Consider the following 57,671-nt stretch of genomic DNA (forward strand, 5'->3'; position numbering starts at 1 on the left):
GATGATGCGACGCAGTAGATGCGCCATATATTTTCAAAAGAGAGGAGGTAATAAACATTGTTAATAGCCGAATATGACTATGACACGGATATTGCAATACAGAGAGAAGAAGCAGGTAAAATAGCCTTTGCCAGAGGAATATCTCAAGGTTCTCTGCAAAAAGCACTCGAAACAGCACGGCTGATGCGTCAACGAGCTTATCCGGTAGCAGAAATTTGCCTAATGACAGGTCTTTCCCAAGCGGAAGTCGAAGCGCTAAACTGATGGGTAGTGGCTAATGTTAATGGGCAATTAAGGCAAGTACCCGTTGACTCCACATTACCAATTGGTAAAAAGGAGTTGTAGTATGAAACGAAGATTCGCTTTGATAAGGATTTTTGTAGTAAAACATTCGGTATCAGTTACGCTTTGCTGCAAACCGACTGGAGGAACTGCTTCGATAATGCAGGTTATGCACGCTACTGGAGGAACTTTAGAATAGCCGGAACCGATTTTTGTTGTTCACAATGGGGGCGGCAGAATTTTCCGCGCTATGAAGAAAAGTTAGCGGCATGGCTGGAGAGCCTTGCGGATAAGTAACTGCTCCTCTCCTTATCCGGCGCAACCGGCTCTCTACTTCTTGTGTATATCTTCCGCCTGTAATTCCTCCATAAGATAGTCATTGTTCATACAACACATATCGGAAATGCCGTCTTTCATCACTGTATATGTTACCGAATGATGGAATTTTTGTAAGGCTGCATCTAAACTGATATGCGTCCCTTATTCCAGCGGTACCAGCACGGCGTGTGTCTTTTTATCGCGGCGGCTGATCTGTATGGCTGCTTCCGGTACCATAAGCAGCGTGCCGGACACTGCTGCATTGAGTACGGAATCCTTGTGTGCTGGGGTGGTAAGCAGGAGAAAGCCTTTTTCCGAACACGCATATCTGCCGAGGGTTTGCGGTGCCGGTATGATAATATCTGAACAAATGCGCACCGGTATGCCGCTTTGCTGCTGTGTGCTTTGCTGCTGTGTGCTTTGCTGCTGTGCAGTCCTCCTTTCTGCTGCCCCGAAAGCCGGCAGCGGGTATTGCGCATCGGATGCAGGCTGCGTGTTTGCCGAGCCTGAGAGCGCCGCCGGATTCCGCCCGGCATCCTTATCCGCTGAACAAAAGATAAAGCTCAAACTTGCCCGCGCTTTTCCCAGATGAGCAGCTTCGGAAAGTTTGAGCAGGTTCTGAGGGGAATCGTCTGTTTCAAAGGTAAAATGACACCATTTATGCGCTGCAATCGGTACGCCGGCAGCACGCTCCCGTGTATCTCTATTGGGAAAACAGCAGAGCTGACCGTGAGGACAGGGTTGCACAGCTGCAAAGCCTTCCTGCAAGAGTTCTGCCCGTACAAGACTTAAAAACTCTCCGGCGAGCGGTATACCCGGTTCAATGAGTAGGACAGCACCCTGCGGCTGCAAATAACGCATAAGAAGCTCCCGTGTTTTATCTGCCTGCTCATCAAGCGAGAGGGGGCTATTCCAAAACACTTCATTAAACATATTCGCTTCAGTTACTAAGGAGAGCTTTTCGTTTAGCGGTGCACCGAATGCGCCGCATACCTTTTTAATCCGCCACGGGGTCTCCGCAGTACCGGTTCTTTTCCCGGTTTTCCCCGTATACGCACAAAGAGCTAAGAAGAGTTCTTCCCCAAAGCTCAGCGCTTTATGCGAAATGTCCACGCAATACCATGTCAGCTCTTTAGTCCGCAGCTCCGGTTTTGCAATCCAAAGCGCACAGATGAATGTAAGCGGGCCGGAACCGAAATCCGCAGCATAGTCACCATTTTTGAGCGGCAGTTCAATATTGTTGAGCAGCTTAACCAACCGTACCAAGTTCCACCATACATAGTAATGTGTGTATGCGGAAAGTTTAACCGGGTTATTCAGATAATGCGTTTTTCTACTACTGCGCTCGTCGGTTAATTCGTGGAAGAGCGCTTGAATATGCTGCGGCAGCTGTTGTTTTTTCTGCGAATCAAGCGGTAATACCTGCGCTAAGATGTCGGGAAAATGGTCTAAAATATTTTTAGCTTCGGCAGCGAGCGGAGAAAACACCGGTGTGCCGAACCGGTATGCAATATTCCGCTTACCTGTATGCCGGACAGGCGGCGGCACTGCTGCCGATGCGGTATGGTTGCGTGTTTTTTCTTTGCGGGATTGGCTCTCATCCCTGCCTGCGGCGCGCGGCTTTGCAGGCTGTTTAACAAATTTTTCGTAAAAAGGTGTGTGATTACTCATTATCCGGCTATTATACGGAAAAAGCTTCCTTTTGCAAATCGCCTGCATTCCGTGCGAGGATTTAATACCCCGCCGCTTGCGTCAGGGTTGCTTATTCCGTGCGAAGTGTTACACAAAATGCCGCATCGGTTGTTTGCCCCCGCGTTAGGGATAGAAGCGGTATCCTTTTTCTTGCTGATACGAATCGGCTGCAGCCTTCGACGTGAGGAGAAGCGCTGCGTGTGTTGACAGTAGCAATAAAAAGATACAAGCGGATAGCCCGGCCTGTCTTGGACAGTATCTGCCCGGCTGGAGCAGATGCTGGCTGAGACGGGAAACGCCCATTATCATCAGCAAATGAAATGCAGAACACCGGAAGATAAACCTCTTTGCGGGTTAATCGTGCGGGTTGATTTTAACCTTGTAAGCACAGCAAAACTATAGTAAAATATCTCTAACGCTAGGATATATAACATTATAGGGGTTTTGACATGATAACAAATAAGGCTGATAAGCAGCTGCAAGAACGGGGCGAGGGAGGAAAACGCCGATCTAGTATCGGAATGCGGCTGCGAATTATTCTGATTGGCATTTTTGTGTTTTCTTTTGGGCTTATTCTTGCGGTGGTGCATATACGGGTGAATAAAACCGTTGCAGCAGAAGAAATAGAAAATATCAAAACGATTGCGCGCGGGAAAGCGGACGAGATTGGTGAGTGGCTTGCGGGAACGAATAATATGCTAAAGGCGTATGCGGAAACGGATGAGATGAAGTCTGATGACTGGAATATTATTCAGCCGCTGCTGATTAAGGCGTATAACAGAATGGCTGACACCCGGTATCTTTTTTTAGCGTATGTAAAAGCGGGCGGAGAAGGCTGGACATCGAAGGGAAAGTATTTGGATGCCCGTCCGCTGCCGTATTTTAAGCCGATTATCTATGAAAATCAGGATCACTACATTACGAATCCTTTTGTGGGGGCGACTACCAATGCAGCGCTGATTATTATTGGGCATGGTATACACGATGCGGCAGGAAAAAATCAAGGGATTATGATTGCCGGGGTTGACGGTACGTCGATTTCCGGCATTGCGGAAAAAATAAATATCGGCGGCAGCGGATATGGGGTCATTGTGGATAATGCCGGGGTTTTTGTTGCGCATCCTGATGTTGAACAAGTGATGAAGCTGAATATTAAGGAGCTGGACAAGCAGGGCTTTACCGGTATGACTGCGATTGGCAATGATATGATTAATGGGGTTGAAAACATACGCACCTTTACCAAGCAGGGGGAAAAGTATTTTATGGTATATAGCCCTATTCCGCACTCGCCGCAATGGACGCTTGGCATTATTATTCCTGCCACGTATGCAAATAGGCTCACCGGTATGGTGATAAAAAATCTGATGCCCTATCTTATTGCATTGATGCTGTTTATTATTGTAGTGAGTTTACTTATTCCGGCGAAGATGTCCCGAACGCTTAAGCAAACATCCGGTATGCTGCGGGAGATTGCTCAAGGAGATGGTGATTTAACGGTGTCGCTGCCGGTACAGGGAAATGATGAGCTGACCGATATTGCCGATTACTTTAATCAGACGATTCAAAAAATTGCGCATGCAGTACAGTCGGTTGGAAATAGTACGGCGGTAATGAAGGCGGTAGGACAGGATATGACGCAAAATGTGGATAAATCCGTTACGGCGGTAACGCATATTGCAGCAGCAATCGAAGAGGTACGGACACAAAGCGCTCAACAGTATACCCGTGTGAACGAGACAGCTGCCGCTATTGAAGAGATAAGCTCAGCAATCAATACGCTTGATGCCGATATTAAAAAGCAGTCGGCGGAGATTTCTGATGCGGCGGCTTCGATAGACCAAATGGCTGAACATAGTAAATCGGTAACGGAAACGGTTGCGAAGAACAAAAACTTTATTGAACAACTGGCGGCAAAATCTACACAGACGCGGAGTTCCGCTGCGGGTATTGCCAAGGTTACGCAGGCAATGAGTACGGAGTCCGAAAGCTTATTGGAAGCAAGCGATGTTATTCAGCATATTGCGGCGCAGACGAATTTATTGGCAATGAATGCGGCAATAGAAGCGGCTCATGCCGGGGAAGCGGGAAAGGGGTTTGCCGTTGTTGCTGATGAAATTAGGAAACTTTCGGAAGACTCTGCGATGCAAGGAAAAAATATTACCGCAGCGCTGAAAAACTTAAAGCAGAAAATTGATACAATCGCTGTAGATTCTGTTGCGGTAGAACATATTTTTGAAGAAGCCTTTTCATTAACCGATACGGTGCTGCAAAAACAAGATGGAATTATGCAGGCAATGACGGCGCAGAATACAAATAGCGCACGGATGCTGCAAAATATTGCAACAATCAAGGCAATTACTGCTGAAGTTTCAGAAGGTTCAAGCGGTATGATGCATTTGAGCAGTAAAGCAGCGGAAGTTTTAGCCTCTTTGAGTGAGATTACCAATACTATTGATACTGCAATGAATCGGATGAATGCGAATGCCGGAGAGATTTCCACTGCTATGCAGGAAGTAAACAGCATCAGCCTCCGTAACCAAGACACGATTGAACTGCTGGTTCGGGAGGTAGGTAAGTTTAAGGTGTAAGAGGAGGAATTTACGGCTGCCTACTTATTTTATCCCGTCAGATAAGAGCATCGAATTACCCGGCGATTAAAACATATCATCCTTACGGTTTATTTTTTAATACTGTTGCATAATGCGAGTATCTAGGTAAACTATATTTAGGAGAATATATGATAATAATTGAACAACTGGAAAAAATAAAATTGATACCGGTTGCGGTACTGGATAATGCGGCGGATGCTGAGCCGGTTGCAAAGGCGCTGATAGACGGAGGGCTTCCCTGTGCGGAAGTAACCTTCAGAACAGATGCTGCCGCAGAAGCTATCCGCAAGATGCGCACAGCATTCCCTGATATGTTGGTGGGAGCCGGTACAGTGCTGACGGTTGAACAAGCTGAACGCGCCGCAGCAGCCGGTGCCCAATTTATTGTCAGTCCGGGGTTTAATCCCAAAGTGGTGGAGTTTTGTCTTGAGCGGAAACTGCCGATAGTTCCCGGTGTATCTTCTCCGACAGAGATAGAGGCGGCGCTTGCGTACAGCTTAACCGTGCTTAAATTCTTCCCAGCTGAAGCGCTTGGCGGCTTACCGATGATCAAAGCGCTGTCAGCACCTTACCGGTCAGTACGCTTTATTCCCACCGGCGGCATTAACGGACAAAATCTGCTCCAGTATCTCAAGCATCCGGCAATTCTTGCCTGCGGCGGAAGCTGGATGCTTCCCAAAGAGCTTATCACCGCACATGATTTTACACAGATAACCGCATTGACCGCCGCTGCTGCGAAAAAAATCCGCGCATTGCAGCATACAGACAGCTGCGCTCAGACAACGCCGCAAAACCCCGCAACGGGAGAGGAGCCTGAGGCGGCTGCCCACCGTACACAAGCAGCAAAAAAAACCGCCGCTCCGGTTTCTTACCCTGAACATCCCCGCGTTGTAACCTTTGGAGAAATTATGCTCAGGCTTGCACCGCCGGGATATACCCGCTTTGTGCAGACGGAAACATTTGGAGCTACCTACGGCGGTGCCGAAGCGAATGTTGCTGTTTCGCTTGCAAACTACGGGATTGATGCATCCTTTGTAACCAAGCTCCCTGCACATGAAATCGGACAAGCGGCAGTAAATGCGCTGCGCCGTTTCGGTGTGCATACCGGACATATTGCCCGCGGGGGCAGCCGGATTGGTATTTATTATCTGGAAAAAGGAGCGTCCCAGCGTCCGTCAAAAGTGATTTATGACCGGCTGCCCTCATCAATTTCCGAAGCAGAGCCGGCGGATTTCTGCTGGGACGAAATATTCAAAGGGGCTTCATGGTTCCACTTTACCGGCATTACCCCAGCGCTGAGCGCTAAAACGGCGCAGCTGTGCCGGGAAGCGTGTGCGGCTGCCAAAGCACGCGGGCTGACAGTCTCGTGCGATCTTAACTACCGCAAAAAGCTGTGGTCAAAAGAAAAAGCCCGGGAAGTAATGCAGGAACTCTGCGGATATGTCGATGTATGTATTGCAAATGAAGAAGATGCAGCCGATGTATTCGGTATTGTATCTCACAATACGGATATACATTCCGGCAAACTCAACCGGGAAGGCTACGAAGAAGTCGCCGCAGCTCTAACCCAGCGTTTTGGCTTTAGAACGGTAGCCATCACCTTACGGGAGTCTCTTTCTGCAAGCGATAACAACTGGTCTGCGCTGCTGTACGAAAACGGTACTGCTTATTATAGTAACAAATATGCTGTCCGGATTGTTGACCGGGTAGGCGGCGGCGACAGCTTTGGAGCGGGGCTTATTTATGCCGCGCTCAAGGGCTATGCACCGCAGGATCGGATAGAGTTTGCAACGGCAGCATCTTGTTTAAAGCATTCAATCGAAGGAGACTTTAACGCGGTTTCGGTCGATGAGGTAAAGCTGCTTGCCAATGGTAATGCTTCAGGACGGGTTCAGCGCTAATGAAAGCATAGAAGCACGTCTCAACCGGTCTGCAATCAGAATAAGTAGGATGCTCATGGAGTATAAAACGTTATTTCTATTCCTCTAACCGGTATTTTTCAGAAATCAACACCCCCGACGCCAAGTGTCAGAGGTGTTGTGCGCATAAGGTGGTTGCAGCCGCCCTCACACAGCATCAAGAAAATGAAAATTCAGACGGAACTTTAGAAAAAGATATGAACTGATAAAAGCCGGATATTCAGAAGTTTAAAAAGAAAACAGGCGCCGATCAGAATCGAACTGATGAATGAAGGTTTTGCAGACCTCTCCCTTACCACTTGGGCACGGCGCCGATAAACAATAAAAATACTATAGCAAAAAAAAATATTTTATGCAAGAGGGTATTTTTTGTTACAACAAGAGCACAAAACCCGCTTGCAAAAAACAATGGCGGCTTCTTTACTGGAAGAGAATAGACCTATTCGATAACTGCGTTTTCGAATAGGTCGACGAGTTCTCAATCGCGCAAATAGCACGATTTAGAACATCGCATTTCAAGGTAGCCTGTTCAGAAACGGAAGTTTCCGAACAGGGTTAATATCTTTCGTGCTCTTGCCGTTCATTGGCTTGACACATCTGATAATTTTATGCTATTATATTATCCATCAGCATTCCCCGGTTGTGTAATGGTAGCACCGCAGATTCTGGTTCTGCTTGTGGGGGTTCGAATCCTCCCTGGGGAATAGTTCAGAAAGCGCTAAAAAGAGGTATTTTTAGCGCTTTCCTGTTAGTAGATCAACCTACATCGCTTTTGGTCCCTTCGTCTATCGGTTAGGACATGAGATTCTCAATCTTAAAAGACGGGTTCGATTCCCGTAGGGACCGCTTTTTCTGCTTTCTTTTTTTAATATATCCTTAATATCTGTATGTGTCCTCTATCATATATGCAAAATCTCTTATTTTATCTATAATGCTTTTATGAAGCGATTTACTGGTTTATCCGCTTGCAAAGGTACAGCTGCGGGCATTATTGCATGTATTCCTGATACGGCGGCACAAGCAATACCGGTCTATGCGATCGACTCTGCTGATATTCAAGCGGAGAAAGACCGGCTCAAAAAAGCCCTGACGGCAGCGCAGACGCAGCTGTCTTTAGCTCTGACCGAACAGCTGACAACGGATATCCGTGCAGAATCTCCTGAACAGACTATTTTAGAAACACACCGGGTGATGCTGGTCGATGCGGTCTTTATAGAAAGTGTCTATACAGAAATTACAGAATCAATGATGAATGCGGAGTATGTATTAAAACGCAAACTTGATGAGCTGATCATCGCTATGACAGCTTCCGGCGATACCTACCTTTCTGAACGGGCTATTGATATTCGTGATGCCTATGAACCGGTTTTTGCATATTTAACTTCGCAACAGCAACAAACACAATCCCGATTTGGCGGCATCATGCCCGGCGCTATACTTGCAGCACAAATATTGAAACCATCAGAAGCCCTCGAAATCAAACGACTTGCACCGCGGGGAATTGTTATAGAAGAAGGCGGGGTTACCAGCCATATTGCCATTATGGCACGGGCATGGAATATCCCGATGCTGGTTGCTGTTTCGGGATTGATGCAAGCTGTGCAGGATGGTATGTATGCAGTTCTGGATGCAACACAGCAGCTGCTCATATTGGAACCCGATGAGCAAACACAAATCCGTATACAAAATAGAGAGGATGCCCCGGTTTCCTGCCCGGCGCAAAGTTATGAGAGCGTATACACAGCAGACGGAGTTCCGGTGCGGATTAGTGCAAATATCGCCTTTCCCGAAGATATTGAAGACTCCCTAGTGCAACAGAGCGCCGGTATCGGACTCTTTCGTTCGGAATTTCTGTTTTTAGGTAAAGCCCTTCTGCCGAGTGAAGAAGAGCAGTACACAGCCTATTGTACGGTATTAAAGGAGATGGGAACAAAGCCCGTACTCATCCGTACCTTTGATGCCGGCGCCGATAAAATGCTGGAAGAACAGAGAACTCTTTCGGAACGGAATGCATTACTGGGGTGGCGAGCCATCCGCTATTGTTTAGACCGTCCCACGATTTTTAAAACACAGCTGCGGGCACTGCTGCGGGCTGGGTGTACCGGAAATCTGCATATTCTCCTCCCCATGATTTCCTGCAAGAAAGAAATAAGCGCAGTGCAGGCGCTTATCAAAGAGCTTGAGCTGGAATGCGAACAACAGCATATCCCGTACAAGAAAGATATTCCGCTTGGTATTATGGTTGAAGTTCCTTCCGCTGCGATTGCTGCGGAGCTGTATGCACCGGCTGTTGACTTTTTTTCTATTGGAACGAATGACCTTATTCAATACACGGTGGCAGTAGATAGGGAAAATCAAACCGTTGCACATTTAGCAGACTGCTTTCACCCGGCAGTACTGCGGCTCATACGGCACGTAATAGAAGCAACGCCGCTATTACGCCATACCGGCAATTCGCACGGCAGCTTTGTGTCTATGTGCGGTGAAATGGCATCCGATGCGGATGCTGTTCCGCTTTTGCTGGGTATGGGCTTACGCAGTTTCAGTATGAGTCCGCAAAAGATACCGGAGATTGCCCAGCGGATTGCCGCAATCAGACTCTCTGATGCCGAAGCCTTATACCATGCAGCGTGCAGCTTAGACTGCCCGGAAGAAATCCGGCAACTGGTACGGACGCGATTTCCGCTGTAAATTACACTAGAAGGTAATCAAGGCATCTCTAAAAACAGAAGTTTTTAGAGGTACAATTAGCATATAAGCATAATTATACACAAAGGAAGAAAAACAATGATAACCAATGCGCTTTTTTTAGACCTCTACGAACTAACGATGGCTCAAGGGTATTTTAAACGGCAAAATAATAGACCCTGTGTGTTTGACATGTTTTTTAGACGGAATCCGTTTAAGGGCGGCTATGCAGTGCTTGCCGGAGTGGAACCGCTCTTAGAAGCTGTCCAAGCATTCCATTTTGAAGAGTCCGATATTGCCTATCTTGCAAGTCTGAATCTTTTTGATGATGATTTTTTGAACTATCTCAAGGGATTTCGGTTTTCAGGATCAATATGGGCAATGGATGAAGGCAGTTTGATTTTCTCATCAGAGCCGATTCTCCGTATTGAAGCCCCGATTATCGAAGCATTATTGCTGGAAGGGCTCATTCTTAATACCATCAATTTTCAGAGTTTGATAGCAACGAAAACAGCCCGTATATGGTTAGCTTCCGGCAAATCTTCCATTATGGAATTCGGACTCAGGCGAGCGCAGGGACCGGACGGTGCAATGAGCGCAACCCGGGCATCTATTATCGGAGGAGCTGCCGGTACAAGCAATGCACTGGCGGGAAAACTCTATAATATACCGGTTATGGGCACGATGGCTCACGCATGGGTTATGTCCTTTCCAAGCGAAGAAGAAGCATTTGAACAGTATGCTGCTATCTATCCGGATAAATCAGTATTTTTAATTGACACCTATGATACGCTCGGCTCCGGCATTGAGGCAGCGATAAAGGTTGGAAAAAAGCTGCAAGCCAAGGGAAAGAACTTTGGGGTAAGGCTGGATTCCGGAGATATGCAGTACTTGAGCACTGAAGTCCGAAAGCGGCTGGATGCGGCAGGCTTACCGGAGGCAAAAATTTCTATTTCCAATGAATTAACCGAAGAGATCATCGAATCGCTGATTTTAAACAAGGCGCCGATTGATTCATGGGGTGTTGGAACACACATGGTAACCGGCGGACAGGAAGCCTCTTTCACCGGTGTGTATAAGCTGGCAGCACACAAGACTGATGACGGAACATGGCAACCGGTAATGAAAATTTCGGACAATCCTGCAAAAATCACCAATCCGGGAATCAAGCAGGTATGGCGGCTGTGTGATGAAGACGGCTTTTTTAAGGCGGATATTATCGGGCTTCATGATGAAAAAATAACAACAGGCTCTACAATTACCTATTACCATCCCTTAAATGATTATCAAAGTTTTTCGTTTAAGGCGGCAAAAGCTGAGGAGCTGCTGCATCTAAAAATCAACAAGGGGGTATACGCCGGCACAAAAGAGACCTTGCAGGATATGCATCAACGGACGGCGCAGCAGTTGGAATGCCTGCATCCTACATCCCGCCGCCTGCTCAATCCTCACATCTACAAGGTATCGCTTACCCATACCTTATCCAACATGAAGCAGAAGCTGCTGCATACATTGCGGAATGCTTAAAGCCGCCGGAACGAATAAGCAGCAGTTATGAGTATTATATTGAGACGGGGACTGCCCTATTTTCTGTTATTTGCGATTTATGCGATCGTCAATAGCTACTTGCCGCTTACACTGCGGGCGCTGAGCTTTTCCGCTTCGGATATTGGGATATTGCTGGGAGTAATGGAAGTTGTGGGGAGTCTTGTTCCTTTTCTTATTACCCCGTATCTTGATAAAACCGGGCGGTACGGCATAGTGATGGCGCTATTGGGGATTGATGTTGCGCTGCTTTTATTACCGGTGTACCGGTTTCATTCTTTTCTAATTACTGCGGTTTGCCTCGCGCTGTTTTCTGTGGGGTATAAGGGCTTTGTACCGGTGTTGGACGGTTTTACCGCGAAGGAGCTCGGATCAAATAATACCCAATATGGGAAAATACGGGCGATCGGGTCTGTAGGTTTTGTTTGTCTCAACCTCTTTCTGCAATTTACTCCGTTTATTTCAGGCAAACACCCGCTTTCGGTTATCCTTACTATTAGTTGTACAGCCCTGCTCCTTGTTGTTATGCTCCCGCTTACCCCTGGTTTACGCCGGACGGTACGTACTGCGCCGCCGGAGCGGGATTCAGAAGCAGAACATACAGCCGGAGCAGCAGAATATGTTGAAAAAGAATTGAAAGCAGTTTCCTTCCCTCGTCCATTTTGGGAATGTCTGCTGCTGATGTTTCTCGGCTTTATCGGACTTGTGCCCAGCCAGCGCTTCTTTTCGCTCTATGTTGAAGAATACCTCAATATTGATGCATCTGCGGGGCTATGGGCGCTATCGGCAATGACGGAAATTCCTATTATGATTATCTCCGGCACATTGATGCAGCGGTTTAGGAAGAAACAGTTGATCATTGTCTGTTTAGTCAGCATGGTAATCCGGAATATCTGCTACATTATTATACCCGGCATAAGCGGAGCTATTATCGGGCAGCTTTTACAGTCAATCAGTTTCGGATTGTTTTACCCGCTGGGTGTTTTGCTCTGCGCTGCACATAGCCGGGGGAGAACCGCTACCGCGATGACGTTTTTTACCGCAGCAAACGGTATCGCGAACGTCATCGGCAGTATGACCGGCGGCTACATTATCGATTATGCCGGTTATCCCGTCCTCTTTCTGGTCTTTAGTATATTCCCGCTCATTGGAATCGGCTTGAGTGTTCTATGGGAATAAACGGTCAAAATATGCTTGCTCCGCATGGTATGCAGAACTTTCCACGGTAAGACTGATCACCGTAATAGTGCCGTTTTTATTTTTGATGCAGCGCTTTATATCCTTGCTGACTTTTTTGGATTCAACATCATATACCGACTGCGTAAGCGTAAACGTATCAGCTGTGCCGGTGATAACGGTATACGGCAGCAATACCTTTGCATATTGACTTGAACCTGTCAGTATGCGGATCAACTGTTCCGTTTGGGTTAAGGAGCTGCTGTTTTCCGGCGGGGGCAGCGCTATTGAGCTGACCGTTAAAAAAGCGGTATTTCCGCATAAAAACGAATTATCTGCTATTTTTTTCCACTGGCTATCCAACAAAAGGGGAATACCGGAGACAGAAACCGTTTCTTTTTGTGCTTTTTTATCAGCTTTGAAAGCAGCGGCAGCTGTTTTTGGTTCTGCTGGAGAATATCCGTAGAAGGAGGCTTCTGAGCTGCCTTGGATGGTTCCAATCTCCGTTAATTCTAAAATGAGTTCTTTTTTAGCGCCTGTCATTGATGTAAGATGGAATAGCGGCACAAAAGATTGAAACCGTAAATCAACAGCCCCGCCGAATTCTTCTATATGCGCCTGTACCGCCGCAGCGCCGTAGACTTCATCCTTAGGACGCGGAAACGTCCCTACTTCATATAATTTAGGAAGAAGCGTCATCAAATAATTAACGGCAAAAGTGTCATCCGGTGTAATCGGTGAAATAATTTGCTGCCCGGTTAGGCTAAGCTTTGTCCCCTCCGCTGTACCGCTGAAAAGAATTGAGACAGTACTGTTCTTATCCGGTGTATGGATAAATGTCCCATACGTTTCATCATCATAGTATAAAAACCCAATCCATGTTGGACTTTTCCATGAATAATCGCGATAGATAACATAATCCCCGGAAAACGTTCCCTGAGCAGCTTGCGTTAACGGCTTTTGCGCAGCAAAGAGAAACGGAGCTGCAATAACAGCAACGCCATACCACAAAATCGGCATAATGCCCCTTTTGGTGAGTATATGGTAAAAATTCATCAGTGTCTCCAAATGATTAATCATCTAAAAGATTAATCGATATATCTTTAATGATACGGTTTTAGTTTTTAGAGATGTATTGAGCTATTTCAACTCTTTTCCGCATTAGCTTCTGCGTATTTTTTAAAGTCCTCTTCGCTCATTTTGTCTGCGTAAAGGGGGTAGAGCGCTTCTACCAAATCTTCCAATGTGGGAAATTTTGCACCGTCTAATTTGTAAGCCATTATTGTACCTCTTTTACTAAGTTTAAAATATGGATTAACTCTTCTTTTCTACCCGTAATCAGGGGGACATTTTGAAGAGGGGTGTCTATACCATGTAAATATTCAGGGATGATAGGCGGTTCACCGCATATTCTGCTTAAGATATCACTTTCAAAAGCAGGATGATCTTTAGATACCAATACCAGCGACTCAACACCCTGCCGTTTAAACATATTCCGGTTTTGAACCGCTGCATACGCATGGGCTGTTGCCGTATCGAACATAATACCGTAGCGTTTATAGGATAGCCGAATAAGATTTTCCGCTTCTTGATCGGACACTGCTGCCGGAAAAATAATAGACTTCATCACGGCAGGGCTAACGGAAAATATCTGTTCCAGCCGTTCAATACTAGACGGAACCGCAGCATCTGCATGACCTCGTTCCGCCAAAGGAACGGAGGAAGCCATACAACAACACTGCCCTGCATCATCACAGGTTAATGCCGGTGTTGCATCGGTGATAAACCCGTTGACCGGCAGACAGAACTTCCAAGCATATAAGCCTGCTGCAAGGTTGCCATAATTGCCGGAAGGAACGGCATAAAAAATCTCTCCAGCCGTTCTGGTTTTAATGCGGGTAAATGCAAACATGTAGAAAAATACTTGCGGCAGAATACGCCCGATGTTGACAGTATTGGCAAGGGTTAGGTTATATTTTTCAATGATATTCCGTTCTTGATAAATCAATCTGATAAGATTTTCTACGTCTGCATTGTCCCCATCAACTTCTACCGGATACACGGATCCGCCGTTTTGGACAAGATGTTCCGGTTTAAGCCCTCGTGCACAACCTTTTGGGTAGAGAATGATCAGTTTGAGATGTTTTTTGTTCCCAAAAGCAGCCGCCATACTTCTACCGCCTGCACCGGTACTGGAAGCAATCACGATTGCCTGCTTTTCATCCATGGTCAACAGATGTTCCAAAGCAGAGGCAAGCCATAAAAAACCGAAATCCCGATGGTTACCGGTGGGCCCATGGAACAATTCCAGTAAAAACAGGCGGTCATCCAGCTGACGCAGACGCGGACTAAAGTCTTTAAAGGCAGCAGCGGCAATCCTTTCGGAAATAACAGGACTAATCTCTTCTTTGAGCAATGCAGCAGTCAACGAACCGGCTATTGCAGAAAAGGCAGTCTGTTCATTCATGTGCAATATCCATGAACGCAGATCATGTTCGGAATACGGCACATAGAGACCGCCGTCGGCAGGCATACAATCAAAGATTGCCTGTTTAAAGGATACAACCTGATGATTGTTTCGGGTACTGACTAATTTCATACAGTCAAAGCTCCTTTGTCCAGCCGATATTTTTTTACAAATCCCTCCGGCTTATAACTCATCTTTGCGTGACGCAGCCCCTCATCCCCCAAGTCTTGTTCACGGTTAATGTACACTACGTGTTCGGGTAGTGATTGGGCAAAGGCATAATTGATATATTGATAGCTTCCGCGGAAATCCGTGCGGGCTTTTTCAAAATGCACAACAGCGATGGTATTTTGAGCTATAAGCTCTGCCAAACACCATGCGACCGGTATCTCTTGGACATATACCACTAACCCGGTAAAGTCATCCAATGAGGGAGCCTCAAGAGCAAGTTGCGCTGCCTGAAAATCAGTCTCCTGCACCTTTTCCTGTTCTGCTGCCCATCTATCTAAAATTTTGTAGGCATCGCCTCGCGTTTGATTATCTAATGGTTTTATAGAGAAATCAGGATAATTATTGAGAAAACCGTTTACATGGTTCTTTTTTTTATGCAGCTGCTTACCGGATAGGGTACTTAAAGAAAGACGGGTATATAAATAATCAAAATTATCCCGATCTTCCTCAGGCTCTGTCCCAAGTGTTTGAAAAATATCCGTATGTACCTTCAAAAACGGCTCAGAAATAGCCTTCCAGTATGAGCAGCCGGCATAAAGCTCCGTTATAAGAGACACTGGCGGCGCCTGCCCTATTGTGAAAAAGAACTGCTGACCGCGTTCTTCTCCTTTAATAATATACGATCCTGCATTATATCTGCTTATTTTATATTGATAAAAATCTTTAAAAAAATACAAACTCCCGACTGTTAATTCCGACATACCGTCGCTCAGCAGCTGCAAATCGGGTTTAATCGCAGCAGCGGCTTCAAAAGAGAGCAGAGTAAACTCAGGATACCGCGCAATGACGTCCATTTCCGTATGTTACTCTTTTATTAAAAAAATCTCAAGTTCTTCAAGAAAGATAAACAGAAATTCCTCCAAAAGATAAAAACGATGCGCGCCATCACAGCAAACAGGAAGAAGATCGAACTCATAGAAGATGCTTGAGTCTACTGCGTATTATAACACAGACTTGAAAAAACCCGGTAAAGCGCCTATAATTCCTTTCTCTATGCAAAAAAACGAATTACAACAGAGCGCACACTTGAACCGGCTTATCGTCAAGGGCGCTCGTGAACATAATCTGAAAAATATTGATGTAGTCCTTCCCCGCGACAAATTGATCGTAATTTCAGGACTTTCCGGCTCAGGAAAGAGTTCTCTTGCCTTTGACACCATCTTTGCTGAGGGGCAGCGGCGGTATGTTGAATCCCTTTCCGCTTATGCCCGTCAGTTTTTAGACCGGATGGATAAGCCCGATGTCGATTATATCGAAGGCTTATCGCCTGCTATTTCTATAGAACAAAAAACGACACACCGCAATCCCCGCTCTACAGTGGGTACGGTAACGGAGATTTATGACTATTACCGGCTGCTTTTTGCGCGGACGGGACATCCGCATTGTCCTCAGTGCGGAAAAGAAATTCAAGAGCAGAGCGAGGATCAGATTATCGACACCATTATGGCATGGGAGGATCATACCCGTGTGCAGATTCTTGCGCCGATCATCAAGGGAAAAAAGGGCGAGCATCAAAAAATAATCGAAGATGCTCAAAAAGCAGGCTTTCTCCGTGCAAGGATCGACGGGCTGATGGTGACCTTGGAAGACGGGGTAAAACTGGATAAGCAGAAAAAACACACGATAGAAATTGTGGTAGACCGTATTCAGCTTTCTGCAGATGTACGCAAACGTCTTTCCGAGTCGGTGGAAACAGCGCTTGAAAGTTCCGGCGGCACTTTGATGGTACTCAAGCAAAAAACAGCGGACGATCCCGTAACAGAGGTGTTCTTTTCTCAAAAAAATGCTTGTCCCGATTGCGGAATTTCGATGCCGGAACTACAGCCGCGTCTGTTTTCGTTCAATAATCCCTACGGCGCCTGTCCCGAATGCACAGGATTAGGACACAAGCAGCATTTTGATTTTAAGCTGATGGTGCCGGACACATCGCTTTCGTTTAACGAAGGCGCTTTTCTGCCCTATAACCCTGATTCTGCATGGAACCGCGCCCGCTTTGAAGCGCTTGCCGAACACTTCGGCTTTTCACTTGATACACCGGTAAAGGAACTCTCCAAAAAAGCCTTGCAGGTTATTATGGAAGGTTCCGGGGTTGAGCCGATAGACTTTGTGTATGAACGGCAAGACGGTTCAGGAAAATCGAAATACCGCCGTCCGTGGCTTGGAATCTATTCTGATATGCAGCGCCGTTATAACGAAGCTTTTTCCGCATCTCAGCGGGAAAATTTTGAAAAATACATGGCTGTTACCACCTGCGGACACTGCGGCGGGCGGCGTTTAAAGCCGGAAGCATTGGCAGTAACCATCGGCGGTAAAAATATTTACGAACTCAGCAGCCTTTCTGTGGGAGACTCGCTTACCTTTTTTGAAAAGCTGAAGCTCACCGACACGGAAAAAACCATCGCGCATCAAATCTTAAAGGAGATAACCTCCCGTTTGCAGTTTATGAAGAACGTCGGGCTTGACTATATCACCTTGGAGCGGAAGGCAGCGACACTTTCTGGCGGGGAGTCTCAGCGGATACGGCTGGCAACGCAGATAGGTTCCAGCTTAATCGGCGTGCTGTACATCCTTGACGAGCCTTCCATCGGGCTGCACCAGCGGGATAATCAGCGGCTTATAGATACCCTGCTTTACCTGCGCAACTTGGGTAACACGCTCATCGTGGTTGAGCATGATGAACAAACCCTCCGCGTTGCCGATTATGTCGTGGATTTAGGTCCCGGTGCAGGGGTGCATGGCGGGGCTGTCGTAGCGGCAGGGACACCCGAAGAGGTAATGCAGGTAGAGGAAAGCCTTACCGGACAATACCTTGCGGGAACGCTCTGCATGGAAATCCCCAAAGAACGCAGGAAGGGAAACGGTGCATTTTTACGTTTGCAGGGGGTAACGGAACATAATTTAAAAAATGTGTCGGTCTCCATCCCCCTCGGAGCCTTTACCTGCATCACCGGAGTTTCCGGTTCGGGGAAGTCTACCCTTCTTTCTGATGTATTGTACCCTGCCGTGTGCAACGCACTCCTGCACAGCGGGCTGCCGGAGGGTTCCTATAAAAAGCTGACCGGGCTGGAGCATATTGATAAGGTTATCAATATCGACCAAAGTCCGATCGGGAGAACGCCCCGCTCAAATCCGGTAACGTATGTGGAAGTATTTACTGCAATCCGCGATCTTTTTGCAAACTTGCCGGATGCAAAGGCACGGGGATATAAACCGGGGCGTTTTTCGTTTAATGTGCGGGGCGGACGCTGTGAGCACTGCCAAGGCGATGGTGCCATTGCCATCGAAATGAACTTTTTGCCCGATGTGTATATCACCTGTGATGTATGCCGCGGTAGACGATTTAACAAGGAGACGCTTGATATCCGGTACAAGGGAAAGAACATAGCGGATGTCCTCGACATGACCATCGAAGAAGCCGCCGAATTCTTTGCCCCCATCCCGCAGATTGCCCGCAAAATGCAGACCCTGCTTTCGGTAGGGCTGGGTTATATCAAGTTGGGACAATCAGCACTGACCTTATCAGGCGGAGAAGCACAGCGGGTTAAACTCGCGCATGAACTTTCCAAGCGTTCAACGGGAAAAACGTTGTACATTCTTGACGAGCCGACTACGGGACTGCATTTTGCAGATGTGAAGCAGCTGATGGAAGTGATTCAGCGGCTGGTTGAACAGGGGAACACCGCCCTGATGATAGAGCACAACCTCGATGTCATTCTACAGGCGGATCATATTATCGATTTAGGTCCCGAAGGAGGTTCCCGCGGCGGTACTATTGTAGCGGAAGGTACCCCCGAAGAAGTGGCAGCTGTGGAAAAGTCTTACACCGGCTTTTATATCAAAGAGATGCTCGAACGGCAGCAGCATACAAGTTCGTAAGTAGGATTCGTACTGTGATACGTGCCTCGTGAATGCAAAAGCAATGAAAAAAAACTTCGTTTCCGTTTTTTGCCTCTGTTTCCTCATTCTTTCTGTACTCTCTCCGGAAGAGAGCAATGGTTCCAGAGTTATTACTATCAATTCCGTCCGGGTAATGGAGCTCTTTAAAAAAGAAAACAAGGCGCAATACGGCAAAAAATCGGAGCAAGAACAGAAAACAAAAGCTGCCGAAACCGGAAAAAAGAGCACCTCGGACAGTCCGGCAGACCCAAAAATACCCGCAGGTAAAACAGCCGTGAGTAAAACACCTGCAGATACAACACCTGCTGGCAAAACGCCGGCAGACACAGCTGCCGATGGCTCAAGCGCTCGTGCCGGCGAGCAAAAAACGCCTGCCAATGCAGCGGATACCGCATCAAAACAACCTACTGCCGATCCTTCAACCACTGAAAACACGCCTAACAATACGTCTGACGGTACAACACCCGTAGGCAAAACAGCCGAGGCAGAGGCTGCCGGTACCCAGACGGAGGTAACAACAGAAGAAGCGCAGAAGGCTGTTGACGAAAAAAAAGATGAGATCATCGTGTTTACCGGAGGAGTTTCGCTTTCCGTTAAAGACGGTTCCATGATTTCAACAGTAGCAGCAGATAAGGTCATATATAACCGCTCTGAAAATACAATCGAAGCCTCGGGAAACGTTCATTACAGCAGAAAAAGCGGGAGTGCGGAAAGCGGGGAAGAGTTTACCGGAGAATTACTCCTCTTCAATATTGATGAAATGGAAGGGATATTCCTTGACGGCACGATTAAACAAGCTCCGCGTAAAAAAGGAGATAGTCCTTTTACCATTCAATCCGCTACGGTCGGACGCGATTCAAGCAGCACAACGGGCTTTAAAAATGCTGTGCTGAGTACCAATGCCGATCCCGAAGATGACCCGCTCTGGTCTATCCGTGCAACCCGGATATGGATGCTGCCGGGAAATGAGCTTGCTTTTTTTAACGGCTATTTTTCTATTGGCATTGTGCCAATCTTTTATCTGCCCTTTTTTTATCATCCTGCTGACGAAATGATTTTCCATCCTGTATTCGGCTACCGGAACCGGGAAGGTGCCTTTGTACAAACAACAACCTATCTCTTGGGACGGAAGCCTCTCAGTACGGATACAAAAAAATCAGGTTCCTTTTCTAATTTTATGAAAACAGAACAACTCAAAAAACAAGAGAGGATCGGCTTATTTTTTAAAAATCTGGAAGAAGATGACACCGATAGCAGCCCTGCCTACATCAAACTACTTGCAGACTCTTATGCCCAACTCGGTGGTCTCGTTGGGATAGAAGGTAAAACCATTCCGCAGAATACACCGATCAAACAACTTGATTTTTCGCTTTTGTTCGGAATGTCGCGGACATTGTTCCCCCCTAAAAAAAATTTGAAAAATTTAGATGCCGACCTCTCCTACAGTGCTTACGACGCAGAGGGGAAACGTCATTATAATAAAAGCTTCCTATATGGGGTTTCTGTTCCCTTCCGTTATAGAGCTCATCTTAATTTTGGTCTTTCATACGCACCGTTTGATTTCACCCTTACAATGCCGTTTATATCCGATCCTTATTTTAAAAAAGATTTTTTTGACCGGTCGGAAGATATGAACTGGTTTAACTATCTCTTAAATAGAGAAAAATTGGCAAAGGGTAGTGATATCGGAACCGAAAGTTCCCATTCTTGGAAGATAAACGGTTCAATTAAGCCCGCGCTCAAGCCTCTCAATCCATGGATCAATTCTTTTAATCTGGATAGCGCTTCTTTTAGCGTAGATTTTGACAGAAAATCCAACAGCAAATTGCGCGGAGCTGAGCAACAATATGCCCCGCATCGGGAGTTTTTCTATCCAAAGCTCTTAAAACCGGAAGGAAAAATATCTATTGCAGGAACCCTGCTTTCCGACACAATGTTTGCAGAAAGGAAGAGCGAAAAAAGCCTTGAAGTTGAAGGTATCGAGAACCCTTTTATAGAAGAAAAAAAAGCACAGGCTAAACAACAGGCAGCGGAAGATACAACAGCTGATAGTATCGGCGCACAGGAAGAGACAGCACATACCGGCACAACGGCTGCAGAAGCTAATCCTCAACAAGAAACTGATAAACCAGAAAAGCCGGCATATATCGACAGTCTTTTGCCCGGTTTTAAGCCGGTTTACGGTCAAACGTTTGATCATAGCATCCATTATTCATTAAGTTATACAGGAGATTTGAGTGCATTACAGGAGACAACCTTTGCAACACTCCAGTGGAAAAGCCCGGAAGATATAAAATGGAAAGACTCTGAAACCCGCTACTATCAGCTCAAAGGAAATGCCGGAATAAAAGGAACACTGTCCTATTCGCAAAACCTCATTACACTCTCCAGCGCTTTAACCGTTGCCACAAACTATCAACGTCACCCATGGACACGAGATAAAAAACGGCAGGAAGTCTTAGAACTGAATAACTTTAAGTCAAACATATATACACTGAAAAATGAAAACACCGTAACCATCAGTCCCTTTGTATATACCGAGTTATTTAAGCCCATATCATTCAGCTGGAGTCTTACCGAAATAGTAGCAAAAAACACCTTTACCGGCACCTATCAAAATCCGGTTTGGAAAACAGAAAAAGTTAAATGGGATAAAGACTTTATTACTGCACACACCGGTTCTGCAGTATTCGGCATGGTCTTTGCAGAAAAATATACACAAAAGCTCACCTTTTCGACGAACTTACCCCCGCTTTTACAGGCATATACGGCAGCGCTCAATGTATCATTCCCGTATGCAACAGTAACAGCCTCTTCAAGATTGTTTGAAAAAGAAAAAGCAAAAAAGAAATGGTTTTGGGATCCTTTTAAAATGGAGGTAACATGGACATTTCCTTACGGCATCAAGTCAACACAAAGTTATCTTTATAGTATTGAAGACAAAGACAGTGAACGGCTCCATATTACATTTGGATGGAAAACGCTTTCTGCATTTTATACACAGAGCCGCGAAATCCCACAAAAATTGGTACAAGGCAGCGGATGGATAAAAAACGGAACTAAAAAGAAATTCATCCCCTTTGCAGCTGGGTTCTCATTTTCAAATACCTCAAATCCGCTCACCATATACGCATGGAAAAACCGTATTAAAATACAGTTGGGGCTTGCTTCAAACCTGCAATTCAATTTAATCCGCATCACGGATAGCTATTTTACCTTTGCACCTAAAATCATTTTTAATATCCATGAATTTTGGGATTTTTCGTTTGGAGCATCCAGTAGAAATGATGTCATTGCACGATACTTTCAAAAAGCATTGAATCTCCCGGTTGTTATTCCGGGAAACACCAATATACTCACCGATTTAGCCTACTCGTTTTATTTTTGGGACAGGCGAAAGCGGGAATCGTCCGGGTTTAAAATGCAGTCATTGGAAATCGGTTTTACTCACTACCTTAAAGACTGGACACTCAAGTTCAACTGCGATATAAAACCGCAGCAAAAGACAGAACGGAACCGTAAGTATTATGTATTCACCCCGACAATCACCTTTGCGGTAGAATGGAAACCCATTAGCGACATCAAGGTAAAGGCACAAAAGAAAGACAACAAGTTCACCGTTGAACGGGGAGAAATTCAATAACAGACACATTTTTCGTGTGAAGGGTTTGCTTGCCTACCCGGCTTGTTGATTTGACTCATTTTTTGCTATACTATCCGCCATGAATATGCTTTTACATTTGGCGGGCGGTTATGCACCATGGCTTTGGCTCGGTATAGCTATTGTCTGTGCCGTAATAGAAGGCTTATCTTTCGGGCTGACCACGGTTTGGTTTGCCCTCAGTGCAATACTGATGGTCTTCATTTCACTGCTGCATCCGCCGGTATATGCGCAGTGTTTGCTCTTTGTGATGATTGCAGTGGTACTGCTGATTTTCACCCGTCCCTTTGCACTCAAGGTTTTACGCACCAACCGGGTAAAAACCAACGCAGACAGTCTTGTTGGAAAAACGGCTTTCGTCATAAAAGATATAAGCGAATGGGAAAAAGGACAGGTTAAGATCAACGGCGCGGTATGGACAGCAGCTTCTGCAGACGGAACTGCCATACCTACAGACAGTGAATGCACGATAGAGCGGATCGAAGGGGTTACGGTGATTGTGCGGATTGTAAATAAAGCCTAGGTTCCCGGCAGAGTATCTTAGGGAACCTCTAAAAATGCAAGCCTATCATCTTTCTGCAGTCATGATGCCTAAACACATTGAAAAAGAAGTGTTTGTTTACTCTTTTATATCAAACCTGTTTTGAAATGTACGTTTTTGAACAGGTCAATCCATCTGGAGGTAACTATGTGGATTATCTTTGTATTGATTTTGTTTACTCTCATTTTGACTATTTTAAATGTCAGAATTGTGCCGCAATCCCAGTCCTTTATCATTGAACGGCTTGGCGGCTATTTCCAATCATGGGAGGTTGGACTGCATGTAAAAATGCCCTTTATTGACCGTATTGCAAATAAGGTGTCGTTGAAGGAGCGGGTGCTCGATTTTAAGCCCCAGCCGGTTATCACAAAAGATAACGTTACGATGATGATCGACACTGTTATCTATTTTCAGATTACTGATCCAAAACTGTATACTTACGGGGTTGAAAATCCGATGAATGCGATTGAAAACCTTTCGGCAACTACCTTGCGCAATATTATCGGAGAGCTGGAGCTTGACGGTACGCTGACGAGCAGGGATGTGATCAATACCAGAATGCGGAGTATTTTGGATGAAGCAACCGACCCGTGGGGGATTAAGGTAAACCGCGTTGAGGTAAAAAACATTATTCCGCCTGAATCCATACAAGAAGCAATGGAAAAGCAGATGCGTGCTGAACGGGAACGCCGCGAAGCCATTTTGATTGCAGAAGGACAAAAGCAGTCATCCATCCTCGTTGCAGAAGGAAAGAAGGCTTCTATGATTTTGCAAGCTGAGGCAGAAAAGGAGTCGGCAATCTGCAGAGCACAGGGAGAGGCGGAAGCTATCTTAGCCATTCAGAAAGCCACAGCCGAAGGTCTCAATTTGATTAAAAATGTGGGAGCTGACCCTGCGCTCATTAAATTGCGTAGTTTGGAAGCATTTGAAAAAGCAGCCAATGGACAGGCAACCAAAATTATTATCCCGGCAGATATTCAAAATATGGCAGGACTGGTTTCAGGCATTGCAGAAGTACTCAAATAAAAGAATCGGGAATGAAAGATGCAATTTGCGGGATTATATAAACGTGTATTGCAGCCGGTAGTGATAAGCTGCTCATTTTTAGCGCTCATTTTTACCGCCTGCACAAAGGCTGCTGCAGGAAAGCTGGAGCGGGAAGACTTATTTTCCATCAAGTATGGTAATTTTGAAGATCAGCTTGATATGTTCCATTTATCAAGCCCCTATATCCGTCCTGACAGTCAGCTTGCTATGGATGACGGTATTTTTTATATCAGCAATTCAAGCGCAGGAAAAATTATGAAGCTGACCTCCTTTGGCGACCTACTTGCCCTTTACTATAATCCCGAAAAAAATCCGCCTCCCACTTTTATCGACACAGCACAAACGGAAAAAATTACCACACGCCGGGCTGTAACCTATCCTTTAAATCACCCTACCTACCTTGCTGTAACACCGAATAAGCATCTCTTTGTGGTTGACACAGTAAACGATGACCGTATTGAATATGATCAAACCGAAAATCTTGCACTCCGTGATATGGTGCTCCATTTTAACGAAGTAGGAGAATGTATAGACACGGTAGGGCAAGAAGGAATAGGAGGAACTCCCTTTCCCCCTATTGAAGGACTCTACAGCGATTCGGGAAACGGCATTGTGGTGGTATGCCGTACAGAACATGCGGTCAGAATATACTGGTATAATGCTGAAGGGAGCCTCCTGTATAAAATTCCCGTTGCCTTAAACGGTCTCCCTTCACCCTATAGTGCCGATGTAAAGATATTTTCAAGCCTCGAAAAAGTAGTACCGGATTTTTCGGAAAAACTCTTGTATTTCAAAATTGATTACTATCGTGAAAATATAGACTCCGGCACGAATGTAAGCGCCGGTATTAGTTACGATAAAAGCTGTTTGTATATCTTCAACATCGAAACGAGGCGATTCGAACGAAAAATTGATATAGCCCCCTATGAAGACTCTGAAAATACCGGTACTGGTACTCATCACTTTAAGAAGGTCTATGGATTTACAGGCATTGCAGCGCATAATTGGTGTTTTCTAACAACCCCGCGTCCGGACGGCTATATTCTCAAATTGATAGACCTTAATTCCAATAAAATCTACACCCAGACATTAACTGTTTCCGCAAATGAGCTGGTCTATAATGCGTTTCATCTATCTCAAGATGGTATGTTGTCAGCGCTTATTGCCGGTAATGAAGATGCGAACATAGTATGGTGGCGCACAAATGAGATAACAGGAGTGTCAAAAAATGAACGGTAATGAGAAGCCGCAAGACGGGGAAATATATCTTCGCTATAATCGGGAAGAGCGGCTCAAGCATGCCTCCGAAGCCGTTCGCCAGATGTACGAACCGAATTATATTAAACGCATGAGCCTTCTTAAAAGCCTTACCGCCATGCGGTCCAACCGTTCCAGTCTTCTTGCACTCGGTATTGTCTTTGCACTGGCATTCGGTTCGCTCTTGTTGACTACCGACCGGCAATCAGGCAAAATTTGCGGTATTCCGGTCAAAATTGCCTATTTAACGCAAGACAGTATGCTATATGTTAATGTGGTATTCAGCGAGGTGGAACACTATGCACAGGAACCGCTGCCGGTGAGTGTTTCCCTATATACAACTAATAAGGAAACTGATGTTCAAGACAGCAAAACCATTGATGCAATATATATCGGCAGTACATTGCGTATACCCGTCCGGTTTGAAGCTCACTCCTTTCAGCGGCTTGAAGTTGTTATCCGCGCAAATAATAAAACGCTCACCCTCAAAACCGCTCTGAAAGAATAAAAACCGGACAAAGCAAGAAAGCTGCAAAGAAAGCACTCCCGCTTTACCCGTCATTTTTCTTTTTATCGGAATAAAAAAGGACTCCTCTAGCCTACTATGTCTTGAATTTAGAAACCTCTTCTACTAAGTTTTGAATACTTTCCTTATTCTTCTGAGAAATTTCGTTTACTTCCTGTACGGCATTGTTGATTTGGACAGCGCCTTCCGCCATCTCGTTCATACCGTCGGTAATAATACGGGTAAGATCGTTCAGCTTCTGCATTTCTTCCGCAACGCCTTCGCCGCCTTTCAACATTTCAGCGGAACCGTCGCTTACTTCAATCGTTACCATATTGATGTCTTTAATTGCGGTAAGAACTTCTCTACTGCCGTTTTCCTGCTCGCGCATTGCCTCAGTCAGACGATCACTCATCGATTTTACTTGTTCTGATAAATTAAAGATGATGTTGAATTTATCTTCGGCGGTTTTGGAAGAATCCGAAAGCATTTCGATTTCTCCGCTTAAAATTTTCAGTGTCGCAGTTATTGCCTTGCCCTGCGTTGCAGAATCTTCTGCGAGTTTACGGATTTCGTCAGCAACAACTGCAAAACCTTTTCCGGCTTCTCCCGCATGAGCGGCTTCTATAGCGGCGTTCATTGCAAGCAAGTTCGTTTGCGAAGCAATATGCTGAATAACGCTTGATGCCTCCAACAAGCTCCCCGACTCCTCCGCAATTTTCTGCGTTACGGTATTGGCAGTTACAAGTGTTTCTTTTCCGTCTCCAGTTGCAGCGGCTAATTTCTTAATTGCGCCATCAGTATTTTCAAGAGTCTTGGTAATTGAAGCGATATTTGCCACCATCTGTTCTATCGAAGCTGAAGACTGCGCAACACTTGCAGCCTGAGCTTCGATACTGGTGTTAAGCTGTTTAATCGTTCTGACAATTTCTTCAACGGTGGATGCTGTTTCGGTTACGCTTGCGGCCTGTGTCATCGCCTGCTGTTTTACGCCTTCGATATTGGCGCTAATTTCATGGATAGCGCTTGCTGTTTCTATCATATTGGAAGCGAGTTCATCTCCAACCTCTTCCATCACTTCGCTATTTGTACCGACAGCACGTATCGAAACCGCAAGCTTTTCTATCGTTTCGTTAAAATATGTGGATAAATTCGTTATTTCGTCATTTCCAAAGACCGGCAGGCGAACCGTTAAATCTCCTTCACCGTGAGCGATATCCCGTAATGCAGCAACAACCGCCTGAATAGGACGTATCATTTTATAGGCGATAATATATACAACGATAATACTTACCACAACAAGAATGCTGCCCATAAAGCGGATACTGATTCGCAGTGCATTAACAGTTCTCATAAACTCATTGACCGGAGCTTTTATAATAACCGTCCACCCGGTTAGCTTTACGGTGGCGTAAGAGGCTATATACCTGATACCGCCATATTCATAGTAACCGACTTCGCTTTCTTCAGTATCAAGCGCATGCTGGGTAAAAGCCGCTAAAGTGGTAAGCGAGGCATCTTTCTTTGCCATTTCTATCGCATTTTGTTGGTTGGCTACTATTTCAAAATTTTTATGCGCTATTGTAATACCAGTTAATCCAACTATGTAACATTCACCGGTTTTTCCGACGATAATATCGCTTATTTTTTGGGAAAGCAGCTCTGCCGGCACTGATGCACTGAGAACGCCAATGATGGTATTTTTGTTATCGTAAACCGGAGCGGCAAAAAGTATTTGCATACTATTCGTTATTGGCGAAAGGAAGGGTTCCGTAATATAGCTTTTCCCTTTAACGGCGCTTTGAAACCATTGCCTGTCCTTTACAGGCGTGAGCGCCTTACGTCCATCATAGCGATTGCCTTTAAGATCGCACACTCCGAAATAGTCGATTTTTGCATTGCGTTCAGCTTCCAGCTCCAACATTTGCGCTTTTTGCTGCAATGAAAGATTATCGTCACGTAAAAACGGCATACGGGCAAGACCTTCAACAAATTGCATCAAGGATGATGTTCTTCCATCAATAACTTCTGCAATGTCCGTTGCCTTGTCAGTAAGATGAGCCTCAATTTTTTCGATTACTATTTTGCGGGCTATTCTGGTTGCCAAAACACCCATCGTAACACCGGCAGTGAGAATCAATGCACCGAAAAGCAAAGAAAGCTTATATCTAAGTGAAAAAATTTTTTTATCGGTAGTCATAATATATAGTCCTTTCCAGAAAATTCTTACGTTCTAGTATAACCCAAATACAGCTTTATACAAGAGGTACCCTCCACGCCCAACGCAGAGTATCGGGAGATTAAACTCTCTACACGAATAAAGATGCTGTCATTCTTTGCACTTACATCGCTAACAATATAACTGCAATATTTTCTATCTATTTCATTGCGCTACTTAATTGCGGAGCAAACGCCTCCACAAACCGAGGCAGCAGTTCTTCAGCCCTACCTTCAATATACAATCCCGCTGCTTGCTTGTGCCCACCGCCGCCGAACGATGCCGCAATCCGGCTCACATCAACCGTATCAAGTGAACGGAATCCCACACTGCAATGTGTTTCGGTGTCTTGACGCACAACACAGATAGCTTTCACTCCCGCAATACCTTGGATCAGCTGATACGCCATATCGGAGTCTCGATTTTCTATACCAAACTCCTGTCTATCCGCAAGCGTTTCATACGACACAATCAGCTTCCCGTCATAATACGGCTGCATCCGGGATAGCACCCGCGAAAGCAATATCCGGGAACCGAAAGACTTCCCTCCATTGATCCGTGCAAAGACATACTTAGGATTTACCCCTGCCTGCACGAGCCGAGCTGCATGCATAAATACCTCGGCGCTCCGTTCATCCAGATGGCGGAAATAGCCGGTATCGGTACAGAGTCCGAAAAAGAGCATTTCAGCCTCATCTTTTGTTACGCTGCCGCTGATTGTTTCAATAATTGTCTGAATAATAAAGGTAGCCGACGGTGACTCGGTATAAACAAGAGACCCCGGAACTTTTACCGTATTTGTGGCATGGTGATCAATATAGATAACCGGAAACCCGTTTAACTGTTCAGCCAGATCGCCTGTCCGGTCTATCCCGGAACAATCTACAATAATTAAACCGACCCCTGCGGACATCTCTTTGATCTCCGCAGGAACATGTGCAGAAAAAAGCGGTTCATACATCCGTATCTCCGGCCGCTGAAACGGTCCGGCAGAAAGCAGCACGGTCTTTTTACCAAGCCGCTGCAAAAAAAGCGAAAGTGCGATACTGCTGCCGATGCAGTCTCCATCAGGTTCTTTATGCCCTGCAATAAGAAAGCAGCTGTGCGTATGAAAAAAATCAACTAATTCCAGCGGAACGGCAGGAGAAGTAATAGCTGTCATGTATAGCCTCAAAAAAAGCGCGCCCTGTTAAGGCGCGCTGTACTTTAACAAAACATTTCACAAAACAAAGGTTTTTTGGAAAAAATTTTGCTGATATTAAAATTCTAACGGAAGAGATTCCACTCCGTCAAAGTTTGCATCATATTGCTGAGGATTCTGCAATAAGCCCCACACTTGAGAGCTTAAATCTCTCGGTGCAGCTACCCGTACATAGTCGCATTTTCCATCTCTAATAAAGAAGGAAATATATGGATTTATGCGCGTATTGATAAAAGCAATATCAGCTTTGCTTTCCGCAGGAGTAAACCATTCAAGCGGAATAAAAGCCTCTCCGCTGCCGGAACCTGCCCGCCGGTAGACCACGTAATAACCCTTTGCATGGGGATAAATCTTCAAAATCTGACTATTGATATAATAAACGTCAGATTCTTTCGATTCAGCGCTCAGCGGGAACACACAGACAGCCCCAAAGAACAGGGCACACAGAAGCACATAACTGCATATCTTTTTCATAAGGAAATCCTCCAGAGATGTTTAAAAAAATTATAACAACGAATATAAAAAATTGCAAGCAAACAATTTATATTTTCCACTAAAGCAGATCACGAATATTGCCGATAAGAGTTTCTGTCTTGTGAACCCGTGCCCTAGATTCCTCAGCGGGAAATCTGATACAATAGCTTCTATTATGCTTATGCTCAATTATGCTTTTATGCAGAATGCCTTTATTGTTTCATTTTTTATCGGTATTCTCTGCCCTCTCATCGGGATATTTTTAGTATTAAGGCGCTATTCGCTTATCGGCGATACGCTTGCCCATGCGTCCCTGACAGGAATTACACTCGGCTTAGTTTCCGGGGTTAATCCGATTCTGGGGGCATTTGTATTCACCTCTGCTGCGGGGGCATTTATCGAAGCGCTCCGCAGTTATTTTAAAGAATACAGTGACCTCATCCTTTCTATTGTGCTTTCTTTAAGTGTCGGCATTGCCATTACGCTGATGAGTTCCGGGCTGATCCGCACCAATGCAGAATCTTATATGTTCGGCAGTATTTTAACCGTATCGCTTACTGACGTTATCACGGTTATCGGCTTGAGCTGTTTTACCGTAGCAGTGTTAGGGCTTCTCTATCACAAACTCGTATATATTACTTTTGATGAAGATATTGCTCATGTTATCGGGATTAAAGTAAAAGCCATTAACTATATATTTTCAGTTTTGGTAGCTGCAACAGTCGCAGTTTCTATCAAAATTGTCGGTATTCTTGTGCTCAGCTCCATGATTGCCCTACCGGTTGCCGCAGCGCTTCAGCTGCATACCGGCTTTAAAAAAACAGTCTTTTTCTCCATTTGCTTCGGCATTACCGATATTATGCTCGGCTTAGTCAGCTCATATTACCTGAATGTCGCTCCCGGCGGTTTCACTGCACTTGTTTCCGTCTTTATATTACTCCTTGTGCTTGTACTCAAACGGCTGCATATTATTCCCTCTTAATGCCATATAAAAAATATCTTACGGGAAAACCGGCAGTACTTGTCTGAAAATGTTTCTCACCACTCCGGTTTACAAAACAGAAAATAGAGATATACTATTTATACATATAGAGAGGAGTGATGCAATGAAAAAACATTCTTCATTGAAGATGAAGCTCTTGATTATTTTTGGACTTCTGATCGGACTGACAGTTTTAATCGAAGAAGCTCTTGCCGTACGGATGGCGCGTAAGGCGGTAAACGAAAACATCGAAGACCATTTAATCGATAAAGCTGTTGATACGGCAGAAATTATCGATGGGCGTATCACTGCAATGTTCCAATTTTTAGAAGGAATAGCCCGTATGGGAGTTATTCAAGACGCAACGGTACCATATTCTGAAAAGACAGCGTACCTCGCACGAGAAGCGCAGTATAACCCCCAGCTAAAGGAGCTGTATTTTGCTGATCCATCAGGAATACAGCATAACCCGGATGGGAGTCAAGAGCAGTACAAAACTGATCCTTGGTTTTATCAAGCTTTATCCGGGAAACGTTTTATTGGAGCCCCCGATCTTGATGAAACACGGAATGATGCTTTATTTATCTCCTTTTCCATGCCGGTATATGATATTAATAAAAAGCTTATCGGTGTACTTGGTACCGATGTCGATGGGAATTGGCTTTCCGAGCAGATAAAAGATATAGTGATAGGCAAAACAGGTTATTGCTACGTTATCAGTCCTGAAGGAACGGTTATTGCACACAAAGACGAATCAATAGTTAAAAGTTTTGGAAATTCCCAACAACGCGCACAGCAGGACGCAAAATTTCATTCTCTTGCAGCCTTTGAAAAAACAGCACTCAGCAGCAAAACAGCCGCAGCGGGATTCTATTCTTATAACAATGTCTCCAATTATCGCAGCCCATGCCCTTATGAGGACGATCGACTGGACGGTCATTATAAAGGCACCCCAAAAAGAATTTATGGGTTCTGTAACACGTCTTCAACGAGGTATGCTTATGATGGGCTTGATTATTTTGGCTGCTGCAATTGTGGTAATTTATTTTGTCTCACAAGCAATTGTAAAGCCCATTCACACAGCGGTGCAGGTGCTGCGTGACATTGCACAGGGCGAAGGTGATTTAACGGTACGGCTGCCGTTGATCGGAAATGATGAGATCGCAAATATGTCAGAATATTTTAATGAAACAATCGCCAAAATAGGAAATGCCGTCAAATCAGTTGGGGTAAATAGCATTGTAATGGAAGAAATAGGCGATGAACTAGTAACAAATATGACAGAAACCGCAAGCGCTGTACATCAAATAAGTGAAAATATAGAAGGTATTAAGCATCAAGCCCAAACGCAAGCAGCAAGCGTTACTGAAACAGCATCAACTATAGAAGAAATTATTAGGACAATTAAACAGCTAAATACCAGTATCGAAACTCAAACGGCAAGCGTAGCGCAGTCTTCATCGTCGGTTGAACAGATGGTTGCCAATATTAGCACTATTGGTCAGACCTTGGGAAAAACGGATGAGGTGATTAAAAGTCTAACTACTGCAACCGGTGACGGGAAGGCAACACTGGTAACGTCAAACACGGTAACACAGAAAATTGCCGAAGAATCAGGCAGCTTGATGGAAGCGTCCAGTGTTATTCAGCATATTGCGTCACAAACAAACTTACTCGCAATGAATGCAGCAATCGAAGCTGCTCATGCAGGAGAAGCCGGTAAAGGATTTGCGGTTGTTGCCGATGAAATACGTAAACTTGCTGAAGATTCTGCCGCACAAGGGAAAAGCATTACCTCAACCCTCAAGACACTCAGCGGAGAAATTGAAACCTTATCGGAATCGTCTAAAACGGTAGAAGAAAAGTTCAATACCATTTTCAGCCTATCCGAACAGGTAAAATCAATGAGCGAAGCGTTGACAGAGGCAATGCGAGAGCAGGAAAACGGCAGTCAAGAAGTGTTGTCTGCAATAAAGAACATTAATCTGGTAACAGTCGAAGTACGTGAAGGCTCAGAAGAGATGCTGAAAGGCGGCGAAGGTGTCGCAAAGAAATGCGTAAATTAGATGATCTCACCCGCGTTATTACCGATGGAATGAATGAAATGTCGGCAGGCGCCGTACAAATTAACAATGCTGTACAAGAAGTCAATGTTATCACGCAGAAAAACAAAAACAGCATTAAAAGCGTAACGGAAGAGGTTAAAAAATTTAAGGTCTAGAGGCATGAAGGATGATACAAACGATACATGATGTTGCAGGACTTTCCGTAACGGTGATGGGGCTCGGCTTAAACGGCGGCGGGCTGGCATCCGCCCGCTTTTTTGCCGAGCATGGAGCAAAAACAGTTGTCGTAACAGACATGAAGACGGAAGCAGAGCTTGCTCCTTCGGTTGCTGAGCTGCGCCGTTATCCGAATATCCGGTTTGCACTGGGCGGACATCATGTCGAAGATTTCCGGACAGCAGATATTGTGATTAAAAATCCCGGGGTAAAAGCAGAAGGCAATCCGTATCTTGCTGCAGCCCGCGTTGTAGAAACCGATATGTCCATTTTTTTACGATTAAGCGCTGCGCCCATTCTCGCGATAACAGGCAGTAAGGGGAAGTCATCAACCGTGAGCGCCTTACATTACGGGCTGCGGCAATGCGGTATGACTGCCTTTCTCGGCGGCAATATCACAGTGAGTCCGCTTAGTTTTTTATTTGAAACCAATGCGAACACGCCGGTTGTGCTGGAGCTTTCCAGCTGGCAGCTCGCCGACCTTGCACGGTGTCCTCAACTCAAGCCTAAAATCGCCTTGTTGACCTCGATTATGCCGGATCATCAAAACTGGTACGGCTCTATGGAACGATATGTCGCCGATAAAAAAATCATCTACCGCAATCAAACAAAGGATGACTATACCATCTGCAATTATGATGATGCATGGGGAAAACAATTTGCAGCGGAGACCGCCGGTACCGTATTCTGGTATAGCACGGAACCGCTCCCGCCGCATCTGCTTGGCGCGTGGATAGCGGCAGACGGTTCCGCCCGTATACGGCTGCGTCCGAAGCAAGATCAGCTGTTGCTGCCGCCGGAACTTTCCGTCCCCGGCAAGGCACTCAAGCAGAATGTAATGGCTGCATCGCTAGCTCTTACTTTATATGGTGTTGATATGCAAAAAATTCCCGACTGTATGCAGACATACAGCGGTATTCCACATAGATTGGAATGCTTTTATCAAACAGAACAATTTAAATTCTACAATGATTCTGCCGCTACTATCCCGGAGGCGGCAGCGGCAGCGGTGAATGCATTTGACCGCCCCGTAATTATGATCACCGGCGGCACCGATAAAAAGCTTGATTTTACGGCGCTCGCTCCTGAACTTAAAAAAGCAAAAGCGCTTTTCTTACTTGCAGGTACCGGAACCGATAAACTGATTCCCCTGCTGCAAGCCCAGCATACTCCATATTTTGGTCCGTTTGACAGCCTTGACGAGCTGCTAAAAGCGCTGCGGGAAACCTTTTCCACAGTACCGGAGCAAACAGCTGTTGTGTTTTCTCCCGGCGCTACGAGCTTTGGTATGTTTAAAAACGAATTTGACCGCGGGAATAGATTTAAAGAAGCGGTTCGGCAGTGCTGGCAATAACAAAGCATATAAATCAGTAAAACAAATGCATCAAACTGTCTTTGAAGCAGTCAGGCAAAACCAACAACCCCGGCGCAGCTTATGAGTATTAATCCCCCACACGAATAATGGGCATCGGGCTGAGACAAATGGCGGAAATACTGTGATAAGAAAGCAAAGATAGGCATCTCTCATACTGAAGCTATTTTCAACGAGAGATGCCCAAGTAGTTTTGTTATGCGGGGTTATGTTATGGAAGCATCGTAGATGCTCTTGACTACTGCAGCAAGTGTGGTGTCAAATTCTTCCTGTGACTGCTGTGCACGTAATTCATCGGCAAGTGCACGAGAGAAGCTGGCGATCATGCCATGGTTCTTTGCAAGAAGCGCATTGGCTTCGTCTCTGCTGTAGCCGCCGGAAAGTGCAACAACGCGAACTACTTTCGGATCCGTAGTAAACTCTTTATATAGGTCTACTTTGGTAGGAATACTGACTTTCAGCATGATCAATACATCAGCAGGCAGATTATCAATATGGCTGCGGAGTTCTTTCTTCAAAATTTCTTCGCATTCCGCTTTCTCAGGGCTATGAATATCGACCTCAGGTTCGATAATCGGTACTAAGCCGTGTTTTGCAATTTGCAAACCGAGTTCAAACTGCTGATCGATAACCTTTTTAATACCGGCTGGGTTTGCTTCTTTGATTACTGAGCGCATCTTTGTTCCAAAGATATGCTTTTGCACAGCACGCTGTAAAAGCTCATCTAATCCGGTGATAGGCTTCATCAGCTGAACACCTTCGGCAAGATCGGCAAGTCCCTTGTCAACTTTCAAGAAAGGCAGCACGCCTTTTTTATCCCACAGATAATCAGCAGTAGGGAGACCTTCAATCTCACGGTCCATCGTTTGCTCAAATAAGATAGCACCAAGGATATGCTCTTTATTAAATGCTTTACTGGTGATAATCCGTGTCCGCATAGCATGTACCATATCAAACATCTCGGATTCGTTTGAATAGGCATCTTGACCGATACCATACGCAGCTAACGCCTTAGGAGTGCTTCCACCGCTCTGATCAAGAGCTGCAATAAAGCCCTTGCCGGTACGCATCCGTTCTATTTTTTGCTTGTCCACAATAAAACCTCCTGCGGTTTAAACAAGGAATGTATTAATCGGATATGAGTTTTTCCAGCTCACTGTACTCCCCCGCTTCCCTGCTAACCAATTGACTTATTAAAATTAGTATACTCTATGAATAAAAAAAACGCTAGTACAAGAACGAGATTCATCAAGGCAAACGCATCCGGCGAGTTTGAAAGGACCCCGCAGAATAATAGAGGTTGTTCAACCAGAATTTCACCGCTACGCGGCTCAAATGGTCTCGCGACCTCTATCATTCTGCGATTTTTATCTATTCTGCCTGATACGTTTGCCTGCTAACTGAAAAATGTGCGAAATTTTATGTAAAATTTCGCACAGAAGGAAGGCAAACGCATCCGGCGGTTTATGGAAAAACAAGCGGAAGCAAGGCAGACGGCTGATCGATGATATAGGCTGCGCCAGCCTCTTCTAATTCCTGCCGTTCACGGAAGCCCCACAACACCCCGACTGTAGTAAGTCCCGCATTTTGCCCCGTATGCACATCGACAGCCGTGTCTCCGATATAGAGGCATTCTTCTTTTTTACATTGCAGCTTCTCTAAAATTTCAAACACCCCATAAGGATCAGGCTTGAGCGGTACGCCTTCCCGTTGCCCTAAAACGATGGAAAAGATGTCAGCGCCGAAAAAAGCATTGATAATTTTTTCAGTTGTTGACTGCGGTTTATTCGACAAAACTGCTAATGCTATACCGTGTGTATGTAGTGCCGTAATCATATCAGCAACACCATCATAGAGCGTACAAAGATACAGAAAATTTGCATCGTATGCTGCATTATAGTCTTTTAAAATGGTATCTTCTAATGATAAATTTTCGATTCCATGATACGCCAATACGCGGTGTATAAGCGTCCGCGCCCCGTTTCCTGCAAAGTACTTAAACTGTTCAACCGGTGCCGGAGGAATACCGTGCTTAGCTGTTTCGGTATTGACAAAATGCGCAAGTGTACGCACCGTATTTGTCAATGTGCCGTCTAGATCGAAAATACATGCCTTTATCATAATAGCGCGTAGTATAGTAAATCAATTCTGAAAAAACAAGAGCCGCGCAGAGCATCTTAAAAAGCTTGAGCGTTTAGCCTAACCGGTAAACCGCGCAACATCGGTGTTGTTGATTCAACCGCGGAGACACGGAAATCACATAAGGTAGAACCCTAATCCACCTTAAACTTGCTCACCACACTTGCTAAACTCTCAATACTCCGCTTGTTTTTCTGTGTTATTTCGTTTACTTCTTCTATCGCATTGTTAATCCGAACAGCGCCGCTTGCCATTCCGTTCATACTGTCAGTGATAATGTGGGTAAGTCCATCCAGCTTTTGTATTTCATGTGTTACCCCTTCTCCGCCTTTCAGCATTTCTTCAGAACCGGCTTGCACTTCCATTGTTACCGTATTGATATTCTTGATAGCAAGCAATACTTCTCTGCTGCCTTTTTCCTGTTCCCGCATCGATTCCGTCAGCTGGGCGCTCATTTCTTTTACCTGTGCTGCAAGCGTGAAGATAGTATTGAACTTTTCTTCTACGGTTTTAGAAGATGCAGAGAGTGTTTCAATTTCTCCGGTGAGCATTTTCAGTGTGGTGGTAATAGCCTTGCCCTGCATCGCAGAATCCTCAGCTAACTTACGGATTTCATCGGCAACAACAGCGAATCCTTTGCCAGCCTCTCCGGCATGAGCTGCTTCGATTGCCGCATTCATAGCAAGCAAGTTAGTCTGCGAAGCAATATGCTGAATAACACTGGAGGCTTCCATGAGGCTGCCTGACTCCTCTGCTATCTTCTGCGTTACGGCATTGGATGTTACCACGGTTGCTTTGCCGTCTCCGGTTGCAGCAGTCAAATTTTTGATGACATCATCAGTCTTACCAAGCGTTTGCCCGATAGACGCAATATTCGCAACCATCTCTTCTACAGAAGAAGAAGATTGCGCAACACTCGCCGCCTGTGTTTCAATCCCTGCATTGAGCTGCTTAATGGTTTTTACAATTTCTTCAATAGTTGCAGCAGTTTCTGTAACACTTGCGGCTTGGGTCAAAGCCTGCTGTTTAACTCCATCAATGTTTGCACTGATCTCGTGTACTACATTTGCCGTTTCAGTCATATTAGATGCAAGATCATTCCCAATTTCTTCCATCGCGCTGCTGTTTTTACCAACAGACCGAATTGAAGCACCGATTTTTTGAATCGTCGCATTAAAATACGCTGCCAACTGGGTAATCTCATCATTTCCGGTTATCGGCAACCGCACCGTCAAATCTCCATCCCCCTGCGCAATATCTTTCAAGGCATCATTGATACGGTGAATTGGTTTGATAATCGTATTAGTAAAAAACATAGAAAACATAATTGCAATGACCATAATCACCACGCTTATCCCCATTAAAAAGAGAATAAGTGTCTTTGTTTGCTGTGCAATAACCGTATTCGGTACAAAAATAATAGCACCAAGTGTGGTAACTGATGTTTCAATCGGAGCCATCGTAACGTAATACGAGACACCGTTAATCGTCATATTGGTTGTCTTTTTGGTATCGTACGTATAATCTTTTAATTCTTCTATATTACTATCCGCAATCAGAGTACAGACTTCCGTATCGTTAAAAGTATTTACAATAATTTTATTGTCTTTATCAACAAGAATCGTTTTTGAAGTAGCTTGTGTTCCGCTATTCGCAGCAATCGTTGAACGTAATCCCGTTAAATCGATATTCATCCCTAAAAGACCTTTAAATACCCCTTCGGTATTGTAGACCGTTTGAACAATCGACAGTACCGCTTGAGTCGGGGTAATTTTGACAGCCTCACTTGCATACAGCTGGTTTTTCAGTTCTTTTGCGATTTTATACCAGCTGCGTGTTCGGGAATCGTATCCGTCTTTTCGATTGACCGGAGGATACCGTAAAAAACCGCCGTGTTCTTCAATCGCAAAAAAGAGCGCTTGAATGTTATCATTGGCTTTTTCAAACTGTATAAATAAGTTATTCACGCTTTCTTCATAACTGCCGGGCGCTGGTTTCATTTCAGAAACACCGGTAGGCGTCTTTTTATATTTGTATGAGGTGATACTATTATCAACGGAAACAATCTGATCAAGCGACAACAACGTTGAGAAGGTATCCTTTGCTGCTGAAAAATAAAGCTGAGATAATTTTTCTATATACTTAAATTCGTCCGATCCTGTCTGCTGTAAACGCTTGGTAAGAATACGCTTTGCCTGCGGATAAATCGTCAATAATACAATAAGTACGATAAATAGTGCGAATACGGCAAATTGAGCAAATGTCTTAACTCTCAGACTGGTATATTTTCGAGATGAACAAGTCTGATATGTGTTTTGAGAAATTGATTCAGATGTCTTCATTATTTAGTCACTCCCTTGCAAACATTTTTATATTTGCATAAACCATCTCTGAAAACTAACTAAAGTTCTCAGAAACAATACTTTATACTTTAAATTAAAGTTAAACAACAAAAATCTTTTAATCAAGCGGTTTAACGAAAAAGAACCTCAGTTACCTAAAAATAACCGGAGTTATAGAAAGAGACTAATCGTCTTTATGGTACAGCTCAAGAAGCGCCGAGGTAAAAAACATCCGCACGAATAAGTCCCAAAACAACTTGGCGGTGCAGTAAGTATAGCACACTACAACGAGAAAGGATGAACCTATCTACCGGCACGCTGCGAGTTTATTGGGGGGGCTACTATAATAAAATATAAGCCGGATGTTTTCCGATACAATCTGTAGGCATCTCTAAAAACTCAGGTATAGTTTTTAGAGATGCCCTGTATTACCCGATTGTATTAAGTACTTTATTAAGACGGTTCTTATCAAAGAGGTCGAGCGGACGGCTCTCTGTAAACCGGCGGGCTTCTTCTGTAAAGGTACCGGCTGTCATACAAATACCTTTACCCGCTTTCATCTCCTTAATTCTTGCATGAAACTCGCGCAAAACCAGCTCTCCAACCGCCCCTTGGGAGCGGAAAAAGCGAAATATCACCAAATCAGCCCATTTTGACGTATCTATTTCAGCAACAATATCCGTATGCGTAGCAAGTACACTGATATCCAATATTTTTACTTTCGCTTTAGGGAAAAACCTGGCAACAATTTTGCGGCATAATCCGACAAATTCGCTTTGACCTGCCATGAGATAGGTGTGAAGATTCTTATTTTGGTTTAATTCCTGATACCGCATGATCAGCGAAGCTACATCCTTATATCCCGGACTTACCGACTGAATCTCTTTTAATTGGATGAGCGCTTTCTGCAAATCCTGTGTTTTAATGCGTGCATTGGCTAAGTTATAGCGCAGCTCATTACTTATATCTAAGGGAATGTTCTCATGCTTCAGTCCGATCTCAAAATCTTCGATAGCTTTATCCAGCTGATTTGCTCTTGTACGGATAACCCCTGCATACAAGGCTGAACGGGGACCAACTTCAGGCGATACACGCAAATGAGTAAAGATTTTGAGAGCCTGATCGTTTGATCCGACTTCATAAAAACATTCACCCATTGCAAACAGAGCATCTTTGTTATCAGGCTGGACATCCAGCACTTTTTTTAAACAGGGCAACGCTTCCTGATATTTCCGTAAACTTTGCAGCGTATAACCTAAATACTTGAGCGCAGTAACATTGTCCGGCTGAGTTACAAGGGCTTTCCGCAAAAAAGGTACCGCTTTTTCATATTCTTTTTGAGTGTAATAGATATATCCCAGATTGTAATTCACTTCAAAATGATTAGGATCGATATTCCTCGCCGTCAAAAAACCTTTTTTCGCTTCTGTAAACCGTTCGGTCTGCATTGCGCCGACTCCGTACCGTAAGCTGATTTCGAATTGTTCGGATGGTGCACGTCCGCTCATCTGATCCATCAGCGGAGCATATGAGGCATACGCTTTTTCCCAATCTTGATCTTGAAAATATATATCACCAACCATTAAGAGTGCAGCGCTGTCATTCGGATTTTGCGCAAGCCGTTTGCTGGCTTCCCGTATAATCGCTGCTTTATTTTTTTTTGATGTCAAAGATTTTCCGCCGCCCTTTAAACTCGTTAGAGCAAAGGTAACTACTGCAACAACGGCAATAATGATAAAAATAGAGATAATTAACACAGACATGCGCCCATTATCTTATCTATTTTGATAACTGTCAAGATAACCTCAAATGCTCAAGCAGTATTTTCAAAAATAAAAAGTTTTGATATAAGTAGACCGGTTTACGCTAAAAAAGGATGTCATTTTATGGAAAATAATGAGGTTGCGGCGATTTTCAAACAGTTCGCACTATATGGTGATTTGCAATCGTTCAAAGCGTTCGGCGGCGGACACATTAACAGTACCTACCTTTCAGTATGGAATCAAGCGGGGGTACAGGTACGGTATACGCATCAGCGAATCAATAAGGCGGTATTCACACAGCCTGAACAGGTTGTCGCGAATATCCGGCAGGTTACGGAGCATATTGCAGCAAAGCTCGGTACAAATGCCGGAAATACGCCTGCAGAAACAGGCATACCCATTTCACGGCGCGTGCTTCAGCTCATTCCTACCCGCAGTGGGCAGTTTTTTTATATTGACCCTGCCGGTGAGTACTGGAGAACATATCTCTTTATAGAACAAGCCTCCACCTTTGAGGTGATGGAAAGTCCTGAGCTTGCCCACAAAGTAGGCGTTGCGGTAGGGACGTTTCAACACCAGCTTGCCGATTATGCCGGTGCCCCTCTCTATGAAACCATTCCTGATTTCCATAATATGCACAGCCGGTATGCACAGCTGGATGCAGCCGTTGCCCTGGATGCTGCCGGACGGCTGCCATCAGTCCGCACTGAGCTTGCTTTTTTGGAAGAAAACCGCGCACGGGGCATGATTCTCAGCGACGGGCTGGCAGACGGCAGCCTCAAACGGGGCATTACGCACAATGATACCAAGCTCAACAATATTCTCTTTGATGATGCAACAGGTGAAGCTATCTGCCTCATTGATTTGGACACGGTAATGCCCGGAACTATTTTGTTTGATACGGGAGATTTAATCCGCACTGCCTCAAATACCGCTTGTGAAGATGAACAGAATCTGTCATTAGTGCGCTGCAACCGGGAGATATTTGCCGCTCTTACCGGCGGTTACCTCCGTGCTGCCGGCGGCTTTTTAACCGCCTACGAAAAAAGCCTCATTGCGGAATCCGGCAGGGTGCTCACCCAAATTATGGCAGTGCGGTTCTTAACCGACTACCTCAATGGGGATGTCTACTATAAGATCAGCCGCCCGACACACAACCTTGACCGTGCACGCACGCAAATTGCGCTTATGCAGTCGATGGACAGCCAATGGGAGCAGCTGCTGCGCTGCGTGGAACAGGCGATGTAGGGTAGTCCGGTTGTAGGGTGTGTTTCTAATATTCACTTAGCCTGCAGCAAGGCTTATCCTTGTTGTCAGGTTGAAGTGGGTGTTATCTTCACTGTGGTTGTGGTAATAAACCAATTTTTAGATATTTTTTCATGAGTTCGTAAATATCATTTTTTTTGTCTCCATCTCGTCTTATTCCTACAGCTACAATAATAACCTCAATTTCACTCTCTTTAACTTGATAAATTATTCTGTATCGTTGTCCAACAGAACGAATAGAGCGATAATCTTGTAAATTACCTTTTAAAGGCTTGCCCACTTTTAGAGGATATTCTTTTAATACCTCAATCTTTTGCAGTACCTGCTGTTGAGATTTATTGTCTAGTTTAGCAATAAATTTTACGGCAATTTGGGTTAATTTTATTGTGTACACATTAGCCCCGCCTTGAATGTGTCAAAATCTACCAGGTTGTTTTCATTTATCTGCTTAATTCCAGTAGCCAAGTCTTTTGCCAATTGCTCATCTGCAAGTATTTCCAAAGTTTCTTGAATACATTCATAGGTATCCCAGCGAATCAAGGCAAATACTTCTTTTCCGTGATTAGTAATGGAGATTGTATCATCATAACTCATCGTATTCTCAAGTGATGTGATTTTCTTTCTTGTTTCTGTTATGGTCATAGTTGAAATCATAAAATCCTCCTATCACTTATAATGTACATTATTTTGTACAAAATAGCGAGAGCAAATGGCAAACTTGCACGACAAGCGCATGAAGAGTTTTAGACAAGCTACAATGGGTATATTTATATCGGAACAGTTAAAATATACCCGGGAACCTCTAAAAACTGAATGTTCACCAAGGAAAAATGCTAAAAGATAGGATAAAACGCTCATTTTTGGGCGTTTTTAGTACATATTTTTAATCAGTTATCTTACACTTTGTCTTACAAAACAAATGTTTCTCTAACTGTCTTTATAGTAAGCTATGGATGCGCTCTTGTCAAGCATTATTTTTACAATTTTGTCTATTTGTGCTGATTTTTATTGATTTTTACGCCTTTTTATGGTGTTTTTGCAAACTGTTTGCAGATGCCTTTGCCGTCAGGCGTATAAAATGCCGTTCAAAAAGTGAGGAGTGATGGTTTTATAATCGCTTTCTCGTATTTGTCTAGGAGATCATTGTGTCAAGTGCGATAATAGCCCGGTGTTTGAGCTGCTCAATTTCAGGCGTATAGTGGTCGGCATAACGCCACACCTCCGCTATGCAGTCGTGCCGGGTTGCTACCTTGAGTTCTTTTTCCGAAAATCCTGCCATGAGTAAAAAGGTCGCGTATGTATGCCGGTAACTATGCAATGTCAGGTTTGGTCTTGTAAAGTTGAGCGTTTCCATCGTAGCAATAAAGTTTTTACGGATTGCTGTATAACTCATTGGGCTATGAATATTTTGAGCAGAGAAAAAGATAAACGCATCCGGTTTATCTTTTAGCGGGTGTTTTTCGATATGTGCTACCAGCTTTGCAGCAAGCGTATCGGAAATAGGGACCATATCAGTGCGCTCTGTTTTTGTGCATTTAATCCGCTTACCCGATCTGGAATAGTTTTTATCAACTTTGATCGCGTAGCCTTTTTCTGTTTTAATTACATCTTGTATCTGGAGCGCTTGTAATTCTCCAATGCGGCACCCTGTTTTAAATAATAGCTCATTGAGCAGCTTGTAGACTTCCAGTACAAAGGGATTATCATCACTGTTGAAGAGCCTATTTAGCTCTTCTTTGGTAAAAATTGCCTTTTCAGCTTCTTTTTTTGCTTTTTTTTGTGCAGATTTTGTTTCACGTGATATTTGGTGTGCTACATCCCGTGTAATCAGATTATGCTGATAGGCATAGCTGAGCGCTTGACTAAAGATATAGCGAAACACCTTAATTGTACTGTCTTTAAGGTTTCCTTCCTTTTTGATAGCACCGAGCAGCGTATCAATCTTTGCCCCCGTTATTTCGGTCAAGAGACATTGCGGAAAGAATTTTGCATACTTTTTTATAGCCCTTGCTCTATCATGAAACCGCTCTGGGTTCGGCGGGGTTTCTCCCCTTCTGATAAAACCTTGAATGTGCGGGCTTTTGTCATAGTCCCAGTAAAGTTGGGTATAGTCATAAAATGTCAAGGTTGAAAGCTGGTCTAACAGCAGTTTTGCCTCTTCCGGGGCATCTTCGTACTCTGCCGCTGATACGGAATAGGGCTGCTCTGTGTTTTTGTTATAAAGGATAGTTTGCAACGTCTTAGCAACAGCATCTTGACAGGCAGCTTGTATCATCGCTGCCATTTCAGTATTAAGCGGGTGTTTTTCATTGGAAAGCGTTATCATTGAAACATTCTTAACCCATTCGGTGTACTCTGCCGCAATGCCGCTATCAAATTCCATCGCCCGCCGATAAGCTATAAGCATCGCTTCGTTCCGGTCTTTTGTGCCGGTGCTTTTGGCTGTAAGGTACTTCTTGTTTGTGTAGTCATACAGCTGTGTTTGATAAATGCCTTTTCGTTTGTGCATACTCCACGGTTTACGCATAAGGATTGCCTCCTAAACATGATGATACCCTCCCAGTTACCACCATCGGCACCCCCTACACTATTCTTTATGGAACTATGGTATCTTTCACTTCTTTAACCGTTTTGAATGCGTTCCACATCCGCACCATCATGGTATTTTCCGCTAAATACTGTAAGCCCTGAAGCGTCAAGCTGATTTCCGATATGTCAATATCGATCTCGCCGTTTATATAATCATCAATTCTTACGCCGGTGATATAACCGGCATCATTAAGCATTTTGATATAAGCGTTCCATCGGTTTTCAGTAATTTTGAGCGCTTTAGGGCTAATTTCTTTTTCAGCGTCAAAATCTTCATAGTCAAGCCCTTTCTCAAGCCGGTTGAGAAGGGTATAAATTGTTTTAAATGCCTTTGTCATATTGGCATTATAACACACAACCGTATTTTTTGCAGTGTTTTTCATAAAAACCTCCGTAATAGCTATGTATTATTGGCAATACGCCGGTTGTACTGGTTCAGCATTATCGCCAATTACATGTATCGTTCTTTGCGGTTCCGAAACGGAAAGCGGAAGGGGATCCGGTACGCATTGGGTTTGTGTAGGGGCAAAAATAGACCGCTGCATCAATGTAAGTTCTTCGTTCATACCCCTATAGTCAGGCTGGAGGGCTTGAAAAAGGCGGTTAAAAAAAACACTTGCGGTTTTTTCTTTTTTCATATATGATAATTATCAATCTTAATGATTAACATTTTTACGATCTGTAACAATGAGTAAGTATATTGTTTTTATGATACAGAAGGTTTATTAAAGCAGTAATACCCTCTAGCCGATACTTGACGGTAGGACAAGCATGGCTAACTTTATAGAGAAAGGAGGTGTACTTATGGATAAAACCAATGTAGAAAAGCTGCAAAAGGAAATGGATAGCCTCGGCATTCTTAATATTGAGGCATCCGGCGAGTTTACTCCATCCTGTATTCAAGACGCTGTCGACGTGGTAAAATCAATCAATCTTGATTTTCATCAATTAGCAGAACAAGCAAAAGAAAAACGATGTAACCCGCTAAAATAATGAGTAGTTGTTAAAGCATTTATGTTTTACGTTTTTAGAAATGACGATATAGGGGTAATAAACATATACAGAATGTAGAAGTCTGTATAAACTTATTACATGAGAGGAGTGATGGCTGATGGACAAAAAGAAAACCTATGAATTAGAGCAAAATATTCACAAGTTAGGAATATTTGATATCCAAGCCTATGATGGTGAATTGTCATTAGATATTATACAAAATGCAATCTGTTCTACGCAAAGAGTGCTTGATTCTCTTGATTTTGATGCTATCTCTGCTGAGATTGCTAAGGAAGAGGAGAAGTGTAACTAATAATGACACCATATCCCGGTAAAAGCATTCACGATGTTGAATGGGCTATTGAAATTTTTCGTCCTCTATTAAAAGAACTGCATATTCAATATGTCGATGCAAAAGCAAAACCTTGTTGCATACAAGCAGCCCGTTATCGTACACTTGTCATAAATGGTATGGCGCGATGTCTTGTCGCTATTCAAGCACAAAGTATACCGAATGGCAAAAAAGGATACACTACTTCGATTTACAACAAAAAAAGAGATTTATTTATATTTTCGATAGTATTAAATGAAGATTTATACCAATCCGACGATGTTGAACTGCGGATGCAAAGAAAAGCATTAGCAATACATGAGTTTGTTCATTGTGTAGCAGCAATGTTGTCGGTTTCAGTACTCGGCAAAGGTCCAAGCATTTTAATTAATCAATTGAAAGAGCGATTAAAGGAAAAGTTAGTTGTTACCGCATCTGATGACTTTGAACGGCTTATTGCTGCGCTTGGCATTGTTAAAAAAGATGAACAAAACAAGGATATTCCTTTGCCTTTATTTAATGACAAACATTTCAGAATAGGATTTGAGGATTTTCAAGATGATTATGCAGATTTATATTTAAATTTTCTTTTTTCATATCGTCTCTTGTTAGATATGCTCCCAAAAGATTGGATTGCTCAATTGAAAAATTTAATCAAAACAAATTCGATTAAAGATTTAGCTGAATTTTTTAATATATTAATACAAAGATTGAGGGAAGAAAAAGCTATTGGTGAAAAATTCGCTATACAAAGAATGCGTTCATTTATTCCTCGCTTAATTAAAGAATTTCTTTTAACAGCAAAATGATAATCTTGAATAAATAATAGACACACATCGTATTTACTTTGATTAAGGAGTTTACCATGAAAAAGATTGCGGTTTTATTGCTGCTGGTGTTAGCACTGGCAGGGTGTCAAATGTATAAGACAAAAGATACTATTATTGAAAATAAGTCTGATTATGTTGCGACAGTCGATGCAAAAAATTTTAAAGAGAATGACAAGCAGATTTTATCTTATAAATTTACAGTAAGCGCGGGCAAATCGCTTTTACTACCCATGTATACTAATGGTGATGTTTCGATTGTAAGTATTGGGCGTAATTATTTGAAGAAAGTTACTGATACACACTATGAAATTTTAAATGCTCAACCTGTTAGTTTTATTGTTTATAATACAATCAATAAGAAGGTGAGATTATCAGATATGCATAATTTATTTGACACTCAAACTATTAATGAAGAACAAACAATTCATATGCAAATATTTAATCCAGAGAAAATACAACCGATTGCCGTTTCTGGTGGTGTCGTTTTAAAAGCCGATGTTCAGAATCAGAAAATTATTATTAAGTATTAATTCAATACATAAAAACATTTCTAAAGTTTAAGACATCAGGAAGGATTAAACCATGAAAAAAATTTTATTCGTGTTGATGTTACTGTCTTTTACATTGCCTATTATGAGTTGTTCTCAAATGAATAACCCACCCATTTTTGCAACTATCGAAAAAGAGCAAAAACCTAACTAACACAAAGATATCTTTTACCATTTTCCTCTGAAATATAGACGATGTCGTTTACTGTGGGCTTTCCTCTTGATAGCTTTTTAAAACGAACAACTTTATCAGCTATGTCGGGTTCATAGGCTTTAATAGGAAAAGGGATTGTATCATCCCAATGTTCGTAAGTTGTTTCATATTTGTCGTTGTACCATCTTCCTTTGAAACCATAAGAAAAATTTTTATTAGAGCCATCCATAAAAGTAAGTATTACCATGTGTTTCTCTGTATAATAATAATACATTCCTATAGGGGCATAATCTTGACCCGTTTGTATTTTTTCATATTTAATTTCTATAGCTTTGATTTTTTTATTATCTACTACACCCTCCACTAATTGTGTCCCGTTTTTGTTTTCTTTATATACCTTAGAAGCTTTAGTGTTGACATCGTAATTAAATAACAATCCGATATTTTCATTTCTTTTTATAACATCAAAAACAGAGGTCGTGATTATCCCTGAAAAATGCCCGTCATCTAACGTCGCATTCTTCGCAAAAACATTCCCCGCGGCATCAACCTTGAATATCTCCTTTCCCTTGTTATTTATCTTCAACCCGTTCGTTTTATCAAACCATGCTTCAAAATCCTGATGGGTGGTATTGTCGCTATCAATCCGCAGCTTTTGTACAATAAGATTTTCTACAAACGTCTTTTTTGCGGCTAACTCAAGGACGTTGATATAGTCTGCCTTGAGCTTGCCATTTACAAAAACATTATCGGACTTGAACTGTATCTGATCTGCTTCAAGGCTTATTTGACTGGCAAGCAAGGCGGCGCGGCGGGCATCTTCCCAGAGCGGTTTTATAACAGCACTTCCGGCATTGCCTTTAATACCGTAATAGTCAGTATCTTTTACCTTGGCGTATACGGCGTTGACTTTCTCTAAAGTGCTTGCTTTTATGAGCTTTTCACGGGTTTTTGCGTTAATGATCACAGGGAGGTTAAGACTTAAAGACATCTGCCCCGTTGCCCCTCCGCCTTTCACGAGGGCATGAATTGCCCCTGCCTGTATGTTTAAAAGTGCGGTAAGCTCGCGGCGCATATCGTCTGCTTTTGCAAGGATTTCTTTCTTGGTAATGCCGATATACGTTTGTAAGCCCTCTTCCGTGTCCGATACCTTCAAAAGTATTTCGTCTTTGGTAATAGATAACCCGTCTTTTGCATTGCGGGCATCTTCGTCCATCTTGTCAATCAAATCTTCAAGAGATGTCCCGCCCCCGTGGAGATTGAATACATCGGAAAAATGATTACCGCGGGTTATGACATCGATCGCCTCTTGCGCGGCTTTTGCAGCAGCTTCAAGGGCTGCTTGTTTTACGGCTTGCTCATTTACCTTTTTTAATTCATCCCGTGTTACATAACCATTATCAGCCGTGTGCGGTTTGGGGTTGCCATCTGGTATATAGGTGATATTACTTTTATACTCCGGCATATCCCCGTATTGATATAATGCGTGATTGTAGTCTTTTAAGGTAAGCGTATAGCCATAGTCAGCCGGTTCGATGCCGACTATTTTCATCGTGCGGGTAACAGCAGAAAAGCCGCCATCAACATCCAGCATTCCAAAACTTAAAACGTCTCCGGTATGCGGTATGCTGTCTGCTGATTTACGCACAACAGAGACTACTTTTAAGGTGTCGGTTCTTCCCGTTCCTGCAACTTCAACGGCGCAAATACCATGTCCTGTATCATCGATACAATGAATAATAACGCCGCATTTTTTTCCTTGCGGAAAATCGACATACCCATCAATGGTGATTGTTTTTAATAAGCCGCCCCACCATGTTACCTCTTTTACCACCGCATGAGAAAGACCGACGGGCAAGGCTTTATGCTGCACTTCAACGCGGCTAAAAAGCGGATAGTATGCGCCTTCTGCACCGACTTTGACAATGACCGTACGCGGCTGTGCGAACTCTTCAGCCATCTGCCGCCAGACATATTTATATGCCATCTTGTAATCGGTGATATATTTTAAAGCGGTTGTGCTGATTGTATCGGTTTCTGGGTTATACTCTTTTCCAGAGCGCATAAAAACGACACTATCAGCATCATAACCTGCATCACGGTTTATATAGGTAACTTTTTTCCCGTCGGTTTTTCGCTTGAAGGTTTTAGACGTTTGTATACTGATAATATTTTCACTGTTGAGCAATGCGACTGAATAAGCGCGTCCGTTATCAATAGCAACTTCGATTTTTCCGGTAAATTCGCTGTAGAGTAGTGCTGCATTACCATTTTGACAGAGTGTGTCGATCGTGTTTTTCTTTTTCTCCCCCTTGGTAATAACCCCATCAGCAAAAAAGCCCATATCATCGCAGTACTCATACCATGCGCCGAAAGAAGCTAAATCAAGTTCATCGTCTTTGTACCGGCTTGGTTTATGATGGGCACCGGTGAGTATTTCAAGTACCCATGCAGCGAGGTTCCGTGTCGGCACTTTTGAGGTACTCCAGCTCTTTGCGGTTTTATTCCAGACGCGGGCTACACCCGATTGAATAACCGAAAAGCTGTCGAGCATATCGGCGGTATTTTCGTTTGCTGCAACACGGATGCCTAGACGAGTGCATTTATCGCGCTTATCCGCTTCTAACGGTACTGCTGCGATAAGCTGTTCAGATGATGATTTTTTTGCATCGTAGCAAGTAGTCTGTACGGCTAACAGGATCACATTTTCTTGACTATTGCTCTTTGCTTTTGGGGTTGTGCGCTTGAGCCGTATACTGATTTTCTTCCCAAAACTTTGAGAGGCTGTAAAGGTTTGCCTTGCACAAAAGCGCATCTGTTTACGAGTCTTATAGGTAAAGCTGAAAGAATGTGTACCGTTCTGGATAAAGCCTGTATCAAAGCTATGCCATGTAGGACTTGCTGCGTCCGGATCATTTGTCCACTCTGCCTGTAAGGTTACGCTTTGCGCTTTCCACGCATCATCTTCAAACTTGCGTAAACCGTCAAAAAGGACAATAACTTCTACTGCCATCGGATGAGAGGCAAGTTCTTGTATAACGCCTGCCTGCCATTCCTTTTCTATGCGGGCATTTTCCTCTGCATCATCCCCTGCGTGATCATGAGGAATTTGTTTATTTACCGTGACACTGATAATCTTTTTATTAAAGACATCGGTGGTAAAGTCTCCTGTCTGTCTTATTTCGATGAGATTGCGACTATCGTAGTAAGTTCCTGTATCAAAAGCATATACCCCGTTTTGCGGGGCGGTATCATTCCATGTTTTAATGACGGTGTTTTTCATGTGCAGCTTTTTGATCAGAATGTCATTAAAGCCGCATTCAAGAACGATGTTTAGGTACTGATCCTCCCCGCGGGTCCCGGCAATAGTGTAATATGGCGGGCATAGTAGATAGGGAGTGAATAACGATTCACCGATAGTATAGGGAAAATACTGCCCGGTTGCTGCTCTATTTTGAGCGCCTTTGATAAATGGGAGTTTTTCTATACTGTGTTTTGCCTTTGCATTTTTCTGTGCATTTTGCATTTCTTCAAGCTGTCTTCGCTGATTATACAGTTCGGCACCGACTATCATTCCGCCAACGAGAGCGCCGGCAAGAAGGAATGTCGTCGTGATAATCATCGCTGAAACAGGGTCTTTCGGCAAGATACGGATAAAGATAATATCATCATCTTGCAGGATATAATCCGAGTCAATGGCTTTCCCTGCTTTCAAAATAAGCGCGTGTTCCCAGTCGATAACGGGCAATACATCTTTTAAAACCCCGCATGCTTTATATGTTGTTACGTCTTGCCCAATGCTATTATAAACATGTATCGATGCCATAAATACCCCTTATCTTAAAAGTGCCGATGCGGTTTACCCTACATCCTAGCCGTGTCATGTGGATAAAGTCTTTTTCGTTTAAGCATACGCCGATATGTAATTCTTTCCCGCGTTCCGTATGTATTTCCATTTCCAATAGTGCACCCTCTTTCGGCTCTGCTATCGTATGGACATTGAGTGTCGGTGCATACAAACTGCTTAAAGCCACGGCATGATCTTCATAGTATACATCGTTGAGGCGGTACCCGGCGCGGGCGGCAACTTCGATACAAAGCCCGTAACAGTCATAGCCGGTTTTATCTCGTCCCCGATCTTTATACGGTATGCCCAATAAATCCGTAATCTCTATCATATCTCTATAGTCATCCCTTACGCATTACCGCGGTTATTATCTGCATCAAATATGTACGGCGGAAAGTTCATATCAAGCCTATCATCATTGGAAAAGGAAATAACAATCTTCAAGCCGTTATCAGTTGAAACGGAGCCGTATTGATGATGAAAGTGCTTGAGCGGGCTTATGTCCCCAGCTGCATCAAGAACCCCGATAACGTCAACCGTAAAAAGCTCATCGCTTGCCTCTACTATGTCGAGGGCGCATGTTCTAATACCGGTAATCTCAAGCGTTCCGTTTTGCAGTACGCCGCCGACTGTTTTAGGACGGGTGTACTTAAACGCGGATGCTTCATACGTTACTCCGTGATACGTTACATCTTCATTATTATTGATATAGTGTGCCGTGCCGACGTTCGGATGATGGATGGTAATAAGATACGGCAAGGTATATGCGCCGCCTAATGAGAGTGCCTTAAAGGTTTCGGTTTTTGTCATGATTCGATCCATTCCATTGTAATTTCTTTATACGCTTGCCCTTCAAAAGTCGGCGGCGTGTCCATCCGATACGTAGCAGTACCGGCGATACCGTCGAGGCGAGGAGCGCTAAAGGGTTGCCCGTTACCGCCCAGTGTTTTGGTGTACCATTCGTCAAAAATAGCTGCTTGCGCTTTTGTTATAAAGCACGATACGGCATATTTACGCTTGACGGTGCTATTTTTCTTCCAGGTAACGACACGCCCGGAATCATACTCATGCCGTAGTGCGTTATCGACATAGCCGGTCTGTACGCCGTATAGTTTTGTAACAGGAAAAGGAAAGGCTGTCATTCGATGCTTACCCCTGCGTGCCGCCCTTGCATACCGGCAAAACCTTGATCATACGTGCCGTCTGCAAAGCCTTTATTGATATGCTTATCAATAATCTCAATAAAGACCGCTCCATTGTGCTCTTTTGCATACGCGCTTACGCGATTGGACTGCGTATTGTTGACGGTGATAGGGAAAGAGGGTTTATACTGCCTCTCTCCGTTCAACATTGCCCATAATCGTTTCTGCTGTGGAAAGTTGGTAATCATTTCCCCGGAATTGACTTGAGCGCTTACTGTATCCCCGTAATAGCTTGCCCCTCCTACAATGCCGCCTTTTGCAAATTTCGGCGGCACGGGCTTACTTGCGACGATCGAGGCAACCTGTACCGCGCCTGCTGCCGCAACAATCGGCGCCATCGCTAAACCGACTGGGAAGCCGAGGGTAAGCGTTTTACTGACCCCCTCTGCGATATTGACTGCCGCTGAGAGCATAGAAGCTGTCCACTGAAACATTTTTACCTTGTACTCTTCTTGCGCCGCCTTCTTTTTAATCTCTTTCATTTTCTGGCTATATTCGGTCTCTGAGACTTCCCCCTTTTCGTATCTTTCTTCAAGCGCGGCAAGCTCGAGTTTTTGTTCATTTTGAATTGACTCTAGCATCAGCTTTGCGGCATCTTGCGCAACCTGTACCATCTGTTGTGTATAGCTTTTGATTTCTTCCATAACCGTATGCGCCCGTGCAATTTTCGCCTGTGAGTATTGTTTGTCTATTTCATCTTTTGCTTTTGCTTTTTCCTCTTCACTTAAAACTTCACTTGCATCAATCGCTTCTTTTAATGCAAGCCGCCTTTCCTGGAGTTCTTTATATTCTTCTGCCTCACTCTTTCTAATCCCTGTAAGCTCCCGTATCTTTTCTTTTTCAAGCGCAATTTCTTTTTCTTTCAGTTTTTCCAATAGCTGATCTTTTGTGTATTTTGTTTCGTTTCCTTCTTGCGCTTTTTCGATTGCCACAGTATCTAAAGCCTTTATCTTATCCTGCAACGTTTTATATTGCGCAAGCTGCTGATCAAAATCTTGCAGCGGGCTTAGTGTTATTTTCATATCTTTGATGGTATCTATTACTGCATTTGTTGCTTTAATTGCCTCTTGCAGTTTTTTTTCTGCTTCCGTTTGTGCGTCAAGGGCTTTCTTTGCCGCTTCCATCTGCTCTAGCCGTTTTTGTGCAACCGGATACCCTTCTTTTATTGCCCCATTCGTGTTTGTTAGTAAGTCGATATAAGATTTCATATAGACATTGAAAAGGTCTTGCGCCTTGACATTCTCACCCTTTGCCTTTGCTTCAAGCTCAAGAGCTTTAATGTTATTCTCAAGCTGCTTATTGCTTGCCCTTGCGTAATCATCGGCGGTCTTTTGTGCTTTCGCTTTATCTTCTGCTGCTTTTGCCGCGGCGGCTTCTTGCGCTGCTTTCAATGTTTCATCATTGCGTCGCCTTTTAAGTGCCGCGGTTGCTTCGTTGTACAGGTTCTGCTCTTTTTCTGTGAGTTTATTTTTTTTCTCTAACAGAGATACAGCCCGCTCAAGCTCTGCTGTTGGAAAAGTCCAGATAACGCTTGTACCTGCTTCGTTTCGTTTGAGTGCTTTTGTCGCCATATCTCGTAAGAAATCAGCATTGCTAAAATTGATTACATCGAGTACATCTTTTATTTTACCAATAGTAGCTGTTCCTTTTTCATAAAAGCCCTTCCAGAAACGATCCCACAGATCAACGGCGGGGGCAATAAGAGCACCGACCATCTCCTTAAAATCGCCTTTTGCCCCTTCTGCCTGTGCTTTTACATTGGCAAGTTCACCGGCTAAACCGTCATAGTGTTTACTAATGAGCTTTACCGCTTCTCCGTTTTTTAATTCCTCCTCCGTTAAGTTTTTAATCCCTGCAATTTGTTTCCCCAGTGCGCCCGCCTGCCCGGAGAACGTAGCATTTAAGGTTTGTACCGCGCTTTGTATATCCGTTCCGGTTCCTGCGGCATAATCGGCGGCGGCTTTCATAATGTCTCTGATTTGGGTTTCAGTGCGTCCAGTAGCTGCAAGCTGTGCCATCAGGTTGATACTCACCTCGTCTCCGATTTCGCTAACCTGTTGCAATTCGCTTGCGTATGCTTTTAGGCTTGCTACCGCTTGCCCGTCTAAATATGGATTATTCCGTGCGGCAACCTCAAGGGCTTTTTCCGCCTTTTCCTGTACATGGTATGCGTCTGAGCATTCGCGCATTACTTCCCCGATTTTCTTTGTTGCTGCAATAGCCGCAACAGCGGCGGCAACGTAAATCCCACCAGAAGAGGCGGCATCTTTAATCTTATTTGCAAAACCGGAGGCGGTGCTTGACGCTTCATTCATAACGGTGTCAAGTTTCTTAAAATCAACGGCTGCCTTTTTTGTCGTTTTTTCTGCTTCTTTCTCAACACTTTTGATTTCTTTGTTGATCTTTTTGACACCTTTTTCAACCCCTTCAGTTCCCAGTTCAACGGCAATTTGTACGCTATCATCGGGCATATATTATTCCTTTCCTTTTGCGGCGCTCTGTAATTGTGCTTCAAACTCAGCAAGGGCGGCATCATCTTCCGCATCGATTACCTCAATCTCCCATGCGTCTTTCAGCCGCTGCATTGCGCGGGTGTACTCATCCCGTTTGCCGCTGGTATTTTCCCAGAGTCTAAAACCGATTACGTCGTTAAGCTTTGTATCTCGTAAGCCTGCCAATAATGCGCTAAACCGGTACCAATGAACCGGTTCACTACTCAAGTCAATATGATATTGCTGCATAAAGGCGGCATAGATTAAATCAGCGTCAAGGGTGTAATCGAGTGCCGGCGCGCCTGTATCCTCGCGCTTATTCTTGCGCGGTAATACGTGCGGCGGGTTCATAAATGCTAAAAGAGCTTTCATACCCGCTATTCGATCCGGGGGTATCTCTTGAATAAACATAAAATCGCAGTCATGCGGCTTTAGTTCTTGCTCTTTCAGTAGCTGCCCAAAACGGATAAAATAGCGGAAATCAGTATGAATGCGGTAAAAAGCCCCCTCAAGCTCAATCGCTTCGGGGAGCTTTGCCTTGGTTAAATCGATCATTGCGGTTTTTATGCTGGAGTAAAGGTGGTATCAGCCCAGGTGCCTTCAATAAATGCCGGTTTACCACTTGCAGTGGACATTGCGCCTTTCTCGATTTTGTTAAAAGCAAGATCAAAATTGATACTTTCGTCTACCGTATCGAGCTGGCTAACTTTGACTAGCGCATCAACCTTCCATGCCTTATACACATCGTCTCCACCGTTTTTTCCCTTTTCACGGTAAAAGACTATCATGACATCCCGGTGTGCATCCTCTCCCGTTTCTAGCTTGAAAAGCATATCAAAAAAGATTTGATAGTCATCGGATCCTTTCCACATCGTAAGACTTTGCGCAAGGCTCGGCTGATAGCCGGTGATCTCTTCTTCAGGCAATTCGCTTGAGATGTAATCATACGTTTTTACTTGCGGGTTTAATGCAAGCGTAAAGGTCTTTGATTTTTCAATGCGCCGCCAGTCAGGAGCGCTTTCTGAACCTACGTTGACAAACGGTACAACGTGGGTTTTCCTTACCAATTTCTTTTTACCCATCGGTGGTGTATCTCCTTTTTATAGCAGGGTTGCTGCTACTCTTCTAAATAGCTGCACGTAATGGCAGCACTGTAGGTAGTAAAATCTTTATCATCCTTGCCGATAAATTGCGGTAAGGTGAGCGCTTCTACCATAAGCTCTGCGTCATCCGTTTCTATTTCAATCCCGTCGAGATCGTCGGTAATGCGATAGGCATAATCCCGTGCTTTTCCTGCATCCTTACAGCGGATATAGTAGGTAAGGTTCCATTTTACAAACCGTGAACCGTCGATATACCGCTTCTCTGCTGCGGGGGCTGGATCATGCCTAAGAGCAGCGCCGTCTTTATCTGCGTAAGGAATGAGATCATTATAGACGGTAAAAGGAAACAGCCCTTTATCCTCAACCCATTCGTTAATGTGTTTCGCTATTTCTGAGCCGTGCATTTACAAACCTCACCCATTTTGCATACCATCTCACCTTTGCCGCTTCAAACCATCGCGCGCACGCGTTCGGATTGCGCTGCTTACTATGGTCGAGCTGCTCTCCGTAATACTGCGCCCGTGCATACGGGGTTTGCCAGATTAAAAGCCCGCTTCCCATCGTGGTGTTGATAATCGCTGACTTTTGCAGAACGCTTGTTTCTTTGGGGCAAAAATAATTACTGTCTCTGATGATCAGGTTATCAAGATAGCCTTGTACACTTTCAAGGCGCTGTACAACTTTCGCTTTTATGATCTTGCCATCTTGATCTAACCGCTTTACCGAAAATGTGATTGTCATACTAGTGATACCTCCCAATGGTGTACCGTACTGCCATTGCCGGTATAGCACGGCGTTACCGCGCGGACGGTGTATGCTTGACTGTTCCAAAAAATAACGCTGCCGATTTTTGGAACAAACCCGCGCGGAGTGCTGTGCATACCGTCGATAAAGAGTAAAAGCTTATCGTCTTGCTCTTCGCTGGTGTTTCCGCGCTTTACGCTGTATGCAGGCACAATCCGTATATGTTCAAGCGGTATGCTTTCTGCATACTCAGCGCCGCCGTCTCGGTTTTTCCCTAGTACGTCTTGTACGCTGCATGAATGGACTAATAGCCGCTTACTGATCATACACGCCTCCTAGCGCCGTCCGCTTATCACATGACAAAAAAGCTGTAAGCATTCGTATTTTTTTGCCTCAAGGCTTTTTTGGGTCCCGCTCCACGAATAACCGCCAATGCTTTCGCTGGTCACTACGGTATCATTACCGCCTGCTTGGTAGTCGATTTCGATCATCATACAAGCAGCCTTTATTATGCCGTCAGGTTCTCGCTCCACAATAAGCCCATCATCGTACAGCCCTTTGACAAAGAGAACGTTTTTAAGGCGGTATGTGTTAAACTCTGCTTCTGATGGGATACCAGCCCGCCCTAATGCGTCCGAATAAAAATCGTAGGTTACTTTGTCAAAGTCTGGCATTGATTGCTTATTCCTTTTTCTTGCCCTTTTTTCCGGGATCGTCTTTCGGCTCTTCAGGCGTTGCCGGTGTTTCACTGCCGGGTATTTGCGGCGTATCTTTTGTTTGTTCTTCAATACCCGTGCTTGCCGCTGTTACCGATTCTTCTTCCGGGATATATCCTACTGTACGCATCCACTCCGTCTCCTTTTTCATCTTTTAATAGTGTGAATAAGCAGGCTTTTTACCGCCTGCCTCTCTTCTCTTACGCTGCTGTGTGCAGGTAGATACCGTTTTTCTTGTTTTCGTAGAC

49 protein-coding genes, 3 tRNA genes and 1 pseudogene (1 of these 53 running past the window's edge) are annotated in these 57,671 nt (G+C 44.2%); 22 read left to right on the forward strand and 31 right to left on the reverse strand.

What is annotated here, in order from left to right:
* Nucleotides 1-57: 57 nt before the first annotated feature.
* A complete protein-coding gene (locus ACTTJ8_RS00900; RefSeq protein WP_442720070.1) occupies nt 58-264 on the forward strand; it encodes a hypothetical protein in 207 nt (68 codons plus the stop codon).
* Nucleotides 265-762: 498 nt separating this feature from the next.
* Here the strand turns inward: ACTTJ8_RS00900 and ACTTJ8_RS00905 are convergent, their stop codons facing one another.
* Nucleotides 763-2,271 carry a small ribosomal subunit Rsm22 family protein gene (locus ACTTJ8_RS00905; protein WP_442720071.1) on the reverse strand — a complete coding sequence of 503 codons (1,509 nt, stop codon included), beginning with the start codon at nt 2,269-2,271 and terminating at the stop codon, nt 763-765.
* Nucleotides 2,272-2,741: 470 nt separating this feature from the next.
* On the opposite strand from ACTTJ8_RS00905, the gene ACTTJ8_RS00910 reads away from it, so the two are divergent.
* A complete protein-coding gene (locus ACTTJ8_RS00910; RefSeq protein ID WP_442720072.1) occupies nt 2,742-4,880 on the forward strand; it encodes a methyl-accepting chemotaxis protein in 2,139 nt (712 codons plus the stop codon).
* 149 nt (nt 4,881-5,029) lie between these two features.
* Nucleotides 5,030-6,802: a KHG/KDPG aldolase/sugar kinase fusion protein gene (locus tag ACTTJ8_RS00915; RefSeq protein WP_442720073.1), complete on the forward strand. Its 1,773-nt coding sequence runs from the start codon at nt 5,030-5,032 to the stop codon at nt 6,800-6,802.
* A 259-nt stretch (nt 6,803-7,061) separates the two neighbouring features.
* On the opposite strand, the gene ACTTJ8_RS00920 is transcribed toward ACTTJ8_RS00915, so the two are convergent.
* Nucleotides 7,062-7,133: transfer RNA gene (locus ACTTJ8_RS00920), tRNA-Cys, on the reverse strand.
* Between the two features lie 320 nt (nt 7,134-7,453).
* Between ACTTJ8_RS00920 and ACTTJ8_RS00925 the strand changes: the two genes are divergently transcribed.
* The 5 genes from ACTTJ8_RS00925 to ACTTJ8_RS00945 all read left to right on the forward strand — a co-directional run bounded on the left by ACTTJ8_RS00925 (nt 7,454) and on the right by ACTTJ8_RS00945 (nt 12,232).
* A tRNA-Gln gene (locus ACTTJ8_RS00925) sits at nt 7,454-7,524 on the forward strand.
* 70 nt (nt 7,525-7,594) lie between these two features.
* A tRNA-Glu gene (locus ACTTJ8_RS00930) sits at nt 7,595-7,666 on the forward strand.
* Nucleotides 7,667-7,759: 93 nt separating this feature from the next.
* On the forward strand, nt 7,760-9,511 hold the full coding sequence (gene ptsP, locus ACTTJ8_RS00935) for a phosphoenolpyruvate--protein phosphotransferase (protein ID WP_442720074.1): 1,752 nt from the start codon (nt 7,760-7,762) through the stop codon (nt 9,509-9,511).
* A gap of 96 nt (nt 9,512-9,607) precedes the next feature.
* On the forward strand, nt 9,608-11,035 hold the full coding sequence (locus tag ACTTJ8_RS00940; protein WP_442715198.1) for a nicotinate phosphoribosyltransferase: 1,428 nt from the start codon (nt 9,608-9,610) through the stop codon (nt 11,033-11,035).
* Nucleotides 11,036-11,062: 27 nt separating this feature from the next.
* Nucleotides 11,063-12,232, forward strand: coding sequence for an MFS transporter (locus ACTTJ8_RS00945; RefSeq protein WP_442715199.1), 1,170 nt, complete (start codon nt 11,063-11,065; stop codon nt 12,230-12,232).
* On the opposite strand, the gene ACTTJ8_RS00950 is transcribed toward ACTTJ8_RS00945, so the two are convergent.
* The 4 genes from ACTTJ8_RS00950 to ACTTJ8_RS00965 all read right to left on the reverse strand — a co-directional run bounded on the left by ACTTJ8_RS00950 (nt 12,221) and on the right by ACTTJ8_RS00965 (nt 15,721).
* Nucleotides 12,221-13,285 (reverse strand): DUF7954 domain-containing protein, encoded by a 1,065-nt coding sequence (locus tag ACTTJ8_RS00950; RefSeq protein ID WP_442720075.1) that lies wholly within the window; start codon nt 13,283-13,285, stop codon nt 12,221-12,223. The two genes, ACTTJ8_RS00945 and ACTTJ8_RS00950, sit on opposite strands and share 12 nt — an antisense overlap.
* Nucleotides 13,286-13,374: 89 nt before the next feature.
* Nucleotides 13,375-13,509: a hypothetical protein gene (locus ACTTJ8_RS00955; protein ID WP_442715201.1), complete on the reverse strand. Its 135-nt coding sequence runs from the start codon at nt 13,507-13,509 to the stop codon at nt 13,375-13,377.
* Nucleotides 13,509-14,828, reverse strand: coding sequence for a pyridoxal-phosphate dependent enzyme (locus ACTTJ8_RS00960; protein WP_442720076.1), 1,320 nt, complete (start codon nt 14,826-14,828; stop codon nt 13,509-13,511). Before ACTTJ8_RS00960 ends, ACTTJ8_RS00955 begins: the two co-directional genes overlap by 1 nt.
* Complete coding sequence (locus tag ACTTJ8_RS00965; RefSeq protein WP_442715203.1) at nt 14,825-15,721, reverse strand: DUF2156 domain-containing protein; 897 nt, start codon at nt 15,719-15,721, stop codon at nt 14,825-14,827. Before ACTTJ8_RS00965 ends, ACTTJ8_RS00960 begins: the two co-directional genes overlap by 4 nt.
* 199 nt (nt 15,722-15,920) lie before the next feature.
* Between ACTTJ8_RS00965 and uvrA the strand changes: the two genes are divergently transcribed.
* From uvrA to ACTTJ8_RS00995, 6 genes are all read left to right on the forward strand, one after another.
* Nucleotides 15,921-18,803: an excinuclease ABC subunit UvrA gene (gene uvrA / locus ACTTJ8_RS00970; protein ID WP_442720077.1), complete on the forward strand. Its 2,883-nt coding sequence runs from the start codon at nt 15,921-15,923 to the stop codon at nt 18,801-18,803.
* A gap of 43 nt (nt 18,804-18,846) precedes the next feature.
* Complete coding sequence (locus tag ACTTJ8_RS00975; RefSeq protein WP_442720078.1) at nt 18,847-22,467, forward strand: LPS-assembly protein LptD; 3,621 nt, start codon at nt 18,847-18,849, stop codon at nt 22,465-22,467.
* Between the two features lie 79 nt (nt 22,468-22,546).
* Nucleotides 22,547-23,008: an NfeD family protein gene (locus tag ACTTJ8_RS00980; protein ID WP_442715206.1), complete on the forward strand. Its 462-nt coding sequence runs from the start codon at nt 22,547-22,549 to the stop codon at nt 23,006-23,008.
* 165 nt (nt 23,009-23,173) lie between these two features.
* A complete protein-coding gene (locus ACTTJ8_RS00985) occupies nt 23,174-24,052 on the forward strand; it encodes an SPFH domain-containing protein (protein ID WP_442715207.1) in 879 nt (292 codons plus the stop codon).
* An 18-nt stretch (nt 24,053-24,070) separates the two neighbouring features.
* On the forward strand, nt 24,071-25,312 hold the full coding sequence (locus ACTTJ8_RS00990) for an LIC_12708 family protein (RefSeq protein ID WP_442715208.1): 1,242 nt from the start codon (nt 24,071-24,073) through the stop codon (nt 25,310-25,312).
* Nucleotides 25,302-25,838: a hypothetical protein gene (locus ACTTJ8_RS00995; RefSeq protein ID WP_442720079.1), complete on the forward strand. Its 537-nt coding sequence runs from the start codon at nt 25,302-25,304 to the stop codon at nt 25,836-25,838. The genes ACTTJ8_RS00990 and ACTTJ8_RS00995 overlap by 11 nt, the downstream gene beginning before the upstream one ends.
* Nucleotides 25,839-25,932: 94 nt before the next feature.
* Here the strand turns inward: ACTTJ8_RS00995 and ACTTJ8_RS01000 are convergent, their stop codons facing one another.
* The 3 genes from ACTTJ8_RS01000 to ACTTJ8_RS01010 all read right to left on the reverse strand — a co-directional run bounded on the left by ACTTJ8_RS01000 (nt 25,933) and on the right by ACTTJ8_RS01010 (nt 29,728).
* Complete coding sequence (locus ACTTJ8_RS01000) at nt 25,933-28,035, reverse strand: methyl-accepting chemotaxis protein (RefSeq protein ID WP_442720080.1); 2,103 nt, start codon at nt 28,033-28,035, stop codon at nt 25,933-25,935.
* Nucleotides 28,036-28,213: 178 nt separating this feature from the next.
* Nucleotides 28,214-29,215 carry a DHH family phosphoesterase gene (locus ACTTJ8_RS01005; protein ID WP_442715211.1) on the reverse strand — a complete coding sequence of 334 codons (1,002 nt, stop codon included), beginning with the start codon at nt 29,213-29,215 and terminating at the stop codon, nt 28,214-28,216.
* A 96-nt stretch (nt 29,216-29,311) separates the two neighbouring features.
* Nucleotides 29,312-29,728: a hypothetical protein gene (locus tag ACTTJ8_RS01010; RefSeq protein WP_442715212.1), complete on the reverse strand. Its 417-nt coding sequence runs from the start codon at nt 29,726-29,728 to the stop codon at nt 29,312-29,314.
* Nucleotides 29,729-29,909: 181 nt separating this feature from the next.
* Between ACTTJ8_RS01010 and ACTTJ8_RS01015 the strand changes: the two genes are divergently transcribed.
* From ACTTJ8_RS01015 to murD, 3 genes and pseudogenes are all read left to right on the forward strand, one after another.
* The gene (locus ACTTJ8_RS01015; RefSeq protein WP_442718309.1) at nt 29,910-30,710 is read left to right on the forward strand and encodes a metal ABC transporter permease; all 801 of its coding nucleotides are present in this window, start codon (nt 29,910-29,912) and stop codon (nt 30,708-30,710) included.
* A 124-nt stretch (nt 30,711-30,834) separates the two neighbouring features.
* A pseudogene (locus ACTTJ8_RS01020) lies at nt 30,835-32,931 on the forward strand (methyl-accepting chemotaxis protein).
* Nucleotides 32,932-32,942: 11 nt separating this feature from the next.
* Nucleotides 32,943-34,346: a UDP-N-acetylmuramoyl-L-alanine--D-glutamate ligase gene (gene murD / locus ACTTJ8_RS01025; RefSeq protein WP_442718282.1), complete on the forward strand. Its 1,404-nt coding sequence runs from the start codon at nt 32,943-32,945 to the stop codon at nt 34,344-34,346.
* Between the two features lie 224 nt (nt 34,347-34,570).
* Here the strand turns inward: murD and ACTTJ8_RS01030 are convergent, their stop codons facing one another.
* The 4 genes from ACTTJ8_RS01030 to ACTTJ8_RS01045 all read right to left on the reverse strand — a co-directional run bounded on the left by ACTTJ8_RS01030 (nt 34,571) and on the right by ACTTJ8_RS01045 (nt 40,608).
* The gene (locus ACTTJ8_RS01030) at nt 34,571-35,458 is read right to left on the reverse strand and encodes a fructose bisphosphate aldolase (protein ID WP_442720081.1); all 888 of its coding nucleotides are present in this window, start codon (nt 35,456-35,458) and stop codon (nt 34,571-34,573) included.
* A 370-nt stretch (nt 35,459-35,828) separates the two neighbouring features.
* Nucleotides 35,829-36,485, reverse strand: a complete 657-nt coding sequence (locus tag ACTTJ8_RS01035; protein WP_442720082.1) for an HAD family hydrolase — start codon at nt 36,483-36,485, stop codon at nt 35,829-35,831.
* Between the two features lie 152 nt (nt 36,486-36,637).
* Nucleotides 36,638-38,845, reverse strand: a complete 2,208-nt coding sequence (locus ACTTJ8_RS01040) for a methyl-accepting chemotaxis protein (RefSeq protein ID WP_442718285.1) — start codon at nt 38,843-38,845, stop codon at nt 36,638-36,640.
* Between the two features lie 428 nt (nt 38,846-39,273).
* Entirely contained in the window at nt 39,274-40,608 is a 1,335-nt protein-coding gene (locus ACTTJ8_RS01045) for a tetratricopeptide repeat protein (protein ID WP_442715220.1), read from the reverse strand.
* 123 nt (nt 40,609-40,731) lie between these two features.
* Here ACTTJ8_RS01045 and ACTTJ8_RS01050 point away from each other — a divergent pair, with 123 nt between their 5' ends.
* Nucleotides 40,732-41,856, forward strand: coding sequence for a phosphotransferase enzyme family protein (locus tag ACTTJ8_RS01050; RefSeq protein ID WP_442715219.1), 1,125 nt, complete (start codon nt 40,732-40,734; stop codon nt 41,854-41,856).
* 88 nt (nt 41,857-41,944) lie between these two features.
* Here the strand turns inward: ACTTJ8_RS01050 and ACTTJ8_RS01055 are convergent, their stop codons facing one another.
* From ACTTJ8_RS01055 to ACTTJ8_RS01075, 5 genes are all read right to left on the reverse strand, one after another.
* On the reverse strand, nt 41,945-42,268 hold the full coding sequence (locus ACTTJ8_RS01055) for a type II toxin-antitoxin system RelE family toxin (RefSeq protein WP_442720083.1): 324 nt from the start codon (nt 42,266-42,268) through the stop codon (nt 41,945-41,947).
* Entirely contained in the window at nt 42,256-42,528 is a 273-nt protein-coding gene (locus ACTTJ8_RS01060) for a type II toxin-antitoxin system Phd/YefM family antitoxin (protein WP_442715217.1), read from the reverse strand. The genes ACTTJ8_RS01055 and ACTTJ8_RS01060 overlap by 13 nt, the downstream gene beginning before the upstream one ends.
* Before the next feature lie 478 nt (nt 42,529-43,006).
* Nucleotides 43,007-44,401: a tyrosine-type recombinase/integrase gene (locus tag ACTTJ8_RS01065; protein WP_442720084.1), complete on the reverse strand. Its 1,395-nt coding sequence runs from the start codon at nt 44,399-44,401 to the stop codon at nt 43,007-43,009.
* 67 nt (nt 44,402-44,468) lie between these two features.
* Nucleotides 44,469-44,846: a YjcQ family protein gene (locus tag ACTTJ8_RS01070; protein WP_442715222.1), complete on the reverse strand. Its 378-nt coding sequence runs from the start codon at nt 44,844-44,846 to the stop codon at nt 44,469-44,471.
* 24 nt (nt 44,847-44,870) lie between these two features.
* Entirely contained in the window at nt 44,871-45,101 is a 231-nt protein-coding gene (locus ACTTJ8_RS01075; RefSeq protein ID WP_442715223.1) for a hypothetical protein, read from the reverse strand.
* Nucleotides 45,102-45,267: 166 nt separating this feature from the next.
* Here ACTTJ8_RS01075 and ACTTJ8_RS01080 point away from each other — a divergent pair, with 166 nt between their 5' ends.
* The 4 genes from ACTTJ8_RS01080 (at nt 45,268) to ACTTJ8_RS01095 (ending at nt 47,147) form a co-directional block, all read left to right on the forward strand.
* A complete protein-coding gene (locus ACTTJ8_RS01080) occupies nt 45,268-45,456 on the forward strand; it encodes a hypothetical protein (protein ID WP_442715224.1) in 189 nt (62 codons plus the stop codon).
* A gap of 118 nt (nt 45,457-45,574) precedes the next feature.
* Complete coding sequence (locus tag ACTTJ8_RS01085; RefSeq protein WP_442715225.1) at nt 45,575-45,769, forward strand: hypothetical protein; 195 nt, start codon at nt 45,575-45,577, stop codon at nt 45,767-45,769.
* 2 nt (nt 45,770-45,771) lie between these two features.
* A complete protein-coding gene (locus ACTTJ8_RS01090) occupies nt 45,772-46,596 on the forward strand; it encodes a hypothetical protein (protein ID WP_442715226.1) in 825 nt (274 codons plus the stop codon).
* A 56-nt stretch (nt 46,597-46,652) separates the two neighbouring features.
* Nucleotides 46,653-47,147, forward strand: a complete 495-nt coding sequence (locus ACTTJ8_RS01095; protein ID WP_442720085.1) for a hypothetical protein — start codon at nt 46,653-46,655, stop codon at nt 47,145-47,147.
* A 164-nt stretch (nt 47,148-47,311) separates the two neighbouring features.
* On the opposite strand, the gene ACTTJ8_RS01100 is transcribed toward ACTTJ8_RS01095, so the two are convergent.
* The 13 genes in view from ACTTJ8_RS01100 to ACTTJ8_RS01160 are tightly spaced (at most 49 nt apart) and all read right to left on the reverse strand, a layout consistent with a single transcriptional unit that may run on beyond the window.
* On the reverse strand, nt 47,312-51,145 hold the full coding sequence (locus ACTTJ8_RS01100; RefSeq protein WP_442720086.1) for a phage tail protein: 3,834 nt from the start codon (nt 51,143-51,145) through the stop codon (nt 47,312-47,314).
* Nucleotides 51,123-51,497, reverse strand: coding sequence for an NlpC/P60 family protein (locus ACTTJ8_RS01105; RefSeq protein ID WP_442715229.1), 375 nt, complete (start codon nt 51,495-51,497; stop codon nt 51,123-51,125). Before ACTTJ8_RS01105 ends, ACTTJ8_RS01100 begins: the two co-directional genes overlap by 23 nt.
* A gap of 17 nt (nt 51,498-51,514) precedes the next feature.
* Nucleotides 51,515-51,976 (reverse strand): hypothetical protein, encoded by a 462-nt coding sequence (locus ACTTJ8_RS01110; protein WP_442720087.1) that lies wholly within the window; start codon nt 51,974-51,976, stop codon nt 51,515-51,517.
* Nucleotides 51,973-52,308, reverse strand: a complete 336-nt coding sequence (locus ACTTJ8_RS01115) for a hypothetical protein (RefSeq protein WP_442720088.1) — start codon at nt 52,306-52,308, stop codon at nt 51,973-51,975. Before ACTTJ8_RS01115 ends, ACTTJ8_RS01110 begins: the two co-directional genes overlap by 4 nt.
* Nucleotides 52,305-54,839, reverse strand: a complete 2,535-nt coding sequence (locus ACTTJ8_RS01120) for a hypothetical protein (protein WP_442720089.1) — start codon at nt 54,837-54,839, stop codon at nt 52,305-52,307. Before ACTTJ8_RS01120 ends, ACTTJ8_RS01115 begins: the two co-directional genes overlap by 4 nt.
* A 3-nt stretch (nt 54,840-54,842) precedes the next feature.
* Nucleotides 54,843-55,415 (reverse strand): Gp15 family bacteriophage protein, encoded by a 573-nt coding sequence (locus ACTTJ8_RS01125; RefSeq protein WP_442720090.1) that lies wholly within the window; start codon nt 55,413-55,415, stop codon nt 54,843-54,845.
* Between the two features lie 8 nt (nt 55,416-55,423).
* Nucleotides 55,424-55,942 carry a hypothetical protein gene (locus ACTTJ8_RS01130; RefSeq protein WP_442715234.1) on the reverse strand — a complete coding sequence of 173 codons (519 nt, stop codon included), beginning with the start codon at nt 55,940-55,942 and terminating at the stop codon, nt 55,424-55,426.
* 35 nt (nt 55,943-55,977) lie between these two features.
* Nucleotides 55,978-56,367, reverse strand: coding sequence for a phage tail terminator protein (locus ACTTJ8_RS01135; RefSeq protein WP_442715235.1), 390 nt, complete (start codon nt 56,365-56,367; stop codon nt 55,978-55,980).
* Complete coding sequence (locus tag ACTTJ8_RS01140; RefSeq protein ID WP_442720091.1) at nt 56,336-56,704, reverse strand: minor capsid protein; 369 nt, start codon at nt 56,702-56,704, stop codon at nt 56,336-56,338. The genes ACTTJ8_RS01135 and ACTTJ8_RS01140 overlap by 32 nt, the downstream gene beginning before the upstream one ends.
* Nucleotides 56,701-57,033 (reverse strand): putative minor capsid protein, encoded by a 333-nt coding sequence (locus ACTTJ8_RS01145; RefSeq protein WP_442715237.1) that lies wholly within the window; start codon nt 57,031-57,033, stop codon nt 56,701-56,703. The genes ACTTJ8_RS01140 and ACTTJ8_RS01145 overlap by 4 nt, the downstream gene beginning before the upstream one ends.
* Before the next feature lie 9 nt (nt 57,034-57,042).
* Nucleotides 57,043-57,381 (reverse strand): hypothetical protein, encoded by a 339-nt coding sequence (locus tag ACTTJ8_RS01150; protein WP_442715238.1) that lies wholly within the window; start codon nt 57,379-57,381, stop codon nt 57,043-57,045.
* Nucleotides 57,382-57,388: 7 nt separating this feature from the next.
* A complete protein-coding gene (locus ACTTJ8_RS01155) occupies nt 57,389-57,574 on the reverse strand; it encodes a hypothetical protein (RefSeq protein ID WP_442720092.1) in 186 nt (61 codons plus the stop codon).
* 49 nt (nt 57,575-57,623) lie between these two features.
* Nucleotides 57,624-57,671, reverse strand: the final stretch of a protein-coding gene (locus ACTTJ8_RS01160; protein ID WP_442715240.1) for a hypothetical protein. Its footprint extends 822 nt past the window's final position; 48 of the gene's 870 nt are visible here — the last part of the coding sequence; its start codon lies off the right edge, out of view; it ends in the stop codon at nt 57,624-57,626.

Source organism: Treponema sp. (genome assembly GCF_052169735.1).
Lineage (GTDB): Bacteria > Spirochaetota > Spirochaetia > Treponematales > Treponemataceae > Treponema.

What these genes read in the sequence shown, in the direction of transcription:
- ACTTJ8_RS00905 (WP_442720071.1), bottom strand. Translation starts at nt 2,271, where the DNA reads ATGAGTAATCACACACCTTTTTACGAAAAATTTGTTAAACAGCCTGCA.
- ACTTJ8_RS00910 (WP_442720072.1), top strand. Translation starts at nt 2,742, where the DNA reads ATGATAACAAATAAGGCTGATAAGCAGCTGCAAGAACGGGGCGAGGGA.
- ACTTJ8_RS00915 (WP_442720073.1), top strand. Translation starts at nt 5,030, where the DNA reads ATGATAATAATTGAACAACTGGAAAAAATAAAATTGATACCGGTTGCG.
- ptsP (WP_442720074.1), top strand. Translation starts at nt 7,760, where the DNA reads ATGAAGCGATTTACTGGTTTATCCGCTTGCAAAGGTACAGCTGCGGGC.
- ACTTJ8_RS00940 (WP_442715198.1), top strand. Translation starts at nt 9,608, where the DNA reads ATGATAACCAATGCGCTTTTTTTAGACCTCTACGAACTAACGATGGCT.
- ACTTJ8_RS00945 (WP_442715199.1), top strand. Translation starts at nt 11,063, where the DNA reads ATGAGTATTATATTGAGACGGGGACTGCCCTATTTTCTGTTATTTGCG.
- ACTTJ8_RS00950 (WP_442720075.1), bottom strand. Translation starts at nt 13,285, where the DNA reads ATGAATTTTTACCATATACTCACCAAAAGGGGCATTATGCCGATTTTG.
- ACTTJ8_RS00955 (WP_442715201.1), bottom strand. Translation starts at nt 13,509, where the DNA reads ATGGCTTACAAATTAGACGGTGCAAAATTTCCCACATTGGAAGATTTG.
- ACTTJ8_RS00960 (WP_442720076.1), bottom strand. Translation starts at nt 14,828, where the DNA reads ATGAAATTAGTCAGTACCCGAAACAATCATCAGGTTGTATCCTTTAAA.
- ACTTJ8_RS00965 (WP_442715203.1), bottom strand. Translation starts at nt 15,721, where the DNA reads ATGGACGTCATTGCGCGGTATCCTGAGTTTACTCTGCTCTCTTTTGAA.
- uvrA (WP_442720077.1), top strand. Translation starts at nt 15,921, where the DNA reads ATGCAAAAAAACGAATTACAACAGAGCGCACACTTGAACCGGCTTATC.
- ACTTJ8_RS00975 (WP_442720078.1), top strand. Translation starts at nt 18,847, where the DNA reads ATGAAAAAAAACTTCGTTTCCGTTTTTTGCCTCTGTTTCCTCATTCTT.
- ACTTJ8_RS00980 (WP_442715206.1), top strand. Translation starts at nt 22,547, where the DNA reads ATGAATATGCTTTTACATTTGGCGGGCGGTTATGCACCATGGCTTTGG.
- ACTTJ8_RS00985 (WP_442715207.1), top strand. Translation starts at nt 23,174, where the DNA reads ATGTGGATTATCTTTGTATTGATTTTGTTTACTCTCATTTTGACTATT.
- ACTTJ8_RS00990 (WP_442715208.1), top strand. Translation starts at nt 24,071, where the DNA reads ATGCAATTTGCGGGATTATATAAACGTGTATTGCAGCCGGTAGTGATA.
- ACTTJ8_RS00995 (WP_442720079.1), top strand. Translation starts at nt 25,302, where the DNA reads ATGAACGGTAATGAGAAGCCGCAAGACGGGGAAATATATCTTCGCTAT.
- ACTTJ8_RS01000 (WP_442720080.1), bottom strand. Translation starts at nt 28,035, where the DNA reads ATGACTACCGATAAAAAAATTTTTTCACTTAGATATAAGCTTTCTTTG.
- ACTTJ8_RS01005 (WP_442715211.1), bottom strand. Translation starts at nt 29,215, where the DNA reads ATGACAGCTATTACTTCTCCTGCCGTTCCGCTGGAATTAGTTGATTTT.
- ACTTJ8_RS01010 (WP_442715212.1), bottom strand. Translation starts at nt 29,728, where the DNA reads ATGAAAAAGATATGCAGTTATGTGCTTCTGTGTGCCCTGTTCTTTGGG.
- ACTTJ8_RS01015 (WP_442718309.1), top strand. Translation starts at nt 29,910, where the DNA reads ATGCTCAATTATGCTTTTATGCAGAATGCCTTTATTGTTTCATTTTTT.
- murD (WP_442718282.1), top strand. Translation starts at nt 32,943, where the DNA reads ATGATACAAACGATACATGATGTTGCAGGACTTTCCGTAACGGTGATG.
- ACTTJ8_RS01035 (WP_442720082.1), bottom strand. Translation starts at nt 36,485, where the DNA reads ATGATAAAGGCATGTATTTTCGATCTAGACGGCACATTGACAAATACG.
- ACTTJ8_RS01040 (WP_442718285.1), bottom strand. Translation starts at nt 38,845, where the DNA reads ATGAAGACATCTGAATCAATTTCTCAAAACACATATCAGACTTGTTCA.
- ACTTJ8_RS01045 (WP_442715220.1), bottom strand. Translation starts at nt 40,608, where the DNA reads ATGTCTGTGTTAATTATCTCTATTTTTATCATTATTGCCGTTGTTGCA.
- ACTTJ8_RS01050 (WP_442715219.1), top strand. Translation starts at nt 40,732, where the DNA reads ATGGAAAATAATGAGGTTGCGGCGATTTTCAAACAGTTCGCACTATAT.
- ACTTJ8_RS01060 (WP_442715217.1), bottom strand. Translation starts at nt 42,528, where the DNA reads ATGATTTCAACTATGACCATAACAGAAACAAGAAAGAAAATCACATCA.
- ACTTJ8_RS01065 (WP_442720084.1), bottom strand. Translation starts at nt 44,401, where the DNA reads ATGCGTAAACCGTGGAGTATGCACAAACGAAAAGGCATTTATCAAACA.
- ACTTJ8_RS01070 (WP_442715222.1), bottom strand. Translation starts at nt 44,846, where the DNA reads ATGAAAAACACTGCAAAAAATACGGTTGTGTGTTATAATGCCAATATG.
- ACTTJ8_RS01075 (WP_442715223.1), bottom strand. Translation starts at nt 45,101, where the DNA reads ATGAAAAAAGAAAAAACCGCAAGTGTTTTTTTTAACCGCCTTTTTCAA.
- ACTTJ8_RS01080 (WP_442715224.1), top strand. Translation starts at nt 45,268, where the DNA reads ATGGATAAAACCAATGTAGAAAAGCTGCAAAAGGAAATGGATAGCCTC.
- ACTTJ8_RS01085 (WP_442715225.1), top strand. Translation starts at nt 45,575, where the DNA reads ATGGACAAAAAGAAAACCTATGAATTAGAGCAAAATATTCACAAGTTA.
- ACTTJ8_RS01090 (WP_442715226.1), top strand. Translation starts at nt 45,772, where the DNA reads ATGACACCATATCCCGGTAAAAGCATTCACGATGTTGAATGGGCTATT.
- ACTTJ8_RS01095 (WP_442720085.1), top strand. Translation starts at nt 46,653, where the DNA reads ATGAAAAAGATTGCGGTTTTATTGCTGCTGGTGTTAGCACTGGCAGGG.
- ACTTJ8_RS01100 (WP_442720086.1), bottom strand. Translation starts at nt 51,145, where the DNA reads ATGGCATCGATACATGTTTATAATAGCATTGGGCAAGACGTAACAACA.
- ACTTJ8_RS01105 (WP_442715229.1), bottom strand. Translation starts at nt 51,497, where the DNA reads ATGATAGAGATTACGGATTTATTGGGCATACCGTATAAAGATCGGGGA.
- ACTTJ8_RS01110 (WP_442720087.1), bottom strand. Translation starts at nt 51,976, where the DNA reads ATGACAAAAACCGAAACCTTTAAGGCACTCTCATTAGGCGGCGCATAT.
- ACTTJ8_RS01115 (WP_442720088.1), bottom strand. Translation starts at nt 52,308, where the DNA reads ATGACAGCCTTTCCTTTTCCTGTTACAAAACTATACGGCGTACAGACC.
- ACTTJ8_RS01120 (WP_442720089.1), bottom strand. Translation starts at nt 54,839, where the DNA reads ATGCCCGATGATAGCGTACAAATTGCCGTTGAACTGGGAACTGAAGGG.
- ACTTJ8_RS01125 (WP_442720090.1), bottom strand. Translation starts at nt 55,415, where the DNA reads ATGATCGATTTAACCAAGGCAAAGCTCCCCGAAGCGATTGAGCTTGAG.
- ACTTJ8_RS01130 (WP_442715234.1), bottom strand. Translation starts at nt 55,942, where the DNA reads ATGGGTAAAAAGAAATTGGTAAGGAAAACCCACGTTGTACCGTTTGTC.
- ACTTJ8_RS01135 (WP_442715235.1), bottom strand. Translation starts at nt 56,367, where the DNA reads ATGCACGGCTCAGAAATAGCGAAACACATTAACGAATGGGTTGAGGAT.
- ACTTJ8_RS01140 (WP_442720091.1), bottom strand. Translation starts at nt 56,704, where the DNA reads ATGACAATCACATTTTCGGTAAAGCGGTTAGATCAAGATGGCAAGATC.
- ACTTJ8_RS01145 (WP_442715237.1), bottom strand. Translation starts at nt 57,033, where the DNA reads ATGATCAGTAAGCGGCTATTAGTCCATTCATGCAGCGTACAAGACGTA.
- ACTTJ8_RS01150 (WP_442715238.1), bottom strand. Translation starts at nt 57,381, where the DNA reads ATGCCAGACTTTGACAAAGTAACCTACGATTTTTATTCGGACGCATTA.
- ACTTJ8_RS01155 (WP_442720092.1), bottom strand. Translation starts at nt 57,574, where the DNA reads ATGAAAAAGGAGACGGAGTGGATGCGTACAGTAGGATATATCCCGGAA.